The organism is Streptomyces sp. NPDC057307, from assembly GCF_042667665.1.
Taxonomy (GTDB): Bacteria; Actinomycetota; Actinomycetes; order Streptomycetales; family Streptomycetaceae; genus Streptomyces.
The window spans coordinates 1-53,021 of record NZ_JBHUZM010000042.1; the positions used below are offsets into that span (position 1 = coordinate 1).

The window sequence follows — 53,021 nt, forward strand, 5'->3', positions numbered from 1 at the left end:
GGCCGGGCCCCGTCGCGTTTCACTCCCACGTGGCCGAGAAGCGAATAATCGATTGCCCCGGACCGTCCCCGAGGGACAACCTTGCACGGTTTGGGCCATCCACGACTCACTGGGACGTCATGCAGATTCGCGATCTTCCGTATCCCGATCCCGGGACACCCGATGCCCGGTCAGGACCGCGTTTCCTGTACTGGCTCGGGCGCAATCAGCTGCGTGGCCAGCTCAAATCGCTCTCCTGGGGACTGCTGCACCAACTGGGCGTCGCCGGGCTGCCGCTGGGTGCCGGACTCGCCGTACAGGCCGTGGTGGACCGCTCGGGCGCGCGGCTCGCGCTGGCCGGGGTCGTCATCGCCCTCTTCGGCGCCGCGATCACCGTCGGCGACACGATGCTGCACCGCGCGGCGGTCACCAACTGGATCACCGCGGCGTCCCGCGTCCAGCAGTTGCTGTCCCGCAAGACCGCCGAACTGGGTTCGGCGCTGACCCGCCGGGTCGCGGCCGGCGAGGTGGTCGCCGTGTCGACGGGGGACGTCGAGAAGATCGGCTGGTTCGTCGAGGCGCTGTCGCGCTTCCTGGCGGCCGCCGTCGCGATCGTCGTGGTCTGCGTCGGCCTCGTGCTGTATCTGCCGTCGATCGGCGCGGTCGTGGCCATCGGGATGCCGGTGCTGGCCCTCGCCGTACTGCCGCTGCTCCCCCGCGCCACCCGGCGCGCCGACGTCCAGCGCGACAAGGCGGGCCGGGCCACCGAGCTGGCCGCCGACACGGTGGCCGGACTGCGGGTGCTGCGCGGCATCGGCGGCGAGGAGCTGTTCCTCACGCGCTACCGGGAAGCGTCGCAGGAGGTCCGCGAGGCGGCCGTCCGCAGCGCCCGTATGTGGGCGCTGATCTCGGCGATCCAGGTCTTCCTGCCGGGCGTGCTGCTGATCACGGTGGTCTGGTACGGCGCGCTCCTCGCGGGCGACGGCCGGATCTCGGTCGGCGAGCTGGTCACCGTGTACAGCGCGGTCACACTGCTGCTCTTCCCGCTCCGGCACTTCGAGGAGATCGCCATGGCGTACTCCTTCTCGCGTCCCTCGGCGACGCGCGCGGCCCGTGTGCTGCGGCTGGAGCGGACCTCCTACGAGGACGAGCGCGGCGGTCTCGATGACGCCCGGCCCACCGGTGACCTCTACGACCCGGCCACCGGCATGCTCGCCCGCGCCGGGCGGCTGACCGCCGTCGTGTGCGGCGACCCCGACGCGGCCGGACGGCTGGCCGAACGGCTGGGCGGACACGCGGCGGAGGACGAGAAGAGCCCGTCCGTACTGCTGGGTTCGGTGGCGCTCGACGACCTCCCGCTGGACGCGGCGCGCGCCTCCGTCCTCGTACAGGACAAGGATCCGGTGCTGCTGTCCGGCACCCTCACCGAGCTGCTGGACGTGCCCGCGTCCGGGGCCGTGGAGCCGAAGGACGCCCTGGACGCCGCGCAGTGCGACGACGTGCTGGCCGCGCTCGGCCAGGCGTCGGTGGACGGCACCGGCGACCCGCTGCGCTCGCGCATCACCGAGCGCGGCCGGTCGCTCTCCGGCGGGCAGCGCCAACGGCTCGCGCTGGCCCGCTCGCTGGTCGCCGACCCGGAGGTGCTGGTCCTGGACGAGCCCACGTCGGCCGTGGACTCGCACACGGAGGCGCGGATCGCGGAAGGTGTCCGGCGGCTGCGCAGCGGTCGTACGACGGTCGTGTTCGCCTCGTCGCCGCTGCTGCTCGACCGCGCGGACACCGTGGTGTTCGTCCACGACGGGAAGGTCGCGGCGACGGGGGGACACCGGGAGCTGCTGCGGGACGACCCGCGCTATCTGAATGTCGTCACCCGGCAGACGGACGACGAGACGGAGAACCAGGACGGGACGGGTGGCGGCCTCGTGCCGACACCGCTCGCGACACGGGAACAGCTGGCAGAGATCGAGGAATCCGCATGATCGGCGTGGCACCACCGGAGTACGACCCGTCGGCACCGGAGTCGGCCACGACCCTGCCCGTCGCCCGCCCGGCGACGGTGCGGAGCTATGTCGTGGAGCTGCTGCGGCGCCATCGCAAGGCGTTCGGCCTGCTCATCGCGGTCAACGCGGTCGCGGTGATCGCGTCCATGGCGGGGCCGTATCTGCTCGGCGGCGTCGTCGAGGACCTGTCCGAGGGCGCGAAGGGGGCCAAGGAGCTGCATCTGGAGCGCACCGCGGTCATCTTCGCGGGCGCGCTGATCGTCCAGACCGTCTTCACCCGGATGATGCGGCTGCGTGCCGCGATGCTCGGCGAGGAGATGCTGGCGGACCTGCGCGAGGACTTCCTCGTACGGTCGGTACGGCTGCCCCCCGGCGTCCTTGAGCGCGCCGGGACCGGCGACCTGCTGTCCCGGATCACCACGGACATCGACCGGCTGGCCAACGCGATGCGCGAGGCCGTGCCCCAGCTGGCGATCGGCGTGGTGTGGGCGGGACTGCTGATCGGCGCGCTGGCGGTCACCGCGCCGCCGCTGGCGCTCGCGGTGGTGGTGGCGCTGCCGCTGCTGGTCGTGGGCTGCCGCTGGTACTTCAGGCGGGCGCCGTCGGCGTACCGCTCCGAGGCCGCGGGTTACGCGGCGGTCGCCGCCGTGCTCGCCGAGACGATCGACGCCGGGCGGACCGTCGAGGCGCACCGCCTCGGCCGCCGCCGGGTGGCGCTGTCCGACCGGCGTATCAAGGAGTGGACGGCGTGGGAGCGGTACAACCTCTGGCTGCGGTCGGTGCTGTTCCCGGTCATCAACCTCACCCATGTCACGATCTTCCTGGCGACGCTGGTGGGCGGCGGTGTCTTCGTACTGCAGGGCTGGATCACGGTCGGACAGCTGACGACCGGTGCGCTGTTCGCGCAGATGCTGGTCGACCCGGTCGGTCTCATCCTGCGCTGGTACGACGAGTTGCAGGTGGCACAGGTGTCGCTCGCCCGCCTCGTCGGCGTACGCGAGATCGAGCCGGACGACGGTGACGAGAAGGTCGTACCGGACGGCAGGGACGTCAGCGCCGACCGGGTCAACTTCGGTTACCGCGAGGGCGTCGACGTCCTTCACGAGGTGACGCTGGACGTCGCCCCCGGCACCCGCGTCGCGCTGGTCGGACCGTCCGGGGCGGGCAAGTCGACTCTGGGGCGGCTGCTGGCGGGGATCTACGCCCCGCGGACGGGCCGGATCACGCTCGGCGAGGCCGAGCTGTCGCGGATGCCCGCGGAGCGGGTGCGCGGCCATGTCGCCCTGGTCAACCAGGAGCACCACGTCTTCGTGGGGTCGATGCGCGACAATCTGCGGCTGGCCCGCGCGGACGCGGCGGACGCCGAGCTGTGGGCGGCGCTGGGCGCGGTCGACGCGGACGGCTGGGCCCGCGCGCTCGACGGCGGACTCGACACCGAGGTCGGCTCCGGCGGTACGACGCTCACGCCCGCGCAGGCGCAGCAGATCGCGCTGGCGCGGCTGGTGCTGGCGGACCCGCACACGCTGGTCCTGGACGAGGCGACGTCGCTGCTCGATCCGCGCGCCGCGCGTCATCTGGAGCGGTCGCTGGCGAAGGTTTTGGACGGCCGTACGGTCGTGGCCATCGCGCACCGGCTGCACACCGCGCACGACGCGGACGTGATCGCGGTGGTGGAGGAGGGCCGGATCAGCGAGCTGGGCAGCCACGACGAACTGGTGGCGGCGGACGGCGCGTACGCGGCGCTGTGGCGCTCCTGGCACGGCTGAGGCGCGGATCGGGGGCGGGGCCGGAGCCCGGATCGGGCGGGGGCGGGCCCCGTCGGGGCCGCGCTCCTCGGCGCCCCCCGACGGAGGACGATTCACGCCGCCACGCCGAGGCGGTGGCCGACGTCGTCGTGCGCCGTCTCCGCGTCCGGTGGCGCCCGCGCGCTTCTTCGAGGTCGGGGGCAGGGGGGCAGGCGCTCAGATCACGTTCAGCGCCGCCGCGGCTCCCACCCCGCCGAGCAGCATGAACACCGGCATCAGCACCTTCAGCTCCACCCAGCTCCCGGCCCTGAACCGGATCGCCTTCGGCGGCCCGATCGGGTACCAGCGCTTGCGCCCCACCGGGATCGGCCACAGGATCGGGCAGCCCGACACCGTCAGCGCGTCCCCGACGCAGTGCACCAGCGAACCGAGGACGATCGGCAGCCCCAGCCACAGATACTCCTGACCGGGCGCGGTGAACAGCCAGTCCGAGCCGTTGCCGGGCTTGTCCAGCACGCCGGCCAGGATCCACGCGCTCGTCGCGCCGAGCAGCCACACGAGTACGTCGCTCGACACCCGCGCCGCCCGCCACAGCAGCCCTTCGACGGCGAGCACCATATGGACGAACAGCAGCGCGAGCACCGCCCACCGGCCACCGAGGACCGCGAGCGCGGAGGCCCCGCCGCCGATCATGACGGCCCAGAGCCAGGTGTGCGTGAGGGTGCGGTGGCCACCGGTCCGCCGGGCGTCGGCAGGTTTCCTCGTCGCCTTGTAGACGGCGAACGACAGCTTGTCGACGATGCCGCACAGCGCCTTGGACACCGGCCCGAACGCCCGCGAGATCGTCGCCGACTTGTGGTCCAGGTCGGGGGCGAGCGCCGCCCCCGCGCAGATCAGCGCGCCCACGACCAGCACCGGCCAGGGCATGGTGCGGTCGGCCGCCGCCGCGGCGGCTCCCACCCCCAGCCAGGCCGCCGCGCCCGACAGCGAGTGCGCCGGTCCCATCATGGTCGTCCCCGCATGGTCGATCCCCGCCCCGTCGTCGCTGTGGTGATGCGTGCTGAAGGGCCCACCGCCGTTGCGGAAAGGCCCAGTTGACAGGGCAGCGTATCGCCCGTGATCTTCGGCCCGTCCTCCGGTTCCCTCATCGGGGCCGAAGGCAGGCAAGATGGGGGTGTGACCCTTATTGATCAGCTCCCGAAGGACGCCGACCCCGATGCCCTCTTCGAGGCCTTCTCGTCATGGGCCGAGGGCGAGGGCATCACGCTCTATCCGGCTCAGGAGGAGGCGCTGATCGAGGTGGTCTCCGGGGCCAACGTGATCGTCTCCACCCCCACCGGCTCCGGGAAGAGCCTGATCGCGGCGGGTGCGCACTTCACGGCGCTGGCCCAGGACAAGGTCACCTTCTACAGCGCCCCGATCAAGGCGCTGGTGTCGGAGAAGTTCTTCGACCTGTGCAAGCTCTTCGGTACGGAGAACGTCGGCATGCTGACGGGCGACGCGTCCGTGAACGCCGACGCGCCGGTCATCTGCTGCACGGCGGAGGTGCTGGCGTCGATCGCCCTGCGCGACGGCAAGCACGCCGACATCGGCCAGGTCGTGATGGACGAGTTCCACTTCTACGCGGAGCCTGACCGCGGCTGGGCCTGGCAGATCCCGATCCTGGAGCTGCCGCAGGCGCAGTTCATCCTGATGTCGGCGACGCTCGGCGACATGTCGCGGTTCGAGGAGGACCTGACCCGCCGTACGGGCCGGCCCACCTCCGTCGTCCGCTCCGCGACCCGCCCGGTGCCGCTGAGTTACGAGTACCGCCTCACCCCGATCACCGAGACGCTGACCGAACTGCTGGAGACCCGTCAGGCGCCGGTCTACATCGTGCACTTCACCCAGGCGGCGGCCGTCGAGCGCGCGCAGTCGCTGATGAGCATCAACATGTGCACACGCGAGGAGAAGGACCGGATCGCCGATCTGATCGGCAACTTCCGCTTCACCACCAAGTTCGGCCGCAATCTCTCCCGTTACGTGCGCCACGGCATCGGGGTGCACCACGCGGGGATGCTGCCGAAGTACCGCCGTCTCGTCGAAAAGCTGGCGCAGGCCGGTCTGTTGAAGGTGATCTGCGGTACGGACACGCTCGGCGTCGGCGTCAACGTCCCCATCCGTACGGTGCTGTTCACCGCCCTCACCAAGTACGACGGCACCCGCGTACGCACGCTGCGCGCCCGTGAGTTCCACCAGATCGCGGGCCGGGCCGGCCGGGCCGGTTTCGACACGGCGGGCTTCGTCGTCGCGCAGGCGCCCGAGCATGTCGTGGAGAACGAGAAGGCGCTCGCCAAGGCGGGCGACGACCCGAAGAAGCGCCGCAAGGTGGTCCGCAAGAAGGCCCCGGAGGGCTTCGTCGCCTGGTCGGAGACGACGTTCGACAAACTGATCGGCTCCGACCCCGAGCCCCTGACCTCCCGCTTCCGGGTCACCCACACCATGCTGCTGTCGGTCATCGCGCGGCCCGGCAACGCCTTCGAGGCGATGCGCCATCTCCTGGAGGACAACCACGAGCCGCGCAAGCAGCAGCTGCGGCACATCAGGCGCGCGATCGCCATCTACCGGTCGCTGCTGGACGGCGGCGTGGTGGAGCGCCTGGAGACCCCGGACGCCGAGGGCCGCATCATCCGGCTCACCGTCGACCTCCAGCAGAACTTCGCGCTCAACCAGCCGCTGTCGACCTTCGCGCTGGCCGCGTTCGAACTGCTGGACCCGGGCTCGCCCTCGTACGCGCTGGACATGGTCTCCGTCGTCGAGTCGACGCTGGACGATCCCCGGCAGATCCTCGCCGCGCAGCAGAACAAGGCGCGCGGCGAGGCGATCGGCCAGATGAAGGCCGACGGGGTCGAGTACGAGGAACGGATGGAGCGGCTGCAGGAGTTCACGTACCCGAAGCCGCTGGAGGAACTGCTGTGGCACGCGTACGAGGTCTACCGCACCAGCCATCCGTGGGTCGGCGACCACCCGGTGTCGCCGAAGTCCGTCATCCGTGACATGTACGAACGGGCCATGACCTTCACGGAGTTCACGTCCCACTACGAACTGGCGCGCACCGAGGGCATCGTGCTGCGCTATCTCGCGGGCGCGTACAAGGCGTTCGAGCACACCATCCCCGACGATCTGAAGTCGGAGGACCTGGAGGACCTGATCGCCTGGCTCGGCGAGATGGTGCGGCAGGTCGACTCCAGCCTCCTCGACGAGTGGGAGCAACTGGCCAACCCGGAGGTGGAGACGGCCGAACAGGCGCAGGAGAAGGCCGACCAGGTCAAGCCGGTCACCGCCAACGGGCGCGCGTTCCGGGTGCTGGTGCGCAACGCGATGTTCCGCCGGGTCGAGCTGGCGGCCCTCGACAAGACCTACGAACTGGGCGAGCTGGACGCCGAGTCGGGCTGGGACGCGGACGCCTGGGGCGAGGCGATGGACGGGTACTGGGACGAGTACGACGAGCTGGGCACCGGTCCCGACGCGCGCGGCCCGAAGCTGCTCGGTATCGAGGAGGACCCGGAGCACGGCCTGTGGCGGGTCCGGCAGTCGTTCGCCGATCCGAACGGCGACCACGACTGGGGCATCAGCGCGGAGGTCGACCTCGCCGCGTCCGACGAGGAGGGCCGGGCCGTGGTCCGCGTGACCTCCGTGGGCCAGCTGTCCGCCGGCTGAGCCCCTTCCCCGGCACTTGAGAACACTGGAGAACGAGAACGATGACGACGAATCCCGCCGAGCGGCTGGTCGATCTGCTCGATCTTGAGCGGATCGAGGTCAACATCTTCCGCGGGCGGAGCCCGGACGAGTCGCTGCAGCGGGTCTTCGGCGGCCAGGTCGCCGGCCAGGCCCTGGTGGCGGCCGGGCGCACCACGGACGGCGACCGCCCGGTCAACTCGCTGCACGCCTACTTCCTGCGCCCCGGCCGGCCGGGCGTGCCGATCGTCTATCAGGTCGAGCGGGTGCGGGACGGCCGGTCGTTCACGACGCGCCGGGTCACGGCGGTGCAGGAGGGCCGGACGATCTTCAATCTGACGGCGTCCTTCCACCACGCGGAGGAGGGCGGCTTCGAGCACCAGTTGCCGCCGCGTCTCGACTTCCCGGACCCCGAGTCGCTGCCGACGGTGGTGGACGAGGTCCGTGAGCACTTGGGCGAGCTGCCCGAGGCGTACCAGCGGATGGCGCGCCGCCAGCCGTTCGACATCCGCTACGCGGACCGGCTGCGCTGGACGCCGGAGGAGGTCAGGGACGCCGATCCGCGCAGCGCGGTGTGGATGCGCGCGGTGGGTCCGCTGGGCGACGACCCGCTGGTGCACACGTGCGCGCTGACGTACGCGAGCGACATGACGCTGCTGGACGCGGTCCGTATCCCGGTCGAGCCGCTGTGGGGGCCGCGCGGGTACGACATGGCGTCGCTGGACCACGCGATGTGGTTCCACCGGCCGTTCCGCGCGGACGAGTGGTTCCTGTACGACCAGGAGTCGCCGATCGCGACCGGCGGGCGGGGTCTGGCCCGGGGCCGTATCTACGACCGCTCGGGCCGGCTGCTGGTCTCGGTCGTCCAGGAGGGGCTGTTCCGCAAGCTCGCCGGCTGAAGCGCGACAATGGACGGGATAACGGGACCGACTGCTTCCGAGGAGACCTTGATGACTCTGTACGACATCCCGCTGCGCACCCTGACCGGTGAGGCCACGTCCCTGGCCGCGTACAAGGGCCGGGCGGTGCTGGTGGTGAACGTCGCGTCGAAGTGCGGCCTCACCCCGCAGTACGCGGGCCTGGAGCGGCTCCAGCAGACGTACGGCGACCGGGGCCTGACGGTCGTGGGCGTGCCCTGCAACCAGTTCGCGGGCCAGGAGCCGGGCAGCGCCGAGGAGATCGAGACGTTCTGCTCGACGACGTACGGCGTGAGCTTCCCGCTGCTGGAGAAGTCCGAGGTCAACGGCGAGAACCGGCACCCGCTGTACCGGGCGCTGACGGAGAAGGCCGACGCCGAGGGCGAGGCGGGCGACGTGCAGTGGAACTTCGAGAAGTTCCTGATCTCCCCCGACGGCGAGGTCGTGGGCCGCATCCGCCCCCGTACGGAGCCGGAGGCCCCGGAGGTCATCACGGCGATCGAGGCCCAACTCCCCGCGTAGCGCGAATTCTTGACACCGGTGCATCCACCATGCATTCACGTCTTCATCACAGTTGCGCCACAACCGGAACGAGGGTCGTACAAGGGGGCGAGTCACGCCGTTACGGTCATCCCCTCACGAAGCAGCCCTTGGGGGACACATGAGCTTTTCGCCACCTGCCGCGCCCGGCCCGAACCCCTACGTCGGCCCGCCGGCGCCGCCGCCGGGCCGTCCGAAGTGGACGCGCAAGCGGGTACTCCTGCCGTCCGTGGCGGTGCTGTTCCTCCTGGGCGTCGTCATCGGCCAGGGGGACGACACGGCGGGGACGCAGAACGCGGCCGACGCGAAGCCGGGAGCGACGGCGACCGCGACCGCCACGGTGACCGCCTCCCCCGAACCGGCGGTGACCGAGACGGTGACGGCCGACCCGAAGCCGGCGCCCACGGTGACCAAGACGAAGACCGTCAGGGTGACGGTCGCGCCGGCCGCCGACGACAACGGCGACACCGGGGGGTCGGGCGGCTCCGGAGGCGACTCCACGTACTACGCCAACTGCACGGCCGTCCGCGCCGCGGGCGCCGCCCCGATCCGCTCGGGCGACCCGGGCTACGGCTCACACCTGGACCGCGACGGGGACGGCGTGGCCTGCGAGTGAGGTGCCGCCCGGGCTGTCCGGCGGACCTAGGGCCTGTCGTTCGGATCTTGCCGGGCTCGCGGTCCCTGGCACGCGCGCTTCCCGCGTTGTCGTCGGTCGGCATGGCTCCGCCATGCCTCCCTTCTCCGCCTTGGAATCGCACGCACCAGACCCCGCTCCCTGATCCGGCCTGATCCAAACGACAGGCCCTAGCGGATCGGCATCCCCGACAGCGTCCGGGCGATGACCAGGCGCTGGATCTCGCTCGTGCCTTCGAAGATCGTGTAGATCGCGCTGTCGCGGTGCATCCGTTCCACCGGGTACTCCCGGGTGAAGCCGTTGCCGCCGAGGATCTGGATCGCCTGCGCCGTGACCTGTTTGGCCGTCTCGCTCGCGTACAGCTTCGACATGGAGCCCTCGGCCGCGGTGAAGGGCTTGCCCGTGGCCGCCATCCAGGAGGCGCGCCACACGAGCAGCCGGGCCGCGTCGACGCGGGTACGCATGTCGACGAGCTGGAAGGCGATGCCCTGGTTGTCGATGATCGGGCGGCCGAACTGGGTGCGGGTCCTGGCGTAGTCGAGTGCCACCTCGTACGCGGCGCGGGCCGTGCCCACGGCCATGGCGCCGACCGCGGGGCGTGACGCCTCGAAGGTCGCCATGGCCGCGTTCTTCACGCGCTCGCCGCCGGCCCCCTTGGTCGCTTTGGCCTCGCGGGCGCGGGCCAGCCGCTCGTCCAGCTTCTCCTTGCCGCCGAGCAGGCAGTGGCCGGGGACGCGTACGTCCTCCAGGACCACTTCGGCCGTGTGCGACGCGCGGATGCCGTGCTTCTTGAACTTCTGGCCCTGGGAGAGGCCGGGCGTGGCGGGCGGCACGATGAACGAGGCGTGGCCCTTGGAGCCGGCCTCGGGATCGACGACGGCGACCACGACGTGGACGTTGGCGATGCCGCCGTTGGTCGCCCAGGTCTTGGTGCCGTTCAGCACCCATTCGTCCTTCGCCTCGTCGTAGACCGCGCGGGTGCGCATGGCCGCGACGTCCGATCCGGCGTCGGGCTCGGAGGAGCAGAACGCGGCGACCTTCACGTCGTGCACGTCGCCGTACATCTGCGGTATCCAGGTGCCGATCTGCTCGTCCGTGCCGTTGGCGAGGACGCCGACGGCGGCGAGTCCGGTGCCGACGATCGACAGGCCGATGCCCGCGTCACCCCAGAACAGTTCCTCCATCACCATGGGGATGGAGAGGCCCGTGGGGTCGAAGTACTGCTGTGCGTAGAAGTCGAGGGAATAGACACCGACCTTGGCGGCTTCCTGGATGACGGGCCACGGAGTCTCCTCGCGCTCGTCCCACTCGGCGGCCGCCGGGCGGACGACGTCGGCGGCGAACCCGTGGAGCCAGTCGCGTACTTGCTTCTGGTCGTCGTTGAGTTCGAAGCTGAACTCGGCCATCGTCTTCCTCCAGCACGGCTGTTACTTACGGTAACAACAGTCTGTTACCGACAAGTAGAGGATGTCAACCTGCGGCGGGCTGATCCGCGAGGACGGCGGGCTTGGTGTTACGTTGCCGGGGCGTCACGGAATCGCTCGGGCGGGGAGACACTCATGGGGACCACACAGCAGACCGACCAGCACCGCTCCGCGCATCAGCGGCGCCGCCAACTCCTGGAGGCCGCCGACCGGGTCGTGCTGCGTGACGGACCGAAAGCCTCCATGAACGCCATCGCGGCCGAGGCCGGTATCACCAAGCCGATCCTCTACCGCCACTTCGGCGACAAGGGCGGGCTCTACCGCGCCCTGGCGAAGCGTCATACGGACGCGCTGCTCAGCGCGTTGAAGGCGGCGCTCGACGCGCCCGCCGACCGCCGCGCGCGGGTGGAGGCCACGCTCGACACCTATCTCGCGGCGATCGAGGCGCGCCCCCAGGTGTACCGGTTCCTGATGCATCCGGCCGACGCCACCGCCGACGCCCAACTCCCCGAGCAGGGCTTCGACGTGGGCCGGCACTCGGCCCCGCTGTTGCGCCGGCTCGGCGAGGAACTGGCCATCGTCATCGAGGAACGGGTCGATCTCGGGCCCGACAGCGCGCAGTTGGCGCGCGTCTGGGGCCATGGCATCGTCGGCATGATGCACGCGGCCGGTGACTGGTGGCTCGGTGAACGCCCTTGCTCACGCGCCCAGTTGGCGAGCAGCCTGGCCGATCTGCTGTGGGGCAGGCTGTCGCTGGTGGACGACCGGGCGGGCAGTCCGGGGCTCTGACGCGGGATCCGGGCCGGTCCGGAGGGGCCGCGCGCTCAGCTCCAGGACGCGCGCCGCGCCGCCCGCAGCACCTTGGCCCGGCGAAGGCCCGTCAGCCGGTCCGGATAGACCAGCCCCTCCAGATGGTCGCACTCGTGCTGGAGACAGCGCCCGAAGAATCCGGTGCCGTCGATCCGTACCGGCGCGCCGTCCGCCGTCACGCCCTCCACCACCGCGTGGTCGAGCCGCTCCGTGCCCGCTTCGAGACCCGGCAGCGAGAGGCACCCCTCGGCGCCCCGTACGGCGACGCCGTCCGCCGACACCAGCCGGGGATTGACGACATGCCCGAGGTGGCGGACGTCCTCGTCGTCGGGGCAGTCGTAGACGAACACCTGTAGCGGCACACCGATCTGGTTCGCCGCGAGACCGACCCCGTTCGCCCGGTACATCGTCGCGAACAGATCCTCGACCAGTCGGGCCAGCTCCGGCCCGAAGTCGGTGACGGGCCCGCAGGGGCTGTGCAGGGTCGGGTCGCCGAGCAGTCGCAGCGGACGGACCCGCCCGGCACTGCCCGGGATCAGCCGGTTTCGCATGGTTCCGCCGTGAAGTCAGCCCCGGGGTGCCCGAGTTCGATCGCCGCCATCGCGCCAGCGTACGTCGGGACGGCGACGCCGGCCGCCCGCCCCGCGTTTACCGGAACGTGATGCGCCGCATGTCTGGTTTTCACCCCCGCCCTGTGCTTAAAGTAGCGCCATCGAATTAATCTCAGAGTGAGAGGAATTGTGGCAACTACCTCGCTCCCCCGCACCTCCAACCGCAGCGCCGTGATCGCGGCCCTGCTCTCCGGCGCGGACACGGACCGTCAGCGGCTCATCGCGGACACCGGCCTCAGCCGGGCCACGGTGTTCCGCATCGTGGACGACCTGATGGCCGAATCCCTCGCCCTGGAGGGTTTCCGAGTGCTCCGGGAAGGCCCCGGCAGACAGTCGACGTCCGTGAGTTTCAACCACCGCTCCGCCCTCGTCTGCGGAGTCGACCTCGGCGGCACCAACTGCCGTGTCGTGGTGGCGGACGCGCTGGGCCGCGCCGTCATCAGGAGCCGGGACACCACGCCGCGCGACGCGACGGCGGACGAACTCGCCGCCTGGGTGGCCGGCCGGGTCACCGACCTGGTCGACCGCCACGGCGACGGCATCCCACTGCACACCGTCACGATCGGCCTGCCGGGTGTCGTCACCGGCGACGGACGGTCCGTCGTGGCGTCGCACAATCTCGGCCAGATCAAGGGCACCGGCTTCATCGAGCGGGTCTCCGCCCTGCTGGGCGTCGAGACGGCGGTCGGCAACGACTCCAACCTCGCCCTGCGGGGCGAACTCCAGTACGGCTCGCTGCCGGACCGGGAGACCGCCGTGCTGCTCGCCATGGGCACCGGCCTCGGTTCCGCCGTCTCCATCGACGGACAGGTCCTGCTCGGCAGGACGGGCCTGCTCGGCGAGTTCGGCCGGCTCCCCCTGCCCGGCCGCGAGGAACGCCTGCGCGACCTCCTGTCCGGGGCCGACCTGGTGGCGTACGCCCGCGGCCAGGGGGTCCAGGTGCCCACGGCGCGGGCCCTGTTCGAGGACCCGGAGGCGTACGCGCCGCTGCTGGCCGAGGTGCACGGCGCGCTGGCCCATCTGGTCACCGTCGTCGCGCTCGCGTACGAGCCCGGCACCGTCGTCCTCACCGGCGGCTTCTCGGAGTCGTTCGACAGCGCGCGGCTGACCGCCATCAGCGACCAGGTCGCCGACACGGTCGGGGTCCGCAGCGCGGTGCGCAGCTCCGACCTCGGGGACTCGGCGGGCCTGCTCGGCTCGATGGCGTCCTCGCTCGGCCGGCTCTACGACTCGCTGGGCGTGAGCGCGGACGACGCGGCCTCCGTGGCCGTCGACCGCGAACTGGTCGTCCGCCGTCTCGCGGACTGCCCCACGGCCCCCTCGGCCCCCACGGCCGGCCCCGGTGCCCCCGGCACCACGTCCGACCAGGACGACAAGACCCCCCGCACCAGGCACGACGAGCAGATGGCAGAAGGGTGACAACGATGAACCGATCACGGACCCGGTGCGCACTCGCGGCGCTTCCGGTCCTCGCGCTCACGCTGACGGCGTGCGGCGGTGGCGGGGTGGCGAAGGCCGACTCCGACAACAAGCTGACGATCTGGATGATGACCGGCGGGCCGGGCGAGGACCCGCTGATCAAGGAAGCGACCGCCGAGTTCAAGAAGGACCACCCGGACATCGCGGTGGACATCGAGATACAGCAGTGGGACGGCGTCGCCACCAAGATCACCACGGCACTGGCCAGCGGCAACCCGCCGGACATCGTGGAGATGGGCAACACCCAGACCCCGCTGCAGACCTACTCCGGCGGTCTCGCCGATCTCACGGAGAGCAAGAAGTCCTTCGAAGGCTCCGCCGACTGGCTCACCGGTCTCTCCGGCCCCTCGGAGTACGACGGCAAGCTGTACGCCACGCCGCTCTACGGCGGCACCAAAGTGGTCATGTACAACAAGAAGATGTTCGCCGACGCGGGCATCAGCTCACCCCCGAAGACCCTCGCCGAACTCCAGGCGCACTGCGGCACCCTCGCCGAGTCGAACAAGGGCACGGCCAACTTCTCCGGCTTCTACGTGCCGGGCCAGTACTGGTTCAACGGCATGCCCTTCCTCTTCGCCAAGGGCGGCAAGATCGCCTCGCAGAAGGACGGCACCTGGCAGGCGGAGATGTCGTCGGCGGAGAACCAGGCCGGCCTCAAGGCGTGGAAGTCCTTCCAGAACACCTGCTCCACCCCGTCGTCCGTCGGCGTCAACACCGACAGCCCCGACCAGGACCAGCTGTTCGCCGACGGCAAGGCCGCCATGGCGTACGTCAAGGCGTGGGAGCCGGCCGCCGTCATCGAGAAGAACCCGAAGATGAAGGAGAACATCGGCTTCTTCGCCATGCCGGGCTACACAGAGTCGAGCGCGATGCCCGTGATCGTCTCCGGGTCGACCATCGGCATCGCCGCGGGCAGTCCCGACCGGGACGCCGCCGAGGACTGGCTGCGGATCGTCACCGGAAAGAAGTTCCAGCAGAAGATGGCGCTGAAGCTCAACCTGCTGCCGATCTCCCCGTCGTTCACCCCGGCCGGCGTGCCCGAGCAGCTGACCGTCGCCTCGCAGGCCAGCAAGGTGAGCCAACCGCTGCCCAACAGCCCCGGCGAGGCGACGCTGGAGACCGAGCGCTACAACGAACAGTTCTTCTCGAAGATCGCGAGCGGTGCCGACATCGGCTCGTCGTCGGCCGCGTACGACAAGCACGCGACGGACGCCTTCAACTCGCTGAGCGACTGACACCCCTGGACGCCTGATGGCACTCACTGAGAAGCACCGTCCGGTGCGCGCGCCGGACCGGGACCGCCGCACCGGGCCACCCGGCCGGCGCCGGCCGGCGCGCCGGACCCGGATGCTGCCGTGGGCGATGCTCGCCCCCGCGCTGGCCGCGCTCCTGCTGATCCAGGGTTATCCCCTGGTACGGCTGCTGACCCTGTCGACCCAGGAGTTCGGCCCCCGGTCGCTGTTCACCGGGAAGTCGGACTTCATCGGCCTGGACAACTTCACCCGGATCTTCACCGACGCCGACTTCCTGGCGGTCCTGCTGCGCACCGTGGTGTTCACGCTGGTGTGCGTGACGCTGTTGATGGTGCTGGGATTCCTGATCTCGCATCTGCTGATGACGATCTCGCCGTGGGCCCGCGTCGTCACCACCGTGTGTCTGGTGCTGGTGTGGGCGATGCCCATGGTGGCGGCGACCCTGGTCTGGCAGTGGATGTTCCAGCCGCAGTACGGCGTCGCCAACTGGCTGCTCACCCAGCTCCGGGTCTTCGGGGACATGTCGGTCTACGACTGGTTCTCCCATCCCACCCAGGCGCTGGGCCTGATCATCCTGCTGACGGTCTGGAAGGGCCTGCCGTTCGTGGCGCTGACCCTGTTCGCCGCGCGCGGCCAGATATCCGAGTCCCTGTACGAGGCGGCCCGCCTCGACGGTGCGGGGACGCTCCAGATGTTCCGCCACATCACCATTCCGATCATGCGGCCCGTCCTCGCGATCCTCACCATCCTCGAAGTGATCTGGTCGGTGAACTCGTTCACCCCGATCTGGGTGCTCACCCAGGGCGGCCCCGACGGGGCGACCACCACGCTCGGCGTGTACGCGTACATCACCGCGTTCAGCCGTAACGAGTACGGGAGCGGCGCGTCGGTCGCCGTGGTGACCGTGGTGATCCTCGCCCTGTTCTCCGTCGCCTACGTACGCAGGCTGTCCCGGCAGGGAGATGTCGTATGAGCGCCACCAAGACGTCACCACGCACGCCCGCGCGCAGGCGGCGCACCGTCAACAACGCGATCGCGATGGCGGTCTCCGCCGTGATGGTGTTCCCCGTCTACTGGATGGTGGCGACCGCGCTCAAGCAGCGGTCGGACATCCTCAGCGCCGTACCGAAGTTCATCCCCTGGCCGATCAGCCTGGAGAACTTCACCCGGGCGCTGGACAAACCCGGCTTCTGGATTTTCGTCCGCAACTCCCTGACGGTGACGGTCTCCTCGGTCGTCCTGTCACTGATCATCTCGCTGTTCGCGGCGATCGCGATCGCGCGGTTCCGGTTCGCCGGCCGCAAGGCGGTGCTGACCATTCTGGTGCTCGTGCAGATGGTCCCGGCGGCGGCCATGGTCATCCCGGTGTATCTGATGCTCCGGTCCGTCGGCGGGCTGGACTTCCTGCCCGGCCTGGTCTTCACGTACATGACCTTCGTGCTGCCGTTCACGATCTGGACGCTGCGCGGGTTCGTGGACGGTGTCCCCGTCGAGCTGGAGGAGGCCGCGCTCGTTGACGGGTGCGGGCGGTTCCAGATGTACGTACGGGTGCTGCTGCCCCTGCTGATGCCGGGCATCGTGGCGACCTCGATCTTCGCCTTCGTCAACGCGTGGGACGACTACATCTTCGCCTACGTGATCATGAAATCGCAGGACAACTACACGCTGCCGGTCTGGCTCGTGTCGTTCAAGACCTCGGAGAGCGTGGACTACGGCGCGATGATCGCGGCCTCCACGATCTTCTCCATCCCCGTACTCGTCTTCTTCCTGCTGGTGCAGCGCCGTCTCGTCGGCGGCATGACCAGCGGCGCGGTCAAGGGCTGACCGGCCCGGGGAGACCCGTACGACCGCACGACGACCATTCGCAAGGTGAGGAATCGAATCATGACCGAGCTGTCCCGGCTCGCCCACGGCGTGCTGTTCCCCGCGCTCGGACGCAGGACCGTCCCCAGGTGGGCGCGCGCCCGGGTCGCCGAAGGACTCGGCGGCTTCGTCCTGTTCGGCAAGGACATCGCCTCCGCCGAACAGGTGCGGGAGCTGACCACCGCTCTGCACGGCCTCCGTGACCATGTGCTGCTCTCCGTCGACGAGGAGGGCGGCGACGTCAACCGGCTGGAGGACCACGGCGGTACGTCCGTACCGGGCAACCACGCCCTGGGCCGTCTCGACGACCCCGCGCGGACCCGTGAGTCCGCCTACCAGATCGGTCTCTCGCTGGTGGAGGCCGGTATCGACTGGGACCTGGCGCCCGCCGTCGACGCGGCCGTCAACCCCCTCTCCCCCAACGGCATCCGGACCTTTGGCGCCGACCGCGCGCTGGTCGCCAAGCACGCGGCGGCCTGGGTCGAGGGGCTCCAGGCCGCCGGGGTGAGCGCCTGCGCCAAGCACTTCCCCGGTCACGGTCTCAGCTCCACCGACGCACACCTCGGGACACCGACCGTGGACCTGTCGCGGCAGGAACTGGTGGACCACTACCTCGACCCGTTCCGCGCGGCCATCGCCGCCGGGGTCGACAGCATCATGGTCTCGCACGTCCACCTCAGCCAGTTGGACGACGTCCCCGCCACCATCAGCCCCGCCGTACTCACCGGACTGCTCCGCGACGAGCTGGGCTTCGAGGGCGTCGTCATCACCGACGCGCTGGAGATGCGCGGCATCGCCGACGTGGCGAGCCTGCCCGACGCGGCGGTCCGGGCCATCGCGGCCGGCGCGGACGCGCTGTGTCTGGGGGCGTGGGCGTTCGGGGACGACGTGGACGCGGCGGCCGCCGCGCTGGTGAGGGCCGTGGAGAACGGCACCCTGCCGCTGGAGCGGCTGCGGGAAGCGAACGCGCGTCTCGCGAAGCTCGGCACCCGGCCGCGCGCCACGGGTGTCGCGCGCGACGACACCGTCGGCGCACGGCAGGCCCAGGACGTCCTGGAGGTGCGCGGCGACGCGGCGCTCAAGGGGAACCGCGCCCTGGTCGTACGGCTCGACCCGACGCACTCGCCCGCGCAGGGCGGCGCCTCCTGGGGCGTGGAGGCGCCGCTGCGCGCGGCGGGCATCGATGTCGAGGCGCTCGCGGTGGCGGGCGACACCTACAACGCCGAGGGCATGATCAAGGCCGAAGTCGGCCTGTATCTGGACGAGTTCGGGCCGGACGCCGATGTGGTGCTGCTGGTCCGCAGCTCGCACCGGTTCCCCTGGCAGAAGCCGGTCCTGGACGAGTTGCTGGAGCGGTATCCCCGCTGTGTCGTGGTCGACATGGGCGTGCCGGGCGACGAGTTCGACGGCTTCCGGGGCTGGGTGCGTACCTTCGGCGCCTCGCGCGTGTGCGCCCAGGCGGCGGTGGGCGCGCTGCTGGGCACGCGGTGAGCGCGGGCCGTCCGGCACGGGAGTCGGCCGGCGGGGGGCGGCTGTTCCGCGGCGGGAGGTTCGTGACGCCGGACGCCGGTGTCATGGACGGGTGGCTGCTCGTGCGGGACGGCCGTATCCACTCGCTGGGAACGGGCGAGCCGCCCGGCGATCCCGACGCGGTGGTGGAGCTGGGCGGGCGGATCGTCGTGCCGGGGTTCGTGGATCCGCACTGTCACGGCGGGGCCGGCCACTCGGTCTACACAGGCGACCCCGCCGCCGTACGGGGGGCGGCGGCGGGGCATCTCGCGCGGGGGACGACCACCATGCTGGCGTCCGTCGCGACGGTCGAGCCGGCCGCGATGGAGGCGGCCGTACGCGCTGTCGCGTCGGTCGTCGACGACGGGTCGGCGCCCAACCTGGTGGGCGTCCACTTCGAGGGGCCGTTCCTGTCGCCCGCGCGGCGCGGCGCGCAGACCCGCACCGCGCTGCGCGACCCCGACCCGGACCTGCTGGAGCGGCTGCTGGAGGCGGCGGGCGGGCACGCCGTGTCGATGACCGTGGCGCCGGAACTGCCGGGCGCGCCGGAGCTGATCCGGCGGTACGCGGGCGAACTGGTGTGCTGTCTGGGCCACACCGACGCGGACGCGGAGCAGTTCGCGCGGGCCGCCGATCTCGGTGCGCGCGCGGTGACGCACCTGTTCAACGCGATGCCTCCGCTGCACCACCGGGATCCCGGCCCGGTGGCCGCCGCGCTCCTCGATCCGCGGCTGGTCTGCGAACTCGTCCTGGACGGGCACCACTTGGCCGACGACACCGTACGGCTGGCGCACCGGGTCGCGGGCCCCGACCGGCTGGTGCTGGTCAGTGACGCGATGCCGGCGGCGGGCATGGCCGACGGGGACTACGCCTTCGCGGACCGCGAGGTGACCGTCGCGGACGGGGTGGCCCGGCTGCGCGGCACCGACACGCTCGCCGGGTCGACGCTGTTCGTGGCGGAGGCGTTCCGCAGGGCCGTCCTGACGGTGGGTCTCCCCCTGGCGGACGCCGTACGGATGTCGTCGGGCACGGCCGCCCGGCTGCTCGGGCTCGGCGACCGGGGTGAACTCCGTCCGGATCTGCGGGCCGACCTGGTGGAGCTGGACGCGGCCCTGCGACCCGCCCGGGTGTGGCTCGGCGGTGTGGCGGTGGGATGAACACCTGTTGAACGTCCGGGCCCCGGTGGGATGTGAAGGACCACCGGGGGCCCGGTGACGGTCATGTGCGGGCCGCGGGCGACCGGCCTGAGTGGTCCACTCCCGTCGCCCCGACCTTGATCCACACCCGCCCGGTCGCCGGATCGGCGGGACCGGGGTGCGCAACCAGCGCGAATGCCCTGCCGGCGGACAAACATCCCCTCCGTCCGGCCGAAATCCGCCTCGCGGCGTGTCGGCGGCTCCCCGGCGCGCCCGCCCGGCGCGTTCGTTCAGGCGTACGTGTGACAACGATCAGCCCGTTCTCCGGTGCCGTGGTTCGGGCCCGTGCGCGTATCTCGATAGGCTGAGGCCGGACCGACGCGAGGAGGATCAAGGACGATGGCAGGCAACACGGACCCGCTGTCGCCGCGGGCCAAGCTGGCCGTGACGGCAGGCAAGGCCGCAGCGGCGGTGTCGCGCGCTGCGGGGCGCGGCAGCGGATCGGTGATCGGCGGCAAGGTGGCGTTGCGGCTCGACCCGGACCTGCTGGCGGCTCTCGCGCAGCATCTGGACGTCGTGCTCGTGTCGGCGACGAACGGCAAGACGACCACGACACGGCTGATCGCCGAGGCCCTGCGGGCCAGCGGCCCCGTGGTGTCGAACGCGCTGGGCGCGAACATGCCGGCCGGCATCACCTCCGCCCTCGCGGGCGGTTCGGACGCCAAGTACGGCGTGATCGAGGTGGACGAGAAGTACCTCGCCGGTGTCGCGCGCGACACCACGCCCAAGGCGATCGCCCTGCTCAACCTCTCCCGCGACCAGCTCGACCGCGCCGCCGAGACCCGCATGCTGGCCGAGCACTGGCGCGAGGGACTGGCCGGCACGAAGGCCGTCGTCATCGCCAACGCCGACGACCCGCTGATCGTGTGGGCCGCTTCGTCGTCCCCGAACGTGGTCTGGGTCGCCGCCGGACAGGAGTGGAAGGACGACGCCTGGTCGTGCCCCGCCTGCGGCGGTGTGATGCAGCGTCCGGGCGACGACTGGTTCTGCGGCCAGTGCGGTTTCCGCAGGCCCGCGCCGAGTTGGGCGCTGCACGGCGATCATGTCCTGGACCCGCACGGCTCCGCCTGGCCGATCCACCTCCAGCTGCCGGGCCGCGCGAACCGCGCGAACGCCGCCACCTCCGCCGCCGTGGCCGCCACGTTCGGTGTGCCCCCGCAGGTCGCCCTGGAGCGCATGTACCAGGTGCAGGCCGTCGCGGGCCGGTACGACGTGGTGTCCTTCCTCGGCCGTGATCTGCGGCTGCTGCTGGCGAAGAACCCGGCGGGCTGGCTGGAGACGTTCTCGCTCATCGACCCGCCGCCCACCCCCGTCATCCTCGCGGTCAACGCCCGCGGCGCCGACGGTACGGACACCTCCTGGCTGTGGGACGTGGACTACACCCGGCTGGCCGGTCACCCGATCTTCGTCATCGGCGACCGCAAGCTGGACCTGGCGGTACGGCTGGAGGTCGCGGGCCTGGACTTCCGGGTGTGCGCGAACGCCGACGAGGCCGTGCAGATGGCGCCGCCCGGACGTATCGAGGCGATCGCCAACTACACGTCGTTCCAGGACCTGCGCCGCCGCGTCGGCAACTGAGACCGGCCACAGAGACACAGAGATGCAGTCGGAGAGGGACAAGCGAGCAATGAGCGACAACAGTCTGCGGCTGGTGTGGATCTACCCGGACCTGCTGAGCACCTACGGCGACCAGGGCAACGCCCTGGTGGTGGAGCGCCGGGCCCGGCAGCGCGGTCTCGACGTCACACGGGTGGACGTGCGCAGCGACCAGGCCGTACCGACCTCCGGCGACATCTATCTCATCGGCGGCGGCGAGGACCGGCCGCAGCGGCTGGCCGCGGAGCGGCTGCGCCGGGACGGCGGTCTCAACCGGGCGGTGTCCAACGGGGCGATCGTGTTCTCGGTCTGCGCCGGCTACCAGATCCTGGGCCACGAGTTCGTCAACGACCTGGGTGAGCGCGAGGGCGGTCTCGGGCTGCTCGACGTGATCTCCACCCGTGGCGAGGGCGAGCGGTGCGTCGGAGACGTACTGGGCGACATCGACCCGCATCTGGGGCTGCCGCCGCTGACCGGATTCGAGAACCACCAGGGCATCACCCATCTCGGCCCGACCGCCCGGCCGTTCGCGCGGGTGTCCCTCGGCCGGGGCAACGGTACGGGTGACGGCACGGAGGGCGCGTACAACGACACGGTGTTCGGTACGTACATGCACGGCCCGGTCCTGGCCCGGAACCCGCTGATCGCGGACCTGCTGCTGAAGCTGGCGCTCGACGTGAACGCGCTGCCGCCGGCCGACGACCGGTGGTACGAGGCGCTGCGCGCCGAGCGCATCGCCGCCGCGACGCAGCCTGCCTGAGCCCTGGCCTCGCACCGGCCCGACATCTCCCGTTCAACCCGCGGGCGTCCAGCAGTCGGACGCCTGGTTCGGCCCCGCCACCCCGCGCCGGTAGGGTGGCGGGGATTCAGCCGGACGACGTGGTCCGGCCGTCGGCCCACGTTGCAAAGGTTCTCCGGGCAATGCGAATTGGTGTGCTCACCTCCGGTGGCGACTGCCCCGGTCTCAATGCGGTGATCCGGTCCGTGGTGCACCGCGCCGTCGTCGACCACGGTGACGAGGTCATCGGCTTCCACGACGGCTGGAAAGGCCTTCTGGAGTGCGATTACCGCAAGCTCGACCTCGACGCGGTCGGCGGCATCCTGGCGCGCGGCGGCACGATCCTCGGCTCCTCCCGTGTCCAGCCCGCGCATCTGCGCGACGGTGTGGAGCGCGCGAAGGGCCACGTGGCCGACCTCGGTCTCGACGCGGTCATCCCGATCGGCGGGGAAGGCACCCTCAAGGCGGCCAACCTCCTCTCCGAGGCGGGGCTGCCGATCGTCGGTGTGCCGAAGACCATCGACAACGACATCTCCTCCACGGATGTGACCTTCGGCTTCGACACCGCCGTCGGTGTCGCCACGGAGGCGCTGGACCGGCTGAAGACCACCGCCGAGTCCCATCAGCGCGTGCTCATCGTCGAGGTGATGGGCCGCGAGACGGGCTGGATCGCGCTGCACTCGGGCATGGCCGCCGGTGCGCACGCCATCGTCGTCCCGGAGCGGCCGTTCGACATAGGCGAGTTGGCCGAGTTGGTCGGCAAGCGGTTCTCGGCGGGCAAGCGCTTCGCGATCGTCGTGGTCGCCGAGGGCGCCAAGCCCCGTGAGGGATCGATGGAGTTCGACGTCGGCGGCAAGGACATCTACGGGCACCAGCGCTTCGCGGGGGTGGCCAGGCAGCTCTCCGTCGAGCTGGAGGAGCGCCTCGGCAAGGAGGCGCGGCCGGTGATACTGGGCCACGTCCAGCGCGGCGGGACACCGACCGCGTACGACCGGGTGCTCGCGACCCGCTTCGGCTGGCACGCGGTGGAGGCCACGCACCGCGGCGAGTTCGGCATGATGACGGCGCTGCGCGGTACGGACATCGTGATGGTGCCGCTCGCGGAGGCCGTCGAGACCCTGAAGACGGTGCCCGCGGAGCGCTACGCCGAGGCGGAGTGCGTGCTCTGAGCCCCACTCGCCTCGGTTGATACGACGAACCGCCCCCGGCCGCCGACGGCGCCGGGGGCGGCTCTACTCTGGTCCCGGGTGCGGACACATCGCACCATTCGGGATCGTCGCAGCGGGAGAGCACGTATGGATCACGGCGAGCACGGCACCATGATGGATCTGCCGCCGTTCACGCTGAACCGCGCGCTGGAGTTCTCGCCCGACGCGTTCTTCCTCGTCGGCTGTCTGGTGGCGCTCGCGCTGTACGGCTGGGGTGTCGTACGGCTGCGCGCCCGGGGCGACGGCTGGTCGCCGGGCCGCACCATCTCCTTCGTGCTCGGCGTGCTCACCATCGCGCTGATGATGTGCACCGCGCTGAACGACTACGGCATGGTCATGTTCAGCGTGCACATGGTCCAGCACATGGTGATCAGCATGGTCTCCCCGATCCTGCTGCTCCTGGGCGCGCCGGTGACGCTGGCGCTGCGCGCGCTGCCGGTCGCGGGCCGGGGCCGCAAGGGGCCGCGCGAGGTGCTGCTGGCGTTCCTGCACAGCCGGTTCATGCGGTTCGCCACACATCCCGCGTTCACGATCCCGCTGTTCATCGCGAGCCTCTACGGCCTCTACTTCACCCCGCTCTTCGACTTCCTCATGGAGTCGAAGCCGGGGCACATCGCGATGATGATGCACTTCCTCGCCACCGGGCTGATCTTCTTCTGGCCCATCATCGGCGTGGACCCGGGGCCGCACCGGCCCGGCTATCTGATGCGGATGCTGGAGCTGTTCGCCGGGATGCCGTTCCACGCGTTCTTCGGGATCGCGCTGATGATGGCGAGCGAGCCGATGGTGCGGGCGTACGACAATCCGCCGGCGTCCCTGGGCATCGACCCGCTCTCCGACCAGAACGCGGCGGGCGGTATCGCCTGGGCGTTCAGTGAGATCCCGTCCGTCCTCGTGCTGGTGGCGCTGGTGTACCAGTGGTACCGGTCGGACCAACGCCAGGCGAAGCGCTCGGACCGGGCCGCCGACCGGGACGGTGACAAGGAGCTGGCCGCGTACAACGCCTACCTCGCGTCGTTGCAGGCACGCGGACAGTAGCGCGGAACACCCCTTCCGGGTGACGATGGTCCTTACGGCCACGGTCACGGCCAGGAGGAGGACGCACATGTCCGGATCCGGATCCACGAAGACGATGGGTGTGCTCACCGTCGGTGCGCTGGTGGTCGTGACGGCCTACACGGCGGCGCTGGGGAGCAACGGCTGGCTCTGGTTCGGATGGGTGGTGCTGGGGCTGGTGACGGTCGCGATGGTCGCCTCGCGCGGCAACTGAGGCAACTGCGAAGGCGGCGCCCGGCCTCGTCGTCGGCGCTCCGCCGTCAGTCCGCCGCCGGGGTGAGCACCGGCTCCGGTGTGCGCGTCTCGTCCAGGTTGTTCTCCACCCAGGCACGCAACTGGCCCAGCGGTACGGCCACTCCGCGTCCCAGCGGCGTCAGTTCGTACTCGACGTGGAGCGGGACGGCCGGATAGACGGTGCGGTCCACGAAGCCGTGGTCGGCCAGTCGGCGCAGGGTGCTGGTGAGCACCTTGGGACTGACCCCCTGGAGCCGCCGCTGGAGCGCGCCGAAGCGCTGCGGGCCCTCTTCGAGGGCGCCGATGGCGAGAGCGGCCCACTTGTTGGCCAGCAGGCCGAGGACGTCCCGGCAGGGGCACTGCGCGGCATAGACGTCGTGCTTGTCGTGCCGGCCCGTCGTGCACGGCTCAGCCATACGATCCACTCCTCTTGGCGCCGCGGTGCGTGTTGGCCCCACCGAACCGGTCACTTCCTTTCGGATAGTAGTGTCCCTTGCGGGTTACCACTACCCAGGGAGTACTTTTTCGGTGCCGAAGATCCACCGCACTCTTCCAGGAGACTTGACCGACATGAGCAGTGAGCCGACCATGCGCGCGATCACCCAGGACTCCCTCGGCGGGCCCGAGGTGCTGCGCCTCACCGAACGCCCGCGGCCCACCCCGATTCCGACCGAGGTGCTGGTACGGGTCCACGCGGCGGGCGTGAACCCGGTCGACTGGAAGTCCCGCGAGAGCGGCGGCATGGCCGGTCTCCTCGGCGCACCGCCGTTCGTCCTGGGCTGGGACGTGTCCGGTGTCGTGGCGGAGGTCGGCTTCGGTGTGCACACGCTGAAGGTGGGCGACGAGGTGTACGGGATGCCCTGGTTCCCGCGTCCGGCCTCCGCGTACGCCGAGTATGTGACGGCGCCCTCGCGGCAGTTCGCGCTCAAGCCCCGCACGGTCGACCACCACACGGCGGCGGCCGTGCCGCTGGCAGGCCTGACCGCCTGGCAGTCGCTCGTGGACGCGGCGCGCGTGGAGGCGGGGCAGCGGGTGCTGATCCACGCGGCGGCGGGCGGTGTGGGGCACCTGGCGGTGCAGTTCGCCAAGCACCTCGGGGCCCATGTCATCGGCACGGCGAGCGCCGCGAAGCACGACTGGCTGCGCGAGCTGGGCGCTGACGAGGTCGTGGACTACACGAAGGTCCGCTTCGAGGAGGTCGTGAGCGACGTCGACGTCGTCATCGACCTGGTCGGCGAGGGGCACGACGCGACGACCACCCGCTCGCTGGAGACCCTGCGGCCGGGTGGCACGATCGTGGCGGTCCCGTCCGGTGTGGCGCCGGAGGTGCTGGCGGGCGCCCGTGAGCGGGGGCTGAACGCGACCGCCTTCCTGGTGGAGCCGGACGGCGCCGCGCTCACCCGGATCGCCGACCTGATCGACAAGGGCACCGTGCGGGTCGAGGTGGCGGACGTCCTGCCGCTGGCGGACGCGGCCGAGGCGCAGCGCCGGGTCCAGGAGGGACGCACGCGCGGGAAGATCGTGCTGAGCGTGACGTCCTGACGGAGCGTCACCTCCCTTCGTCACGCGGCCTGTCGGTCCGTCAGCGCAGCAGGGGCAGCTTGCCGACGAGCTTGCTGATCCTGTTGCGCGGGCCGACGAGGCCGACCGCGTGGTAGGTCAGGTCCTCGTGCTTCGTCCCGGCGAGCAGATCGAGGTACTCGTCGTAGATCCGGGACGTCTGGGCGGGCTCCGGCATGTCGACGACGAAGACGTCGTCCTTCGCGGTGGCCTTCTCCCGCAGGGAGTGGAGAGTGGCGGCGTCGGCGGCCAGGACGGAACAGCCCGCCCAGGGCAGCCCCGGATGCACATGGCCCGACCCGTCCCGGCCGTCGCCGCCGAGCAGGTGCGGCAGAGCCCTGCCGACGGCGGCGGCCATGCAGGCCGCCGCGTTCACCGCGCGCCCAGCGGGCAGGTCCTCGTCGATGACGACGACCCACTTGAGCGGGGCCTGGCGGGTGGAGAGGTCGGTCCGGGCGACGTCATCGTGAAGGCTGCCACTGTATGCGGTGTCGTTGTGAGCGGTCATGTCTCGGAACGGTAGGCACTCATGCGTACGATGGTGAGTTCCTGCGCACTTCGTACGGCCGAAGGGCACCATCGTGGAACTTGATGCGCTCGACTGGGCTCTGCTGCGGGAGCTGCAGCACGATGCACGGCAGACCAATCGCGACTTGGCGGCCAAGACCGGCGTCTCCCCCTCCACCTCGCTGGAGCGGGTCAAGATCCTGCGCGAGCGGGGCGTGATCGACGGATTCCACGCGGCGCTCGATCTGGAGTCGGTGGGCCGCCCCGTACAGGCGCTGATCTCCGTACGGATCAGACCGCCGTCCCGCCCGGTCATCGAGGGGTTCCGCGAGTGGGCGGCCCAACTGCCGGAGATCATCGGGCTGTTCGTGACCTCGGGCCCGCACGACTTCCTCCTGCATGTGGCCGTTCCGGACGTCGACGGGCTGTACGCCTTCGTCATCGACCGTCTCACCGAGCGCCGCGAGGTGGCGGACGTGCAGACGACGATGGTCTACGAGCATGTGCAGTCCCGGTCGATCTCCCGGCCCGCCGAGGAGGGCCGGCGGCGCGCCGCCGGCCGGCGGCGGGTGCCGTAGAGGACCATTTTGAAAATGGGAACCATTATCGTACAGTGGCGACATGGCAAGCAACGAACTCCGCCCGGTGATCAAGCTCCGCTCCACGGCGGGCACCGGCCACACCTATGTCACCCGCAAGAACCGCCGCAGCGACCCGGACCGTATGGTCCTGCGCAAGTACGACCCGGTCGCCCGTCGGCACGTCGACTTCCGCGAAGACCGCTGACGCCCGACACGCGACCGCACCACCCCATGCCTCGGGCCCCATGCGCCGGGCGGGCTCCTTCGAGCCCGCCCGGCGTACGCGCGTGCGCTCAGGTGCTCGCGTCGGCCCGCGCCGGTGCCTTTCCGTTCATCTTCGGTGCCGGGTCCTGGTTCTGATCGGCCGGTGACCGGGTCGAACCGGTGGCCCCTTGGAGCGAGTTGAGGATGGTCATGCCCTGGCCGACCAGCCCCGCCGCCACCTCGTTGACACCGTCGGTGCCGTTGAGGACGGTGAGGTTCGAGTCCGCCAGCCCCTTGGCCGCCGCGGTGGCCAGCTCCGGGAGCACCTCCACCACGCGGTTGGCCGCCAGGAGTTCCTGGTTGCCGTCCCGCAGGGAGAGGGCGCGCGCGCTGTTCGCGTCGGCCTGCGCCCGCGCGAGCGTGAGCCGGCGGTACGCCTCCGCGTCCGCCGGGCGCCTGACCTCCGCCTCCAGCCGCTGCGCCGCCAGCAGTGCCTGCCGCTCCGCCAGCGCCGTCTGCTCCTCGATGACGTCCTGCGACGCCTTCGCCTCGGCGAGCGGTCCCGCCTGGGAGGCGCGCGCCCGGACCTGCTCGGTCTCCGCCTGGAAGCCCGCGCGCTTGATCGAGGTGTCCCTCTCGTACTCGGCCTTCAGCGCCTCCGCCTGCTGTTCCCGCTCGGCGGCCTCCTGGTCGGCCCTGGCCGCGGCGATACGGGCCTGGCTCGCGACAGCCGCGGCGTGCGGCGCCGCCAGATTGTTGATGTAGCCGGTGGCGTCCTCGATCTCCTGGATCTGGAGGGCGTCCACGACGATGCCGAGCTTCTCCATCTCGCTGTGACTGCCGGCCTTCACCTCCTGGGCGACCCTGTCCCGCTCCCGGATGATCTGTTCGACGGTCAGTCCGCCGATGATGGAGCGCAGGTGACCGGCGAAGATCCGGCCCACCAGCTCCTCCATCCGGTCCTGCTCGGCCAGGAAGCGCCGGGCGGCGTTGGCGATCGACACGGCGTCGTCACCGACCTTGAAGACGGTCACCGCGCGTACGGTCAGCCGGATGCCCTGCTGGGTGACGCAGTCCTCGGCTATCTCCGCCTCCCGCAGCGCCAGGGACAGCATGCGGGCCTTCTGCTTGATGGGAAGAACGAAACTGCCGTGACCGGTGACGATCCGGAACTGGGTGTCCTGGACCTGCCGTTTGGAACCGGAGATGAGCATCGCCTCGTTCGGTGCTGGAACATGCCAGAACAACATGAGGGAACTCCTGTCCTGCTACCCACTCACGCCGTGTGGTCGCGCGATCAGGTTCGCGTTACACGTGTATTCGGGATCCGGTGGGCCCCGAGGCTTGCACCCCGGGCGTCCGACGTCAGTCGGGAAGGGGCTCCACCATCACCGAGCGGGCCGAGACACGGTCGGTGACCAGCACCTGGACGTTCGTGCCGATCGGCCGGTCGGACCAGGCCGCGTAGGCTTCGGAACCGCCGCGTACGGCCACCAGTACTTCCCCCGGACCGTCCGGCGGGATCGGGACGGTGATGCGTCCCACCGCCCCCACCGGGCTCTGCGCGGAGTCATCTGTGACGGACATGAATCGTTGCCCTCACCTCCAGCGCTCAGCACGCCCCCGGTCATTTCAGGCTACTCCGGAGGCGTGCCGACGGCCGGTCGAAGGATCGTCGACGAACCGGTCGTGGGTTCGACCGGTCAGTGGGAGCGCCGGTGCCGGGGGCGGAACAGCAGCAGGTACACCGTGGCGACGACGGCGACCGCCTGGGCCACGACGGTGGCCCGCTTCTCCCAGAACCAGTCCGGCTCGTACATGTTCGGGAATGGTCCCCACGCGCCGACGTCGACGTAGCGGTAGATGAGCAGGAGCGCGAGTCCGCCGGCCGCCACCGACCAGGCGAAGAGATCGCCCGGGATCCGGCGCCAGACGAGGACGAGCAGCGCGGCCAGCGCCGCGAAGCCCGCCTCGATCCGGAAGAGGTCGCCCTGGCTGATGTCCGCCGAGATGGCGTCGTACTGCGGGGCGAGATCGGCGTGGTAGTACGCGTCGAGGGCCAGGCCCGCCGCGGCGAGCAACCGGGCCAGGCCCCTGAGGTAGTGGCCGACGCGGCCCCGGTGCGCCGGCCCGGCGGGCGAGGCGGTGGGCTGAGCTGACATGGGGGTCTCCATTCGCGCCGCGGACGGAGCCGCCGGCCGGGGCTCACTTGACGGTGAGCGTGCCCTTCATGAACGGGTGGATCGTGCAGTCGTACGGGAAGGCGCCCGGCTTCGACGGCGCGGTGAAGCCGGCGCTCCTGCCCGGCGCGATGTCGCCGGTGTCGAAGGAGGCGCCCTTGGTCGCCGTCAGGGTGTGCGTGGTCGTGTCGTTGTTGACCACGGTGACCTTCGCCCCGGGTGCGACGGTCAGGGCGGCGGGCCGGAAGGTGAAGTTGTCGATGGTCACCTGTGTTCCGGCGCCCGCCGAGGGGCTGGCGGCCGACTTCGTCGCGCTGTCGCCGCCGCCGCCTCCGCTGTCCGAACACCCGGTGAGGGTGGTCAGAGCGAGGGTACAGACGGCGGCGGCCACGGCGGACCGGGCCCGGCCACGGAGGAACGAGAGCGGCATGGCGTCTCCGAGCGTTCGTGGGCCGGAAGGGCCGATGATCAGTAACCGCCGCCGTTGTTGTTCTGCGGCTTGGTGGTGACCTTCTTGCCGGCGGGGTTGACGATGTACCACTTGGCACCGAAGGCGTTGACGTTCTGCCCGTTGATGTCGCCGGCCTTCTGGTCGTCGGCGAAGCGGTACAGCGGGTGCCCGTTGTACGTCACCTGCTCGGAACCGTCGTCGCGCTTGCTCGTCTTGAGCAGATCGGCCTTGAGGCCCTTGCCCGCGGCGGGCGTCGACTTGACGGTGTAGGGCGGCCAGGCCGCGGCGCACGCGCCGTTGCACATCGACTTGTTCTTGGTGTCCTTGTCGAACTGGTACAGCGTCCGGCCCTTGTCGTCGACCAGCATCTTGCCGAAGGAACCGTTCTTGACGTCGACCGTGGGCGCGGACGACGAGGACGCCGCCGGGACCACGTCGACCTCATGGTTGTTGGGCCGGCTCCCGGTGTCCGTACCACTGGCGCTGCCATGGTCGCCACCGCCGTCCGAACACCCGGCGGCCGCGGTGGCCATCAGCAGGGCGGAGGCCAGCGCGGTGACTGTCCTGGTGTGCCGTCTCATCAGGGACTCCTCGATCGTCGGCCGCCCATGCGGGCAGCACGCGGCCCGCCCGATCGGGGCCGCCAGCCCCAGTGCACAGCAGGGCTGACGGACCGGCCACCTGGGCGGGGCCGTCCGGAGTGCGGCCCGGACGGGACCGAGGAGTACGAGTACCGGAGTCGGTCAGGCTTCCTCGAAGTAGGCGTCAAGCACCGCGTCGAGTTCGGCCGTCCACTCCTTGAGGCTGCTCCGGGACGGCGCGTCGACGTCCGACTGGTAGTGGCGACGGCCGGTCGTGTGCAGGGTGACGGTGAACCGGCGGCCGAATCTGGGGGTCTCGACCTCCACGGCGCCGATCTCGTCCCAGCCGAACTCCGCCTCCGCCTCGTCCAGCTGGAAGCGCACCCCGGTGCGGTCGGCGGTCATCGAGGCGCGGCGGTCGCTGATGTCGAAGACGGGACCGTCCTCGTCGGCGTCGTCGTCGGAGGCGTCCTTCTTGAAGGAGACCGCCCCGGCCGACTCGTCGCCGGCCTTCCCGTCGGTCGACGCGGACGCGTCGACGGCGGGTTCCTCAGGTGCCTCCGCCTCTTCGGTCACCTCGTCCACGGCCGCTTCGTCGGCGGCCTCCCGAGGGACGTCCTTGGCGGCGTCGTCAGCCTCCTCTACGAGGCGGGGTGCCATGAGCCCAGGGATGTATCCGGGATCGGTCCCCGCGGCGGGTACGGGCTGGATTATCGGATCGATGCGCTCCACGGCTGGCAGTATGGCCGATAAACCTGTGCGAGGAACACTCGGTCCACGCGGGACTGCCGGAATACGCGAAATGAGACGAACGGCACGCCCCTTGACGGCCGGCACCCCCTTGCCGCTCCGCCGGGCGGGCCCGCCCGGGCACCCGCTCCGGTACCGCCGCCCCGTGGCCGCCGGCCTCATGCGGAACCCCAGGACCGCGCCGTACGCCCGGACTTGACGCCCCGTCGGTCGAACCGACCGGCGCGAAGCTCCGTAGTGGGAGCGCCCGGCGGCGATGTCCTCGTACGACGCCGGGCACCGGAAGAAGACGGAGCGCGGCATTCCGTTCCCCGTACCGGAATCGATGAACGCGACGAAACCCCGGAGCCCGACGGCGGGCCGCGTCATCCGCGGCGCCCGATTCGGCCCGGAAGCCGGCCCCACAGCGGGAGTGCGCCCCCTATTCGCCCCCTATCCTTCCCCCTGTTTCGGCGTCACCCGGAGTCGCGGAGCCGTCCTCCCGGGCCAGTTCCGGACTCCGCGCACCACGGGCGCCGGCCGGGCCGTCCGCCAACTCGCGCATACGCTCCGGTTTTGCGGGCCCGGTCGGCCGGCCCGGTCCCGACAGGCCACCTGCGAGGCCCTGTTCGGGCGTGGGGAAACGGGCAAGTCCAAACACGCCGATGCGCTATGTTTCGACTGCGCGAGTGGCCTTGCCCGAACGGGCCGCCCGACGTCGCCCGCGAGTACCCACACGGGGACCCGCCTATCCCGCCCAGGCGGTGCGCTCTGGCGCGAGGGAAAAGGCCCGGCTATTGTTTATCAACAACGAGGTAAACACCTCCGCCGCGCTCCGCTTCGCCTCCGGCGTACCTGCTAACTTATTTAGCGGCGGACAGCTCTGTCGGCGTCGCGCTCTCCGCGCTATCGCCCGTTAACGAAATGGCGGAGGCGGGGCAGTTCACCCTCGGCCTCGCGCGGCCGGGCATCTTAAGGACGGCAGCCGTTCATCCGCGCCACCCCGAAAGGTGCCTCTGCCGCACGCTTCGATCTGTCATCTTCTTGCAACAAAGCTCGCCGAGGCATTGAAAACCCCTGCACACCGGCTTGGCAAGAGGGCATCGTCCGCGTGCCGCCACGCCTGACGTGCCGGCGGCGCGATGGCCGCATGGCCCAGCATCACACACCCGAGGACCTGGAACCGGCCCGCCGGTGGCCCCGGCCGCGCACAGCCACCTACCGCGTCACGACAGCGCTATTCGCGACGCACGGACGTCCGGGTCCGTCGAGTTCGGCTATCGGCACAGGTAGGCGCACCACACCCGGAACCCTTCACCTATGGATTCCCTCTTGGTTACCGGCCGGTTAACGCCGGCCTTCCTTGGTTACCGGGCAGTTAAGGCTGTTCTTCAGTTTGGCCGAAAGCCGCCCTGTGCGTGCGCCGACAACGGCCGACTCATTGGTAACCATGACCGACGGTCAGGATCGCATCGTAGTACAAGTGGTGAGTGAAGCAGCCGAGTCAGGCACCCCCACCCTCGCAATTCGCCCCGAACGGCAGCAGACCCGGCTCCGGGCCCCTGCGAAGTTCCCAGCCACGGAGAAATCGATGCGAAGGTTGCTAGGAGATTTCGCACAGCAGACTTAACTACCCCTTGGCTCGACAGCGATTATCCTATCGCCGGGTGGGTGACCGAATACGGTCGCTAGCTTCTTCATATTGACGACTAGGTTCCGCTTCTGGCTGCCGGAAACCGACCAGCTCCACGATCAAAAGGTGTCAACAGGGGGGAAAGTTAGTTGTGCTGAAGGAACGGGACAAGATACTCGAACAGCTCGAGGACCTACTGATCCAGTCCACTCGGGGCAGGGGGGTCATCGCCGCGATCAGCGGCTCGACCGCGATCGGCAAGACCACGACACTCAACGCCCTGGCCGAACGGGCAGCTTCGGCGGGCAGCACGGTGCTCAGCGTGGTCAGCTCGCCACACGAGCGTGAGGTCCCCTACAGCGCCCTGGCCCAGCTGCTGCATTCGATCGAAGCGCAGTGCACCACCGCCGAGGCGTCCCGTGCCGGGGGCGCCGGGGGCGTCCGTCCCGGCAGGCAGACGGACGTGGCCGCCGCTCTCGCCCCGCCCGGGGCCCAGGACGACCCGCTGACCGTCGCGCGGCGGACCTACCAGATCATCGCCGAGCTGACGGCGTTGCGTCCTGTGCTGATCACGGTGGACGACATCCAGCACACCGACACAGCCACCCTCACGTGCCTGCGCTACCTGGCGCAGCGCCTGACCCAGCTCTCACTCGCGCTGGTGTTCACGCACGGGATCTCCGTCGACGAGCAGCCCGCACGGGTCCTGGACGACCTCCTCTACCGCACGAGCGCACGGCACTTCCACCTGGAACCCCTCTCGCGTGTGGACATCATGGGGCTGGCCGCGAGCAGGCTCTCCGTCCTTCCGTCGGACCGGCTCATCGTCGAGATCCATCGGCTGAGCGGCGGGAACCCGCTCCTCGCCCAGGCGCTCATCGAGGAGCACCGGCTGCGTGTGGCGTCCGACGCCGCCGCCGGTCCGGTGCCGCCGCAGAGCGACGGCCACGCCCGCCGGTCGACCACCGAGGGAGGGGCGTCGATCGGCCCGGCCTTCTACCAGGCCGTCCTCGCCTATCTGCACCGGCTCGGACCGCGCGCGGTCCGTCTCGCCCGGTGCGTCGCCCTGCTGGACGAGGCGACCACTCCCCTGCTGCTGAGCCGGCTGAGCGGTATCGACACCGAGTTGTTGAAACGTTATATACGACTGTTCACCGGGATGGGTGTGCTGGACGGCGCACGGTTGCGGCACGCGGGCGTACGGCAGGCCGTACTCGGTGAGATGCCGCACGGCGAGGCGACCCAGCAGCGGTACCGGGCCGCTCGCCTCCTGAACGAGGGCGGAGCGCCGCCGCAGGCCGTCGCCATGCATCTGCTCGGTGTCGGTCCGCTGCACGACGGCTGGGTGCTGCCCGTACTGCAGGAGGCCGCGGCCCATGCCATGGAGGACGGTGACGTACCGCAGGGCATCCGGTATCTGGAGCTGGCCTGCGAATGCTCCTTGGACGAGGGGCAGCGCCTCTCGGCGAAGTCGCTGTACGCCTTCGGCCAGTGGCAGCTCAGGCCCGCCGAGTCCGCCCCGCACTTCCGCGCGCTCAAGGCCCCCATCCTGGAAGGGAAGCTGACGGGCACCGACGCGCTGTGGGTCGCCGAGGGCATGCTCTTCCACCTCGACTTCGACGAGGCCGTCGAGGTGGTCGACCATGTCAACCAGGGCGACGCGGACATGTCCACCGCGCTGCACAGCACCCGGATGCTCATGGCCTCGGAGGTGCCGGGCCTGCTCGAACGGCTCGACCATCCGCTGCCGGCCACCACGGCACCGGCGACGTCCCATTCGGAATTAAGAGCTCGCCACGCCCTCGCCCTCGTCCTGGAGAACGGGGCGGACAAGTACGCCATCGCCCTGGCCGATCAGGTGTTCCAGGGCAGCCAGAACTGGCCGACATCGAAGCTCAGCGGCCTGCCGAAGGCACTCTCGGCCCTGTGCTACGCGGACCAACTCGACACCGCGGCCGCCTGGTACGACCATCTCGCCGCCGAGGTGGAGCGGCATGACGCCCCTGGCTGGTGGGCCCAGATCGAGAGCGTCGGCGCGCTCCTGTCGCTGCGGCGCGGACGGCTGGCGGACGCCGTACGCCAGGCGGAGACGGCCCACGCCGGGCTGTCCGGGCCGAGGTGGAACGTCAGCAGCGCGCTGGCGCTGAGCGTGCTCGTCGAGGCCCATACCGCCATGGGCAACCATCAGACCGCGGCCAAGTACCTGGCGACGGCCGAGCCGCCGCCCGCGCTGTTCCTCACCCGCGCGGGGCTGCACTACCTCTACGCGCGTGGGCGGCATCATCTCGCCACCGGCAACACGTACTTGGCGCTGTCCGACTTCCAGGAGTGCGGCACGCTGATGCGGCGCTGGAACATCGACACCCCCTCCCTGGCGCCCTGGCGGCTGGGAGAGGCGGAGGTGTGGCTGCGGCTGGGCGACCGGGAGCAGGCGGCCCGGCTCGTCGAGAAGCAGCTCACCAACTCGGACGCCGGGCTGACCCGTTCGCGGGGTATGACCTTGCACACCCTGGCCCTGGTCCAGGCGACGGCCAAGCAGCCCCCGATCCTGCGGGACGCGTTCCGGCTGCTGGAGGCCGCCGGGGCGCGTTACGAGGCCGCCGGCGTGCTGGCCGATCTCAGCCGCGCCTACCAGCAGTTGGGCGACAAACAGGCCCGGCCGACCGCACGGCGGGCCTGGCGGCTCGCCAAGAGCTGCCAGGCGGAGTCCCTCTGCCAGGCGCTGCTCCCGACGTCCATGCCGCAGAGCATGGACACGAAGCCGAACGAGGGGTCACGCGGCGGCGACCGCGCGGGCCAGGACAGCTTCGGCACACTCAGCGAATCCGAACGGCGTGTCGCCACACTGGCCGCCCAGGGGTACGCCAACCGTGAGATCGCCGAGAGGCTGTTCATCACGGTCAGCACCGTGGAGCAGCATCTGACCCGCGTCTACCGCAAGATGGGCATCCGAAACCGCGAGCAGCTCCTGCAGGGAGCCCACGCGGTGAGTTACGAGTCCGTCTGATCCATTCGCTCCCCACCCCGTGAGGGGCCCGGTCCGCCCGCCCGTCGACCGACGGGCGGGCGGACTTCTGTCCGCGGCCGGGGGCGGGAGGGGCCGGCCGGCCGGGAGGCAACCCCAGGGGTACCCCTGACAACGTCGTCCTAGGGGGCTCTACGGGTAGCTGGGGGCGAGCGGCGGAGCTGATGATCGTTCCCTCAAGACGAACGCCTGCCCGGCGTTTTCGAAGCACGCGATGAGGGAGGCACTCGCCATCATGTCGAGTGATCTTGTTCACGGTACGGATGCAATCGCAATCACCGGCATGTCATGCCGCCTCCCCCAGGCACCCGACGCCAACTCCTTCTGGGAGTTGCTGCGGTCGGGTCGCAGTGCGATCACCGAGGTGCCGCAGGACCGCTGGGACCCGGAGGAGGTGCTGCCGGACTCACCGGAGCGGCATCGCGCCGCGTTGCGCCACGGCGGGTTCCTGGACCGCGTGGACCAGTTCGACGCGGCGTTCTTCGGGATCTCACCGCGCGAGGCCGTGGCGATCGACCCGCAGCAGCGGCTCTTCGCCGAGCTGGCCTGGGAGGCGCTGGAGGACGCGGGAATCGTCCCCGAGACGCTGCGGTCCTCACCGACCGCCGTCATCGTGGGAGCGATCGCCGGGGACTACGCGGCGCTGGCCCACCGCGGTGGTGCGATCACGCAGCACTCGCTGCCGGGGCTGAACCGCGGTGTCATCGCCAACCGGGTGTCGTACGCCCTGGGCCTGCGCGGCCCGAGCATGGCGGTCGACTCGGCGCAGTCGTCGTCGCTCGTGGCGGTGCACCTGGCCGTGGAGAGCCTGCGCAAGGGCGAGGCCACGCTGGCGCTCGCGGGCGGTGTGGCACTCAACTTCGCGCCCGAGAGCGCCGAAGTCGCCGGGATGTTCGGCGGGTTGTCGCCGGACGGACGCTGCTTCACCTTCGACGCGCGGGCCAACGGCTACGTACGCGGTGAGGGCGGCGGTGTCGTCGTACTGAAGCCGCTGGCGGCCGCGGTGCGCGACGGGGACACCGTGTACGGGGTCATCCGTGGCAGCGCGGTCAACAACGACGGCTCCACCGACGGGCTCACGGTGCCCAGCGCCGAGGCCCAGGCGACGGTCCTGCGGCAGGCGTGCGAGGACGCGGGCGTGGACCCGGCCGAGGTCCGTTACGTGGAACTCCACGGCACCGGCACCCCGACGGGCGATCCGCTGGAGGCGGCGGGTGTGGGCGCCGCGTACGGCAGCGCCCGTCCGGCGGGATCCCCCGTGCTCGTCGGCTCGGCCAAGACCAACGTCGGGCATCTGGAAGGCGCGGCGGGCATCGTCGGGCTGATCAAGACGGCGCTGAGCATCCGGCACCGGGAGATCCCGGCGAGCCTCAACTACGAGACGCCCAACCCGCGGATCGATCCCGAGGCGCTGAACCTGCGCGTCCAGACCGCGTCCGGCCCGTGGCCGGACGCGCCGCTGCTGGCCGGGGTCAGTTCCTTCGGTGTGGGCGGAACGAACTGCCATGTCGTACTCGCCGAGGCGCCCGAGCCGGTCGCGCCCGAGGAGGACGCGCCGCAGGGCGCGGAGCCGGAACTCCCGCTGGCCCCGTGGCTGGTGTCCGGGCGTACCGAGGCCGCTCTGCGCGCCCAGGCCGGACGGCTGCTGGAGCGGCGGACGGCGGACGCCGACGCGTTCGACATCGGCCGCTCGCTCGCCGGCACCCGGACCCACTTCGAGCACCGCGCCGTCGCGCTCGGGCTCGAACACGACGCGCAACTGGCGGCGTTGAAGGCCGGCGACGACATACCCGGGCTCGTCACGGGTGTGACGGGCGACCACGGGAAGATCGCGCTGGTGTTCCCGGGGCAGGGCTCCCAGTGGGAGGGCATGGCGCGTGAGCTGATGCGCACGTCGGCGGTCTTCCGCGCGTCGATCGAGGCGTGCCACGAGGCGCTCGCCCCCTACGTCGACTGGTCGCTGCTGGACACGCTCACCGACGAGTCCGGGGCGACGTCCCTGGACCGGGCGGACGTCGTCCAGCCCGTGCTGTTCGCGGTGATGGTCTCGCTCGCCAGGGTGTGGGAGTCGCTGGGCGTACGGCCCGACGCGGTCATCGGACACTCGCAGGGCGAGATCGCCGCGGCGCACATCGCGGGAGCGCTCGACCTGGCGGACGCCGCCAGGATCGTGGCCCTGCGCAGCCGGACGATCATGACGCTGGCGGGTACGGGCGCGATGGCGTCGGTGCCGCTGGCGGCCGACCGGGTCGCCGAGTACATCGCCCCCTTCGGCGACGGGCTGAGCATCGCCGTCGTCAACGGGCCCGGCACCACGGTCGTGGCCGGAACCCCCGAGGCGATCGCCGAGTTGCTGGCCCGCTGCGAGAGCGACGGGATCCGTGCCAAGGCCGTCTCCGGCGTGGACTTCGCCTCCCACTCGCCGCACATGGACGCCATCAAGGACCGGCTGCTTGAGCAGTTCGCCGGGGTGACGCCGCGTTCGTGCGACATCGCGTTCTACTCGACGGTGACCGCGGGCGCCGTCGACACGGCGGGGCTCGACGCCGACTACTGGTTCTCCAACCTCCGCCGGCCCGTTCTCTTCGAGAAGACCCTCCAGGCCATGGCCGAGGACGGGTTCGGCACGTTCGTGGAGTCGAGTCCGCATCCCGTTCTCACGGTCGGGCTGCGCGCGACGCTGCCGGACGCGCTGGTCGCGGACTCGCTGCGCCGTAACGAGGCCGCGTGGCCGCAGTTGCTGACGTCCCTGGCGGAGCTGCATGTATCCGGTCTGCCCGTGGACTGGTCCGCCGTCTTCGCCGGGCGCGCGCCCGGTCGGGTGGCGCTGCCCACGTACGCCTTCCAGCGGGAGCGCTACTGGCCCGAGGTCTCGACCGCGTTCGAGACCTCGGCGCGCGGCGCCGTCCAGGTCCAGGAAGCGCCGCGCGAGGCGGCCCCCGCGTCGAGCGGCTCCACGTGGTCGGACCGGCTCGCCGGACTGCCGGCGGACGAACGCGCCCGTGAGGCGCTGGAGTTGGTGCGACGGCGCACGGCGATCGTGCTCGGTCATCTGAACACGGACTCGGTCGAGGTCGGCCAGGCGTTCCGTGAGCTGGGCATGGACTCCACGATGGCGGTCCAGCTCCGGCAGAACCTCGTGGACGCCACGGGGCTGGCGCTGCCGGAGACCGTCGTCTTCGACTACGCGAGCCCGTCCCGGCTGGCCCGGCGGCTGTGCGAACTGGCCCTGGGCGACGACACGTCGTCGGCCGCGTCCGCGCTGTCGCGGTCGTCGGTGCTCGACGCCGACGACCCGATCGTGATCGTCGGCATGGCCTGCCGCTACCCCGGTGGCGCCGGCACCCCGGACGAGCTGTGGCAGCTCGTCGACGACGGGGTGAGCGCGATCTCGGGCTTCCCCACCGACCGCGGCTGGGACCTGGACGCCCTGTACGACCCCGAGCCCGGGGTGCGGGGCAAGACCTACACGCGGCACGGCGGATTCCTCGACGAGGCCGCCGAGTTCGACACCGAGTTCTTCGGCATCAGCCCGCGCGAGGCCACGGCGATGGACCCCCAGCAGCGGCTGCTGCTGCAGGTCACCTGGGAGGCGCTGGAGCGCGCCGGGATCGACCCGGACGGCCTGCAGGGCAGCAGCACCGGTGTGTTCGTGGGCGCGATGTCACAGGAGTACGGCCCCCGGCTGCACGAGGGCGACGACGGGCTGGGCGGCTATCTGCTCACCGGCAACACCGCGAGTGTCGTCTCCGGGCGGATCTCGTACACCTTCGGTCTTGAGGGTCCGGCGGTCACGGTCGACACGGCGTGCTCGTCGTCGCTGGTCGCGATGCACCAGGCGGCGCAGGCGCTGCGCGTCGGGGACTGCTCGCTGGCCCTGGCGGGCGGCGTCGCGGTCATGGCGACCCCGGGCATGTTCGTGGAGTTCGGACAGCAGCGTGGGCTGGCGCCCGACGGGCGGTGCAAGTCGTTCGCCGGTGCGGCGGACGGCACCATCTGGGCCGAGGGCGCGGGCATGGTCCTCCTTGAGCGGCTGTCGGACGCGAAGGCGAACGGACACACCGTCCTCGCCGTCCTCCGCGGTTCCGCGGTCAACCAGGACGGTGCGAGCAACGGCCTCACCGCTCCGAACGGGCCCTCGCAGCAGCGGGTCATCAACGCCGCCCTGGCCGGGGCGGGTCTCACTCCCGACCAGGTCGACGCGGTGGAGGCGCACGGCACCGGAACGCCGCTGGGCGACCCGATCGAGGCGCAGGCGCTGCTGGCGACGTACGGCCAGAACCGTGAAGAGCCGCTGTGGCTCGGGTCGTTGAAGTCCAACATCGGCCACACGCAGGCCGCCGCCGGTATCGGCGGGGTCATCAAGATGATCCAGGCGATGCGCCACGGCACGCTTCCCCGGACGCTCAATGTCGACGAGCCGAGCCCGCACATCGACTGGGACTCTGGCAATGTGCGGCTGCTGACCGAGGCCCGTGCCTGGCCGGAGACCGACCACCCGCGCCGCGCGGCGGTCTCCTCCTTCGGCATCAGCGGCACCAACGCCCACCTCATCATCGAGCAGGCTCCCGCGACGCCGGAGCCCGCCGAGGGTGACCAGGAGCAGGACGTGCCGGGGACGGCCCTCGTCCCGTGGTTCCTGTCCGCCAAGAGCGCTCCCGCGCTCCGCGACCAGGCCAGGCGCCTCCTCGACCATGTCATCGCGCGTCCCGGGGTCCACCCGGCGCACATCGGCCAGGCGCTGACCGCCACCCGCGCACGGTTCCAGCACCGCGCGGTGGTGGTGGGGGCCGGCCGTGACGAACTGCTGGCGGGTCTCCAGGCGCTGAGCAACGACGAGTCATCGCGGGCGGTCGTCACCGGTACGGCACGGGAGGGCACCACCGCGTTCCTGTTCACCGGACAGGGCGCGCAGCGGGCCGGGATGGGCCGCGAGCTGTACGACACGTACCCGGTCTTCCGGGACACCTTCGACGAGGTGTGCGCGACGCTCGACCGGCACCTGAACGCCGAACAGGCGGTCAAGGACGTCGTGTTCGCCGACGACGCGACCCTGCTCAACCAGACCCGGTACACGCAGGCCGCGCTCTTCGCGATCGAGACCTCCCTCTATCGGCTGGTCGAGTCCTTCGGGATCACCCCGCAGCATCTGACCGGTCACTCGATCGGTGAGATCACCGCCGCGCACGCGGCCGGGATCTTCACCCTCGACGACGCGTGCCGGCTGGTCGCCGCGCGCGGCTCGCTGATGCAGGCCCTGCCCGCCAACGGCGCGATGATCTCGCTGCGCGCCACCGAGGAGCAGATCCTGCCGCTCCTCGAAGGCCACGAGCACCACGTCAGCATCGCGGCCGTCAACGGGCCCAACTCGATCGTCATCTCGGGCGACGAGGAAGCCACCACCGCCATCGCCGCGACGCTCGCGGAGACGGGTGTCAAGACGCGGCGGCTGACGGTCTCCCACGCGTTCCACTCGCCCCACATGGATCCCATGCTGGACGAGTTCGAGCGTACGGCGGCGGACCTCACGTACCACGCCCCGACCATCCCGATCGTCTCCAACGTCACCGGGCAGCTCGCGGACCACCGCGTCACCACCCCCCAGTACTGGGTCCAGCACGTGAGGGACGCCGTACGGTTCGCCGACACCATCACCACGCTCGACCGGCTCGGCACCCGGCACTACCTGGAACTCGGACCGGACCCCGTCCTCACGACTCTCGTCAACGAGACTCTCGGCGCCGGCCGGGGCACCACCCCCACCGCCGTTCTGCGCAAGGGACACCCGGAGGCCACCACGCTCCTCACGGCACTCGCCACCGCGCACACCGCCGGCGCCGCCGTGAACCTCAGCGCCCACCTGCCGGCCCCCGGCACCCTGCCCGACCTCCCCACGTACCCCTTCCAGCGCCAGCGTTACTGGCTCGCGGCCACCGCCGCCGCCGGGGACGTGTCGTCGGCGGGGCTCACCGCCACGGGACACCCGGTGCTGACCACGGCCGCCGAACTGCCCGACCCGGGCGGGCTGCTGCTGACCGGCCGGGTCAACGCGTCCTCGCCCAACTGGGCGGCGGACCACGCCGTCTTCGGCACCCCGGTCATGCCGGGTGTGGCGTTCGTCGACATGCTGCTGCACGCCGCGGCACTGGTCGGCCGCCCCCGTATCGAGGAACTCACCCACCATGTCTTCCTGGCCCTGCCGGAACACGGCGCCCTCCAACTGAGGGTGGTCGTACGGCCGGCGGACGACTCCGGGCGGCGGTCCTTCGCCGTCCACTCGCGGCCCGAGGACGCCCCGCTGGGCGCCGACTGGACCTGCCACGCCACCGGTGCGCTCGGTGTCGCCCCGGCCGTACCGCCGGCGCTGCCGCCCGCGGACGCGGTCTGGCCCCCGGCCTCCGCCCAGGTCCTCGACACCGACGGCTTCTACCGGCGGATCGCCGAGGCCGGGTTCGGCTACGGCCCGGTCTTCCAGGGGCTCGGTGCCGCCTGGGAGGACGGCGACACGCTGTACGCCGAGGTGGCCCTGCCCGCGGGCACGGCCCCGGGCGCGTACGGCGTCCACCCCGGTCTGCTCGACTCCGCGCTGCACCCGATCGCCCTGGCCGCGGCCGGCGCGGAGGACGGCACACTGCATGTGCCGTTCTCGTGGAGCGGTGTGACCCTCCACGCGTCCGGCGCGCACACCCTGCGGGTCCGGCTCGCGCGCTCGACTCCCGAGACGGTCGCGCTGACCGTCACGGACCCGTCCGGCGCGCCCGTCCTGACCGTCGACTCCCTCGCCATGCGCGGGGTCCGCGCCGAACAGCTCGAAGCCGCCAGGCCCGACCGCGACGGCGCGCTGCACGAGGTCGCCTGGCGTGCGATTCCCGCGCCGCCACGCTCCAACACACGCCCCGACGGGGCCGGCTGGGCCGTGGTGGGCGACACCCGCGACCCGCGGGTCGCCGCCGTGCTGACGGCGCTCGGTGCCGCGGCCGAGTCCTACCCGGACGCCGAGGCGCTGCGCGCCTCGCTGCGGGCCGGCGCGGCCCGGCCGACGACGATCGTCGCCCGCTGTGCCACCGGGGCCGCCGAGGACGGCGCCGACCCGGTCGCGGCGGCGCACACCGAGACGCGCCGCGCCATGCGCCTTCTCCAGGCCGTCCTGGCCGACGGAGCGCCGGACTCCCGCCTGGTGGTCCTCACCGAGAACGCGCGGTCCACCGGAACCGGCGACGCGCCCGCCGACCTGGCCGGTGCGGCGGTCTGGGGCCTGATCCGTTCGGCCCAGTCCGAGAACCCGGACCGGTTCACGCTCCTCGACATCGACGGTTCGCGGGCCTCCGACGAGGCCGTCGTCGCGGCGCTCTCCACCGGTGAGCCCCAACTGGCCCTGCGCGAGGGCCGGTTCTTCGTACCCCGCCTCGCCCGTCTGACGCCGGGCGCGATTCCCGCCACGGCGTTCGACGCGCGGCGTACGGTGCTCATCACCGGCGGCACCGGCGCGCTGGGCTCCCTGCTCGCGCGTCACCTGGTCACCCGGCACGGCGTCAGGAAGCTGCTGCTGACCAGCAGGAGCGGCCGTCCGGCGGACAGCACCATCACCGCCGAACTCGCCGAACTGGGCGCCGAGGTCACCATCGCCGCCTGCGACGTGACCGACCGGCTGTCGCTGGAGACCCTGTTCGCCGGACTGCCGACGGAGCATCCGCTCGGCGCGGTGGTGCACTGCGCGGGCGTCCTGGACGACGGCGTGGTCACCGAGCTGACCGAGGACCGGCTGGCCGCGGTGCTCCGCCCGAAGGTGGACGGCGCGTGGAACCTGCACGAGGTGACCCGTGACATGGGCCTGGACCTGGACGCCTTCGTGCTGTTCTCGTCGGTGGTCGGTGTCCTCGGCTCGCCCGGACAGGCCAACTACGCCGCCGCCAACTCCTTCCTCGACGAACTCGCCGAGCACCGCCGTACGGCCGGGCTCCCCGCCAAGTCCCTCGCCTGGGGTCTGTGGGAGAGCGGCATGGCCGACACCCTCGACGAGCAGGACCGGGCACGGATGAGCCGCGGCGGACTGTCGCCGATGCCCACCGAGCGGGCGCTCGCGCTCTTCGACGCGGCACTCGCGACGGCGCGCGCGGTACTCGTACCCGCCGGGGTCGATGTCTCCGGCGCGCGCGCACAGCGGGCGTCGATGCTGTCCCCGCTGCTCGCCGAACTCCTCCCGGCCCAGGCACCGCCCGCCGAACGCGGCGGTGCAGCGGTCGACGAGTCCTCGCTGCGCCAGCAGTTGGCCGTCCTGCCCGAGCCCGAACAGCGCGAACTCCTCCTGGAGGTCCTGCGCAAGCATGTCGCGGCCGTCCTGGGCCACAGCTCCCCGCTCGCCATCGACCCGGAGAGCTCGTTCAAGGACCTCGGTTTCGACTCCCTCGCCGGCATCGAACTCCTCATGGTGCTCGGTGAGTCGCTGGGGCTGCACCTGCCGTCCACGATGCTGTTCGACCACCCGACGCCCGAGTTGCTGATCACCCACCTCAGGGACGAACTGGTCGACGACGACGCCGTGCCGGTCGTCGCCGTGGACACCGCCGCCGTGGCGGTGGCACCGCGCGACGACGACGAACCCATCGCCGTGATCGGCATGGGGTGCCGCTACCCGGGTGGCGCGACCACGCCGGACGAGCTGTGGCGGCTGGTCACCGAGGGAGTGGACGCCATCGGCTCCTTCCCGACCAACCGCGGCTGGGATCTGGACGAGCTGTTCGACCCGGACCCGGACATGCGCGGGAAGACCTACGCCCGCAAGGGCGGGTTCCTCTACGACGCCGACCGGTTCGACCCCGAGTTCTTCGGGATCAGCCCCCGCGAGGCCCTGGCGCTCGACCCCCAGCAGCGCCTTCTCCTGGAGACCACCTGGGAGACGTTCGAGAACGCGGGCATCCGCCCCGACACCCTGCGCGGCAAGCCCGTCGGCGTCTTCGCCGGCGTCGTCACCCAGGAGTACGGCTCCCTCGTCCACCGGGGCACCGAGCCTGTCGACGGCTTCCTGCTGACGGGTACGACCGCGAGTGTGGCCTCCGGGCGACTCGCCTACACGCTGGGTCTTGAGGGCCCGGCGGTCACCGTCGACACCGCGTGCTCCTCCTCCCTGGTCGCGATGCACCTGGCGTGCCAGTCGCTGCGCAACGGCGAGTCCACGATGGCCCTCGCCGGTGGCGCCACCGTCATGGCCAACCCGGGTATGTTCCTGGAGTTCAGCCGCCAGCGCGGCCTGGCTCCCGACGGACGGTGCAAGTCGTTCGCCGGTGGCGCCGACGGCACCATCTGGGCCGAGGGCGCGGGCATGGTCCTCCTGGAGCGGCTGTCCGACGCCAAGGCGAACGGACACACCGTCCTCGCCGTCATCCGTGGTTCCGCGGTCAACCAGGACGGCGCGAGCAACGGCCTCACCGCCCCCAACGGTCCGTCCCAGCAGCGGGTCATCAACGCCGCCCTGGCCGGCGCGGGTCTCACCTCCGACCAGGTCGACGCGGTCGAGGGACACGGCACCGGAACGCCGCTGGGCGACCCGATCGAGGCGCAGGCGCTGCTGGCGACGTACGGCCAGAACCGTGAAGAGCCCCTGTGGCTCGGCTCGTTCAAGTCGAACATCGGCCACGCCCAGGCCGCCGCCGGTATCGGCGGGGTCATCAAGATGATCCAGGCCATGCGCCACGCCACGCTCCCCCGGACCCTGCACGTCGACGAGCCCAGCCCGCACATCAACTGGACCTCGGGCAACGTACGGCTCCTCACCGAGGAGCGCGCCTGGCCCGAGACCGACCACCCGCGCCGCTCCGCCGTCTCCTCCTTCGGCATCAGCGGCACCAACGCCCACGTCATCCTCGAACAGGCCCCCGAGACGGCGGAGCCCGCCGAGGTCGGTCACGAGCAGGACGGGCCGGGGACGGCCCTCGTCCCGTGGGTCCTGTCCGGCAAGACGGAACAGGCCCTCCGCGACCAGGCCCAGCAGCTGCGCTCGTACCTGGAACTCAACCCCGGGGCGCGCACGGAGCGGGTAGCCCACGCGCTGGCCACCACCCGGGCCCAGTTCCAGTACCGGGCCGTGGTGCTCGCGACCGACCACCGGGCGTTCGACCACGCGCTGGGCGCGCTCACCCTCGGTGAGCCGTCCCCGGCGCTGGTCCGCGGGATGCCGCACCCCGGCAAGACCGCGTTCATGTTCACCGGGCAGGGCGCGCAGCGGGCCGGAATGGGCCGCGAGTTGTACGACGCGCACCCGGTGTTCCGGGACACGTTCGACGAGGTGTGCGCGACGCTCGACCGGCACCTTCAGGCCGAGCGGTCCGTGAAGGACGTCGTCTTCTCGGACGACGCGACCCTGCTCAACCAGACCCGGTACACGCAGGCCGCCCTCTTCGCGATCGAGACCTCGCTCTACCGGCTGGTCGAGTCGTTCGGGATCACCCCGCACTATCTGACCGGTCACTCGATCGGTGAGATCACGGCCGCGCATGTCGCCGGGATCTTCACCCTCGACGACGCGTGCCGGCTGGTCGCCGCGCGCGGCTCGCTGATGCAGGCCCTGCCGGCCACCGGAGCGATGATCTCGCTGCGCGCCACCGAGGCACAGGTCGTCCCGCTCCTGGACGGCCATGAGCACCACGTCAGCATCGCGGCCGTCAACGGGCCCAACTCCCTGGTCATCTCGGGCGACGAGGAAGCCACCACCGCCATCGCGGAGGCCCTGGCCGAGACCGGTGTCAAGACGCGGCGCCTGACGGTCTCGCACGCGTTCCACTCGCCCCACATGGACGCGATGCTGGACGAGTTCGAACTCGTCGCCGGGGAGCTGATCTACCACAGCCCGACCGTCCCGATCGTCTCCAACCTCACCGGCGAGTTGGCGGACCACTACATCACCACCCCGCAGTACTGGGTCCAGCACGTGAGGGAGGCCGTACGGTTCTCCGACGGCATCACCACCCTCGACCGGCTCGGCGTCCGGCACTACCTGGAACTCGGGCCCGACCCCGTCCTGACCACCATGGCGCAGGACAGCGTGGCCGACGACAGCGACGCCACCCTCGTCGCGGCCCTGTACCGCGACCGGGACGAGAACCACAGCTTCCTCTCCGCCCTGGCCACCGCGCACGCGCACGGCATCCAGGTCGGCTGGAGCCCCGTGATCGGTGAGACCTCGGTCCCCGCCCTCGGCCTGCCCACCTACCCCTTCCAGCGTCAGCACTACTGGCTGGAGGCGGCGAGGCCCACCTCGGGCGCCGACGGGCTGGGGCTGACGGCGACGGACCATCCCGTGCTGACCACCCTGGCCGAACTCCCGGACGGGGCAGGGCACTTGTTCACCGGCCGTGTCTCCGGGAACGATCCGGACTGGGTGGCCGAGCACATCATCTTCGGGACGATGATCGTCCCGGGTGTGGCCTTCGTCGACCTCCTGCTCCACGCGGCACGCCACGTGGACTGCGAGCACATCGAGGAACTCACCCACCACGTGTTCCTCGCCGTGCCAGAGCGCGCCGCCCTCCAACTGCGGCTTCTCATCGAGCCGGCCGACAGTTCCGGCAGCCGGGCCTTCGCCTTCTACTCGCGGCCGGAGGACGTACCGGTCGAGACCGACTGGACCCTGCACGCCACAGGAGCGCTCGGAGCCGAACGCCGGGAAGTCCCGGCGGGCGCCGACTCGCTCAGGAACGAGGTCTGGCCGCCGGACATCTCCGACACCATGGACGTGGCGGAGTTCTACCGCCGGGTCACGGATGGGGGCTTCGGCTACGGACCGCTGTTCCGCGGGCTCAGGAGGGCCTGGCAGGACGGGAACACGACGTACGCGGAGGTCTCCCTGCCCGCCGGTTCCGATCCCGGCGACTACGGCATCCACCCCGGTCTGCTCGACTCGGCGCTCCAGCCGGCCGCGCTGATCATGGGCGAGACCGAGGCCGCCGACTCCATCCGGGTGCCGTTCTCCTGGGCCGGTGTGTCCCTCCACGCGACGGGCGCCAGTTCCCTGCGGATCCGCCACACCTGGACCACACCGGACACCGCGTCGCTGGTCATCGCCGACCAGACGGGGACGCCGGTCATGACGATCGACTCCCTCGCCATGCGTACGGTCGGCGCCGACCAACTCGCCGCCACCCGTGCGGCCGACGCCGGAGAGCTGTACAAGGTCGACTGGATCGACGTCCAGACCGTGGAGGACAAGACCCAGGGCGCGACCGGGGCCACGTGGGCCGTGGTCGCCGACCCGGCGAACACCCCGGTCACGGCGGCACTTTCGCCGCTCGGCGCGGCGGTCGAGGTGCGGCCGGACGCGGTGACACAGCCGACGACACCGGGGGACGACACCACCAGGCCGGACGTGGTCTTCACCTGGTGCGTCTCCGAGCCCGGCGGCGACCCGGCACGGACGGCGCGCTCCTTCACACACCGCGTGCTCAGTCTCGTACAGGCGATCCTCTCCGACGACCGTCCGGACTCCCGCCTGGTGATCCTCACCAAGGGCGCGATGTCCACGGGTACGGGCGGCGCGGCCGATCTGGCCGGAGCCGCGGTCTGGGGACTCGTCCGCACCGCGCAGACGGAACACCCGGACCGGTTCACCCTGATCGACCTGGACGGTTCGGACGCGTCCCTGCGGGCGATCCCGGCCGCTCTGAACGCCGGGGAACCCCAACTGGCCTTGCGCGAAGGCCGGCTTCTCGCCCCGCGCCTCGCCCGTATCGGCACCGCCGACCCCGAGCCGACCGCCACGCCGACGTCCTTCGACCCGGACCGGACGGTGCTCATCACCGGTGGCACCGGCGCCCTGGGCACGCTCCTCGCCCGGCACCTGGTCACCCGGCACGGTGTGAGGAAGCTGCTCCTCACCAGCCGGCGCGGCCGTCCGGCGGACAGCACCATCACCGCCGAACTCGCCGAACTCGGCGCCGAGGTCACCATCGCGGCCTGCGACGCCGCGGACCGGGAGTCGCTGGAGGCCCTGCTGGCGAGCCTGCCGGCCGAGCATCCGCTCGGCGCGGTGGTGCACTGCGCCGGAACGCTCGACGACGGCATCGTCACGGCGCTGACTCCCGAGCGGATCGACGAGGTGCTCCGCCCGAAGGTGGACGGCGCGTGGAACCTGCACGAGCTGACCCGTGAACTGGACCTGGACGCCTTCGTGACGTTCTCGTCCGTGGTCGGTGTCCTCGGCTCGCCCGGACAGGCCAACTACGCCGCCGCGAACGTCTTCCTGGACGAACTGGCGGAACACCGCCGTACGGCCGGGCTGCCCGCCAAGTCCCTCGCCTGGGGCCTGTGGGAGAGCGGCATGGCCGACACCCTCGACGAGCAGGACCAGGCGCGTATGAACCGCGGCGGTCTGCTCCCGATGCCCGCCGAACAGGCGCTCGGTCACTTCGACTCGGCGCTCGACGCGGACCGGGCCGTGGTCGTCCCGGCCAAGCTCGACCTCACCGGGCTGCGGGCCCGCGCCGCGACCGTCCCGGTGGCGCCGATCTTCCGCGGTCTGGTCCGTACGCCGCTGCGCAGCGCCGCCCAGGCGGGTGGCGCGGGAGCGGAGGTCGGAGCACTCGGGCAGTCGATCGCCGGCCGCCCGGAGGCCGAGCAGGACCAGATCATCCTGGACTTCCTGCGCAATCACGTGGCCACCGTCCTCGGCCACGGCTCGCCGAACGCGATCGACCCCGCGCACTCCTTCAAGGAACTGGGCTTCGACTCGCTCAGCTCGGTGGAACTGCGCAACTCGCTCAACAAGGCGTCCGGGATGCGACTCCCGTCCACGCTGCTGTTCGACTACCCCACCCCCACGGTGCTGGCCGGCTACATCCGTAACCAACTGGCGGGCACCAAGCAGGCGGAGGCAGGCGCGCAAGTGGCCCGCCGCACCGTACGCGCCTCTTCCTCGCGGAGCGACGCGGCCGACCCGATCGTGATCGTGGGTATGGGGTGCCGCTTCCCGGGTGGCGCCAACACGCCCGAGGAGCTGTGGAAGCTGGTCGCGGAGGAGCGCGACGCGGTGGGGGCCTTCCCCGACAACCGCGGCTGGGACATCGAGAACCTCTTCGACGACGACCCGGACGTACGCGGGAAGTCCTACGCCAGTGAGGGCGGGTTCCTCTACGACGCCGACCGGTTCGACCCCGAGTTCTTCGGGATCAGCCCCCGCGAGGCCCTGGCGCTCGACCCCCAGCAGCGGCTCCTCCTGGAGACCGCCTGGGAAGCGTTCGAGAGCGCGGGCATCCGTCCCGACACCCTGCGCGGCGCGCCGGTCGGCGTCTTCGCCGGCGTCGCGGCCGGGGAGTACGTCTCGCTCACCCACCACGGTGGCGAGCCCGTCGAGGGATACCTGCTGACGGGTACGACGGCGAGTGTCGCCTCCGGGCGCATCTCGTACACGCTCGGTCTTGAGGGTCCGGCGCTCACGGTCGACACCGCCTGCTCCTCGTCCCTCGTCGCGATGCACCTGGCGTGCCAGTCACTGCGCAACGGCGAGTCCACGATGGCTCTCGCGGGTGGCGCCACGATCATGTCCAACCCGGGCATGTTCATGGAGTTCAGCCGCCAGCGAGGTCTTGCTCCCGACAGCCGCGCGAAGTCGTACGCGGCCGGCGCCGACGGCACCATCTGGGCCGAGGGCGCGGGCATGGTCGTGCTGGAGCGGCTGTCGGACGCCAAGGCCAACGGCCACACCGTCCTCGCCGTCATCCGCGGCTCGGCCGTCAACCAGGACGGCGCGAGCAACGGCCTCACCGCGCCCAACGGACCGGCCCAGCAGCGGGTCATCAACTCCGCCCTGGCCGGAGCGGGGCTCAGCCCCGACCAGGTCGACGCGGTCGAGGGTCACGGCACCGGAACGCCGCTCGGCGACCCGATCGAGGCCCAGGCCCTGCTCTCCACCTACGGCCAGAACCGTGAAGAGCCGCTGTGGCTCGGCTCGTTCAAGTCCAACATCGGCCACGCGCAGGCCGCCGCCGGTGTCGGCGGGGTCATCAAGATGATCCAGGCCATGCGCCACGGCACGCTGCCCAGGACGCTGCACGTCGACGAGCCCAGCCCCAACATCGACTGGGAGTCGGGCAACGTACAGCTGCTGACCGAGGCCCGCGCCTGGCCGGAGACCGACCACCCGCGCCGCTCCGCCGTCTCCTCCTTCGGCATCAGCGGCACCAACGCCCACCTCATCCTGGAGGAGGCGCCCACTCCCACCCACCCGGAGCCGGCCCCGGAGACCGCACCGGGGGCCACCACGGTCCCCTGGATCCTCTCGGGCAAGACCGAGCAGGCCGTACGGGACCAGGCCCAGCGGCTCCTCGACCACGTCGCCACGTACCCCGAACTCCAGCCGGTCGACGTCGCGTACTCCCTGGCCACCGCCCGTACGTCCTTCGATCACCAGGCCGTCGCGATCGGCGCCACCCGTGACGAACTCCTCGACCGTCTGCGGGCGCTCACCCAGGACCCCGGGACCGGCTTCCTGCACGGTCAGTCCCGCTCCAAGAAGGTCGCCCTCCTCTTCACCGGTCAGGGCTCCCAGCACCCGGGGATGGGCCGTCAGCTCTACGACACGCACCCCGTCTACCGGGACGCGTTCGACGAGGTGTGCGCCAACCTGGACCGGTACCTCCAGGCCGAACAGCCGGTCAAGGACATCGTCTTCGCCGACGATCCCACCCTCCTCAACCAGACCCGCTATACCCAGCCCGCCATCTTCGCCCTCCAGGTGGCCCTCACCCGGCTGATCGTCGACGAGTTCGGCGTCTCGCCCACCCATCACATCGGCCACTCGATCGGCGAGATCGCGGCGGCCCACACGGCGGGGATCCTCACCCTCGACGACGCCTGCCGCCTGGTCGCCACCCGCGGCGCCCTCATGCAGGCCCTCCCCGCCACCGGCGCCATGCTGGCCGTCGAGGCGACGGAGGAGGAGGTGCTCCCGTACCTCACCGAGCGGGTCGGCATCGCCGCCGTCAACGGGCCGCGGGCGGTGGTCGTCTCCGGCGACGAAGCCGATGTCATCGCCATCGGGGAGGAGTTCACCGGTCAGGGACGACGTACCCGCCGGCTCACCGTCAGCCACGGCTTCCACTCGCACCACATGGACCCGATGCTCGACGAACTCCACGCGGTCGCCGACACGCTGACCTACCACGTACCGCGCACACCGCTCGTCTCCACCGTCACCGGCCGTCTGGCCGGCTCCGAGATCACCAACGCCACCTACTGGAGCGATCACGCCCGTAACGCCACCCGCTTCCACGACGGCCTGACCACGCTCCACGAGCAGGGCGTCACGACCTACATCGAGATCGGCCCCGACGCCGTACTCGCCGCGCTGACCCGTGAGGCGCTGCCCGACGCCACCGCCGTACCGCTGCTGCGGGCCAAGCTCTCCGAGCCGGCCACTCTGCTCGACGGGCTCGTCCAGGCGCATTCGTCCGGCGCCACGGTCGACTGGGAAGGGTTCCTCGCACGACGCGGGGGCCGGAGCGTCGACCTTCCCACGTACGCCTTCCAGCGCCGCCGCCACTGGCTGGAGACCGCCGACCCCGTCGGTACGGCCGCCGGCCTCGGTCTGGAGTCCGCGTCCCACCCGCTGCTGGCGACGACCACCGAACTCCCGGACGGCACCAGCCTGTTCACGGGGCGGGTGACGCTGGCCGACCACCCGTGGCTCAGCGACCACACCGTCATGGGAACGGTCATCCTCCCGGGCACGGCCTTCGTGGAGCTGGCACTCCACGCGGCCGAGACGGTGGGTCTGGACGAGATCGCGGAACTCGTCCTGCACGCGCCGGTCACCTTCGGATCGCAGTCCGCGGCCCTTCTCCAGGTGATCGTCGGTCCTGACGACCCGTCGGCGGGCCGCACCCTCACCATCAGGTCACGCTCGGAAGAGGACCAGTCCTGGACCGAGAACGCGACCGGCACGCTCGGCGCCCTGGTGGCGGTCTCCTGACCCCGGCCGAGCGCGCGAGGCCCTGACACACACCGGCGGCCGCCCGCACCCTCTCCGTGGAGGG

General features: G+C 71.2%; 34 protein-coding genes. 23 read left to right on the forward strand and 11 right to left on the reverse strand.

The window, feature by feature from the left end:
• Positions 1-119 precede the first annotated feature (119 nt).
• The gene (locus ACFUN8_RS17310) at positions 120-1,958 is read left to right on the forward strand and encodes an ABC transporter transmembrane domain-containing protein (protein WP_383637606.1); all 1,839 of its coding nucleotides are present in this window, start codon (positions 120-122) and stop codon (positions 1,956-1,958) included.
• Complete coding sequence (locus ACFUN8_RS17315) at positions 1,955-3,745, forward strand: ABC transporter ATP-binding protein (protein ID WP_383637608.1); 1,791 nt, start codon at positions 1,955-1,957, stop codon at positions 3,743-3,745. The genes ACFUN8_RS17310 and ACFUN8_RS17315 overlap by 4 nt, the downstream gene beginning before the upstream one ends.
• A gap of 195 nt (positions 3,746-3,940) precedes the next feature.
• Here ACFUN8_RS17315 and ACFUN8_RS17320 read toward each other — a convergent pair whose 3' ends face one another.
• Positions 3,941-4,732, reverse strand: a complete 792-nt coding sequence (locus tag ACFUN8_RS17320) for a metal-dependent hydrolase (RefSeq protein ID WP_383637611.1) — start codon at positions 4,730-4,732, stop codon at positions 3,941-3,943.
• 168 nt (positions 4,733-4,900) lie between these two features.
• Here ACFUN8_RS17320 and ACFUN8_RS17325 point away from each other — a divergent pair, with 168 nt between their 5' ends.
• The 4 genes from ACFUN8_RS17325 (at position 4,901) to ACFUN8_RS17340 (ending at position 9,514) form a co-directional block, all read left to right on the forward strand.
• A complete protein-coding gene (locus ACFUN8_RS17325) occupies positions 4,901-7,423 on the forward strand; it encodes a DEAD/DEAH box helicase (protein WP_383637614.1) in 2,523 nt (840 codons plus the stop codon).
• A 41-nt stretch (positions 7,424-7,464) separates the two neighbouring features.
• Entirely contained in the window at positions 7,465-8,340 is an 876-nt protein-coding gene (locus tag ACFUN8_RS17330) for an acyl-CoA thioesterase (protein WP_383637616.1), read from the forward strand.
• A gap of 51 nt (positions 8,341-8,391) precedes the next feature.
• Positions 8,392-8,880 (forward strand): glutathione peroxidase, encoded by a 489-nt coding sequence (locus ACFUN8_RS17335; protein WP_383637619.1) that lies wholly within the window; start codon positions 8,392-8,394, stop codon positions 8,878-8,880.
• Between the two features lie 139 nt (positions 8,881-9,019).
• On the forward strand, positions 9,020-9,514 hold the full coding sequence (locus ACFUN8_RS17340; protein WP_383637622.1) for an excalibur calcium-binding domain-containing protein: 495 nt from the start codon (positions 9,020-9,022) through the stop codon (positions 9,512-9,514).
• A 188-nt stretch (positions 9,515-9,702) separates the two neighbouring features.
• Here the strand turns inward: ACFUN8_RS17340 and ACFUN8_RS17345 are convergent, their stop codons facing one another.
• Positions 9,703-10,938: an acyl-CoA dehydrogenase family protein gene (locus tag ACFUN8_RS17345; protein WP_383637625.1), complete on the reverse strand. Its 1,236-nt coding sequence runs from the start codon at positions 10,936-10,938 to the stop codon at positions 9,703-9,705.
• Positions 10,939-11,091: 153 nt separating this feature from the next.
• On the opposite strand from ACFUN8_RS17345, the gene ACFUN8_RS17350 reads away from it, so the two are divergent.
• Positions 11,092-11,745 carry a TetR family transcriptional regulator gene (locus ACFUN8_RS17350; RefSeq protein ID WP_383637628.1) on the forward strand — a complete coding sequence of 218 codons (654 nt, stop codon included), beginning with the start codon at positions 11,092-11,094 and terminating at the stop codon, positions 11,743-11,745.
• Between the two features lie 35 nt (positions 11,746-11,780).
• On the opposite strand, the gene def is transcribed toward ACFUN8_RS17350, so the two are convergent.
• Positions 11,781-12,317, reverse strand: a complete 537-nt coding sequence (gene def, locus ACFUN8_RS17355; protein WP_383637631.1) for a peptide deformylase — start codon at positions 12,315-12,317, stop codon at positions 11,781-11,783.
• Between the two features lie 189 nt (positions 12,318-12,506).
• On the opposite strand from def, the gene ACFUN8_RS17360 reads away from it, so the two are divergent.
• The 11 genes from ACFUN8_RS17360 to ACFUN8_RS17410 all read left to right on the forward strand — a co-directional run bounded on the left by ACFUN8_RS17360 (position 12,507) and on the right by ACFUN8_RS17410 (position 24,529).
• Complete coding sequence (locus ACFUN8_RS17360) at positions 12,507-13,796, forward strand: ROK family protein (protein WP_383637634.1); 1,290 nt, start codon at positions 12,507-12,509, stop codon at positions 13,794-13,796.
• A 5-nt stretch (positions 13,797-13,801) separates the two neighbouring features.
• Positions 13,802-15,091, forward strand: coding sequence for an extracellular solute-binding protein (locus ACFUN8_RS17365; protein ID WP_383637637.1), 1,290 nt, complete (start codon positions 13,802-13,804; stop codon positions 15,089-15,091).
• Positions 15,092-15,107: 16 nt separating this feature from the next.
• Positions 15,108-16,082, forward strand: a complete 975-nt coding sequence (locus ACFUN8_RS17370; protein WP_383637640.1) for a carbohydrate ABC transporter permease — start codon at positions 15,108-15,110, stop codon at positions 16,080-16,082.
• Positions 16,079-16,933 (forward strand): carbohydrate ABC transporter permease, encoded by an 855-nt coding sequence (locus ACFUN8_RS17375; RefSeq protein ID WP_383637643.1) that lies wholly within the window; start codon positions 16,079-16,081, stop codon positions 16,931-16,933. The genes ACFUN8_RS17370 and ACFUN8_RS17375 overlap by 4 nt, the downstream gene beginning before the upstream one ends.
• Positions 16,934-16,993: 60 nt before the next feature.
• Complete coding sequence (locus ACFUN8_RS17380) at positions 16,994-18,463, forward strand: glycoside hydrolase family 3 N-terminal domain-containing protein (protein ID WP_383637646.1); 1,470 nt, start codon at positions 16,994-16,996, stop codon at positions 18,461-18,463.
• 62 nt (positions 18,464-18,525) lie between these two features.
• Entirely contained in the window at positions 18,526-19,638 is a 1,113-nt protein-coding gene (gene nagA, locus ACFUN8_RS17385; protein ID WP_383637649.1) for an N-acetylglucosamine-6-phosphate deacetylase, read from the forward strand.
• A gap of 378 nt (positions 19,639-20,016) precedes the next feature.
• Positions 20,017-21,255 (forward strand): MurT ligase domain-containing protein, encoded by a 1,239-nt coding sequence (locus ACFUN8_RS17390; RefSeq protein ID WP_354606049.1) that lies wholly within the window; start codon positions 20,017-20,019, stop codon positions 21,253-21,255.
• Positions 21,256-21,304: 49 nt separating this feature from the next.
• Entirely contained in the window at positions 21,305-22,033 is a 729-nt protein-coding gene (locus ACFUN8_RS17395) for a type 1 glutamine amidotransferase (protein ID WP_382571946.1), read from the forward strand.
• 161 nt (positions 22,034-22,194) lie between these two features.
• Positions 22,195-23,220 (forward strand): 6-phosphofructokinase, encoded by a 1,026-nt coding sequence (locus ACFUN8_RS17400; protein WP_354606047.1) that lies wholly within the window; start codon positions 22,195-22,197, stop codon positions 23,218-23,220.
• Between the two features lie 126 nt (positions 23,221-23,346).
• Positions 23,347-24,297, forward strand: coding sequence for a cytochrome c oxidase assembly protein (locus tag ACFUN8_RS17405; protein WP_383637654.1), 951 nt, complete (start codon positions 23,347-23,349; stop codon positions 24,295-24,297).
• Between the two features lie 67 nt (positions 24,298-24,364).
• Positions 24,365-24,529, forward strand: coding sequence for a hypothetical protein (locus ACFUN8_RS17410; protein ID WP_023543256.1), 165 nt, complete (start codon positions 24,365-24,367; stop codon positions 24,527-24,529).
• Between the two features lie 46 nt (positions 24,530-24,575).
• On the opposite strand, the gene ACFUN8_RS17415 is transcribed toward ACFUN8_RS17410, so the two are convergent.
• On the reverse strand, positions 24,576-24,965 hold the full coding sequence (locus tag ACFUN8_RS17415) for a winged helix-turn-helix transcriptional regulator (RefSeq protein WP_383637657.1): 390 nt from the start codon (positions 24,963-24,965) through the stop codon (positions 24,576-24,578).
• Between the two features lie 154 nt (positions 24,966-25,119).
• Here ACFUN8_RS17415 and ACFUN8_RS17420 point away from each other — a divergent pair, with 154 nt between their 5' ends.
• Complete coding sequence (locus tag ACFUN8_RS17420; RefSeq protein ID WP_383637660.1) at positions 25,120-26,091, forward strand: NADP-dependent oxidoreductase; 972 nt, start codon at positions 25,120-25,122, stop codon at positions 26,089-26,091.
• 40 nt (positions 26,092-26,131) lie between these two features.
• On the opposite strand, the gene ACFUN8_RS17425 is transcribed toward ACFUN8_RS17420, so the two are convergent.
• The gene (locus ACFUN8_RS17425) at positions 26,132-26,617 is read right to left on the reverse strand and encodes a DUF2000 domain-containing protein (RefSeq protein WP_383637663.1); all 486 of its coding nucleotides are present in this window, start codon (positions 26,615-26,617) and stop codon (positions 26,132-26,134) included.
• Between the two features lie 73 nt (positions 26,618-26,690).
• Between ACFUN8_RS17425 and ACFUN8_RS17430 the strand changes: the two genes are divergently transcribed.
• Together ACFUN8_RS17430 and rpmG are read left to right on the forward strand one after the other, a co-directional pair.
• A complete protein-coding gene (locus tag ACFUN8_RS17430) occupies positions 26,691-27,194 on the forward strand; it encodes an Lrp/AsnC family transcriptional regulator (protein WP_383637665.1) in 504 nt (167 codons plus the stop codon).
• A 43-nt stretch (positions 27,195-27,237) separates the two neighbouring features.
• On the forward strand, positions 27,238-27,402 hold the full coding sequence (gene rpmG, locus ACFUN8_RS17435; protein ID WP_383637668.1) for a 50S ribosomal protein L33: 165 nt from the start codon (positions 27,238-27,240) through the stop codon (positions 27,400-27,402).
• Positions 27,403-27,490: 88 nt separating this feature from the next.
• Here the strand turns inward: rpmG and ACFUN8_RS17440 are convergent, their stop codons facing one another.
• The 6 genes from ACFUN8_RS17440 to ACFUN8_RS17465 all read right to left on the reverse strand — a co-directional run bounded on the left by ACFUN8_RS17440 (position 27,491) and on the right by ACFUN8_RS17465 (position 31,345).
• On the reverse strand, positions 27,491-28,651 hold the full coding sequence (locus ACFUN8_RS17440) for an SPFH domain-containing protein (RefSeq protein WP_383637671.1): 1,161 nt from the start codon (positions 28,649-28,651) through the stop codon (positions 27,491-27,493).
• A gap of 115 nt (positions 28,652-28,766) precedes the next feature.
• A complete protein-coding gene (locus tag ACFUN8_RS17445; protein WP_382571933.1) occupies positions 28,767-28,988 on the reverse strand; it encodes a hypothetical protein in 222 nt (73 codons plus the stop codon).
• A gap of 116 nt (positions 28,989-29,104) precedes the next feature.
• A complete protein-coding gene (locus ACFUN8_RS17450; protein WP_383637675.1) occupies positions 29,105-29,563 on the reverse strand; it encodes a hypothetical protein in 459 nt (152 codons plus the stop codon).
• Between the two features lie 43 nt (positions 29,564-29,606).
• Positions 29,607-30,011, reverse strand: a complete 405-nt coding sequence (locus tag ACFUN8_RS17455; RefSeq protein WP_383637678.1) for a cupredoxin domain-containing protein — start codon at positions 30,009-30,011, stop codon at positions 29,607-29,609.
• A 38-nt stretch (positions 30,012-30,049) separates the two neighbouring features.
• Positions 30,050-30,613, reverse strand: a complete 564-nt coding sequence (locus tag ACFUN8_RS17460) for a hypothetical protein (protein WP_383637681.1) — start codon at positions 30,611-30,613, stop codon at positions 30,050-30,052.
• Between the two features lie 162 nt (positions 30,614-30,775).
• Positions 30,776-31,345, reverse strand: coding sequence for a hypothetical protein (locus tag ACFUN8_RS17465; RefSeq protein WP_383637684.1), 570 nt, complete (start codon positions 31,343-31,345; stop codon positions 30,776-30,778).
• Positions 31,346-33,126: 1,781 nt separating this feature from the next.
• On the opposite strand from ACFUN8_RS17465, the gene ACFUN8_RS17470 reads away from it, so the two are divergent.
• Both ACFUN8_RS17470 and ACFUN8_RS17475 read left to right on the forward strand, forming a co-directional pair.
• Entirely contained in the window at positions 33,127-35,982 is a 2,856-nt protein-coding gene (locus ACFUN8_RS17470; protein ID WP_383637687.1) for an AAA family ATPase, read from the forward strand.
• A 253-nt stretch (positions 35,983-36,235) separates the two neighbouring features.
• Positions 36,236-52,957, forward strand: coding sequence for a type I polyketide synthase (locus tag ACFUN8_RS17475; protein ID WP_383637690.1), 16,722 nt, complete (start codon positions 36,236-36,238; stop codon positions 52,955-52,957).
• The last annotated feature ends 64 nt before the right edge of the window (positions 52,958-53,021 follow it).

Bases quoted from the DNA above. Each gene is read 5' to 3' on its own strand.
- ACFUN8_RS17310 (WP_383637606.1), top strand. From the start codon at position 120: ATGCAGATTCGCGATCTTCCGTATCCCGATCCCGGGACACCCGATGCC.
- ACFUN8_RS17315 (WP_383637608.1), top strand. From the start codon at position 1,955: ATGATCGGCGTGGCACCACCGGAGTACGACCCGTCGGCACCGGAGTCG.
- ACFUN8_RS17320 (WP_383637611.1), bottom strand. From the start codon at position 4,732: ATGATGGGACCGGCGCACTCGCTGTCGGGCGCGGCGGCCTGGCTGGGG.
- ACFUN8_RS17330 (WP_383637616.1), top strand. From the start codon at position 7,465: ATGACGACGAATCCCGCCGAGCGGCTGGTCGATCTGCTCGATCTTGAG.
- ACFUN8_RS17335 (WP_383637619.1), top strand. From the start codon at position 8,392: ATGACTCTGTACGACATCCCGCTGCGCACCCTGACCGGTGAGGCCACG.
- ACFUN8_RS17340 (WP_383637622.1), top strand. From the start codon at position 9,020: ATGAGCTTTTCGCCACCTGCCGCGCCCGGCCCGAACCCCTACGTCGGC.
- ACFUN8_RS17345 (WP_383637625.1), bottom strand. From the start codon at position 10,938: ATGGCCGAGTTCAGCTTCGAACTCAACGACGACCAGAAGCAAGTACGC.
- ACFUN8_RS17350 (WP_383637628.1), top strand. From the start codon at position 11,092: ATGGGGACCACACAGCAGACCGACCAGCACCGCTCCGCGCATCAGCGG.
- def (WP_383637631.1), bottom strand. From the start codon at position 12,317: ATGCGAAACCGGCTGATCCCGGGCAGTGCCGGGCGGGTCCGTCCGCTG.
- ACFUN8_RS17365 (WP_383637637.1), top strand. From the start codon at position 13,802: ATGAACCGATCACGGACCCGGTGCGCACTCGCGGCGCTTCCGGTCCTC.
- ACFUN8_RS17370 (WP_383637640.1), top strand. From the start codon at position 15,108: ATGGCACTCACTGAGAAGCACCGTCCGGTGCGCGCGCCGGACCGGGAC.
- ACFUN8_RS17375 (WP_383637643.1), top strand. From the start codon at position 16,079: ATGAGCGCCACCAAGACGTCACCACGCACGCCCGCGCGCAGGCGGCGC.
- ACFUN8_RS17380 (WP_383637646.1), top strand. From the start codon at position 16,994: ATGACCGAGCTGTCCCGGCTCGCCCACGGCGTGCTGTTCCCCGCGCTC.
- ACFUN8_RS17390 (WP_354606049.1), top strand. From the start codon at position 20,017: ATGGCAGGCAACACGGACCCGCTGTCGCCGCGGGCCAAGCTGGCCGTG.
- ACFUN8_RS17395 (WP_382571946.1), top strand. From the start codon at position 21,305: ATGAGCGACAACAGTCTGCGGCTGGTGTGGATCTACCCGGACCTGCTG.
- ACFUN8_RS17400 (WP_354606047.1), top strand. From the start codon at position 22,195: ATGCGAATTGGTGTGCTCACCTCCGGTGGCGACTGCCCCGGTCTCAAT.
- ACFUN8_RS17405 (WP_383637654.1), top strand. From the start codon at position 23,347: ATGGATCACGGCGAGCACGGCACCATGATGGATCTGCCGCCGTTCACG.
- ACFUN8_RS17410 (WP_023543256.1), top strand. From the start codon at position 24,365: ATGTCCGGATCCGGATCCACGAAGACGATGGGTGTGCTCACCGTCGGT.
- ACFUN8_RS17415 (WP_383637657.1), bottom strand. From the start codon at position 24,965: ATGGCTGAGCCGTGCACGACGGGCCGGCACGACAAGCACGACGTCTAT.
- ACFUN8_RS17420 (WP_383637660.1), top strand. From the start codon at position 25,120: ATGAGCAGTGAGCCGACCATGCGCGCGATCACCCAGGACTCCCTCGGC.
- ACFUN8_RS17425 (WP_383637663.1), bottom strand. From the start codon at position 26,617: ATGACCGCTCACAACGACACCGCATACAGTGGCAGCCTTCACGATGAC.
- rpmG (WP_383637668.1), top strand. From the start codon at position 27,238: ATGGCAAGCAACGAACTCCGCCCGGTGATCAAGCTCCGCTCCACGGCG.
- ACFUN8_RS17440 (WP_383637671.1), bottom strand. From the start codon at position 28,651: ATGTTGTTCTGGCATGTTCCAGCACCGAACGAGGCGATGCTCATCTCC.
- ACFUN8_RS17445 (WP_382571933.1), bottom strand. From the start codon at position 28,988: ATGTCCGTCACAGATGACTCCGCGCAGAGCCCGGTGGGGGCGGTGGGA.
- ACFUN8_RS17450 (WP_383637675.1), bottom strand. From the start codon at position 29,563: ATGTCAGCTCAGCCCACCGCCTCGCCCGCCGGGCCGGCGCACCGGGGC.
- ACFUN8_RS17455 (WP_383637678.1), bottom strand. From the start codon at position 30,011: ATGCCGCTCTCGTTCCTCCGTGGCCGGGCCCGGTCCGCCGTGGCCGCC.
- ACFUN8_RS17460 (WP_383637681.1), bottom strand. From the start codon at position 30,613: ATGAGACGGCACACCAGGACAGTCACCGCGCTGGCCTCCGCCCTGCTG.
- ACFUN8_RS17475 (WP_383637690.1), top strand. From the start codon at position 36,236: ATGTCGAGTGATCTTGTTCACGGTACGGATGCAATCGCAATCACCGGC.